Raw genomic sequence first — 53,473 nt, forward strand, 5'->3', positions numbered from 1 at the left:
GTCGATGTATCTTTTTACGGCGGGAAGGGCGATCGAACAGGGACAGGCGGAGCAGGCGCGGACGACGTTAAGCAAAGCAGAAGGGCTGATCAACCGCATTGACGCGATTATCCGCTCCCTGCGCCAGTTTACCCGCCGCGCAGAACTGGAAACGCCGCTGCATCCGGTCGATTTGCGTCAGACGTTTACCGTGGCGTGGGAACTGCTGGAGATGCGTCATAAGCCTCAGCAGGGGACGCTGGTGATACCGGATGACACTGTCTGGATTCAGGGGGACGAAGTGCGCGTCCATCAGGTGCTGGTGAACGTGCTGTCCAATGCCCTCGACGCCTGCCCGCACGCCGCGCAAATCACCGTGAGCTGGCAAATCCAGGGCGGAAGGCTGTGCGTGTTGATTGCCGATAACGGCCCTGGCTGGCCTGCGGCCTTACTCCCTTCGCTGTTAAAGCCGTTCACTACCAGTAAAACCGTGGGGCTCGGAATAGGGCTTTCGATATGTGTTTCGCTGATGACGCAAATGGAAGGGGCGTTGCGCCTGGCGTCGACGTTTACACGCAGTGCCTGCGTGGTGCTGGAATTCAATTTGACGGATGTAAAAGATGTTGAGTAATAACTGTTCGATTCTGCTGATTGACGATGATGCCGATGTGCTGGATGCCTATACGCAGCTGCTTGAGCAAGCGGGGTATCATGTCAGTGCCTGTAATAATCCGTTTGATGCGCGGGAGCAGGTGCCGAAGGACTGGCCAGGCATTGTTTTAAGCGATGTCTGTATGCCCGGCTGCTCCGGTATCGATTTAATGACAGTGTTTCATCAGGATGACGATCTGCTGCCGATTCTGCTTATCACCGGTCACGGCGATGTGCCGATGGCGGTGGAGGCGGTGAAAAAAGGGGCCTGGGATTTCCTGCAAAAGCCGATCGATCCGGGCAAGCTGCTCACGCTGGTGGACGCCGCGCTGCGTCAGAGGCAGTCGGTTATCGCCCGTCGCCAGTATTGTCAGCAAAAATTACAGGTTGAGCTTATTGGCCGCAGCCAATGGACGGTTCGGTATCGCCAGCGCCTTCAGCAGCTGGCAGAAACGGATATTGCGGTATGGCTTTACGCCGAGCCGGGAACCGGCCGCATGACCGGCGCGCGTTACCTGCACCAGTTAGGACGGCACGCTGAAGGTCCGTTTATCGCCTGCGAGCTGACTCCGGCTAACGCCCATACGCTTAATGAACTGATCGCCCAGGCCCAGGGCGGAACGCTGGTCTTAAGTCACCCCGAGCATCTGACTCACGAGCAACAGCATCAGTTGGTACAGCTGCAGAGTCATGAGAAGCGGCCTTTTCGCCTGATTGGTATTGGTAGCGCTTCGCTGGTGGAGTTGGCCGCCAGCAGCCAGATAGTGGCGGAACTCTATTACTGCTTCGCGATGACGCAAATTGGCTGCCAGCCTCTGTCAAAGCGACCTGATGATATCGAGCCGCTGTTTCATCACTATTTGCAAAAAACCTGTCAACGGCTGAATCATCCCGTCCCGGAGGTGGATGCTGGTCTGTTGAAGGGGATGATGCGCCGGGTGTGGCCAAATAACGTTCGCGAACTGGCGAACGCCGCCGAGCTGTTTGCAGTAGGGGTATTACCACTCGCAGAAACGGTTAATCCGCTGATGCACATTGGCGAGCCGACGCCGCTGGATCAGCGGGTTGAGGACGTCGAACGGCAGATCATCACCGAAGCGCTGAATATCCACCAGGGACGTATTAATGAGGTGGCGGAGTATCTGCTGATACCGCGTAAAAAACTTTATCTCAGAATGAAGAAGTATGGTCTGAATAAAGAGCACTACAAAGGGGTTTAGAGCATCTTGTCAGACGATGGTTGAAAATTATGAGGACAGATACAGATTATAAATGCCTTCAAGTCAGCAGAGGCGATTTATGTTATTGTGACTGCTTAAATTTCCTTAAAAGGTGTGACTGTTGAACATGCGAATATTGACTGTGGTTGATTATGATGAGATGTGGCCGACTTTATTTGAGAACGAACGTACTCTGTTGCAGATGACGCTAGGTAAAGTGATATCCCGGATTCATCATATTGGTAGCACCTCGGTGCCTGGATTATCAGCTAAGCCAGTAATAGATATATTAATCGAAGTTGCTAATCTTGAAGGACTGGACAGTCTGAATCAGGCAATGGAGGGTGTAGGATATACTGTACGTGGTGAAAACGGCATTTTAAATCGTAGGTACTTTACAAAAGGTGGAAATCAGCGTAGTCATCATATCCATGCGTTTACCACCGGGGATGCTCAAATCATAAAACACCTGGCATTCCGTGATTACCTTATTAAACACAATGACGTAGCCATTCAGTACGCTTTAATGAAAAAAAGCGCGATGTTATTATGTGAAAATGACAGCCACCGATACAGCATTTATAAAGCGGATTTCATTCAGAAACATCTTCGTATGGCGCTTATTGATGCGGGTCACCTGGGCTAGCCTTCAAATAAACTACAACCCATGTTTTTTTGTAATTTTTCACAGCGTTACCTCTTGTTTCTCCATTATTAGCAAACAGCACGCCTTGCAGACTCCCTGCGGCTTCCTGCAACTGAGCATTCTGAATAAGCGACGGGGCGATAAAGCCGATAACGCATCGTTCAGTATGGAGGCACTATTTCACAACCCCAGCGGCCTGGCCTCCTGTATGAACTCAATCAGAAGGCGAAGCCCGGTCGGCAATTGCCGGCGGCTTGAATAATAGATATGAAAACCTTCCTCCAGTGGGGACCATTCCGTAAGCACCAGACGGAGCCGTCCATCCTTGATATAGGGTGCAACAAGAGGCTCCGGAAAATACATCAGGCCAGCCCCGCCCAATACGGCCACCAGACCCGTTTCGGCATGATTGACCGTCACTGAGCCTGGCACTGTCATTTGGTATGTTTCGCCGTCTCGCGCAAGTTCCCAGCGATAAACCCGATCGTCACCGAGACGATTGCTGATGCAGCGATGGTGTAATAAATCATCCGGATGTTCAGGCGTTCCGTAGCGTTCCAGGTAATCAGGGGAGGCCGCGATAACCCAGCGAATATCGGCAGATAAACGCCGGGCAACCATGTCCTCCGGGACGGTGCCACCGTAGCGGATGCCGGCATCGAAGCCCGCATCAGTCACGTCAACCATACGGTTGCTGGCCACAATATCGATTTCAATATCGGGATAGCGATCCATAAAAGCGGGCATGACCGGCGCAAGCAAAAGATTTGCCGCTTCAACGGCTGCATTGATGCGGATACGTCCGGTAGGGGTATTGCGATACCGGTTAAGCGATTCAAGCGCGCCTTCTATGGTGTCGAAAGGCTGAAGAACAGACTGAACCAGTTCCTCGCCGGCTGCCGTAGGGGTGACGCTCTTGGTCGTGCGATTAAGCAGGCGAACCCCAAGCCGGGTTTCCAGCCCCTTCAGGGCATGACTCAGCGCTGATGCACTGACGCCTAGTTCAATTGCCGCACGGCTGAAGCTGCGATGACGTGCAATCGCCATGAAATAAATAAGATCGGCAACATCAGCTCTGCTTATTTGCATACAGAATAGTTTTCCTTATGCGGCGTTAAAACCCGAATGCGTTGATGAAGAAATGATATACACCTTAGACCGATTAGGGCTAATCCGTTGCTGAATTTTTTTCACAAGTCCATTCATGCACGTCCACTCACTGTACACGTTGTGCTTCGTTATTCTTGAAAATCATGCGCTCTGGCTGGTAGGCCAGGGCGGAACACTCATCTAACGGAGCCGTTTATGAACTATACGCATCTTGGCCGCACCGGCCTGAAAGTCAGCCGCCTTTGTCTCGGAACCATGAATTTTGGTGACGTCACCGACGAGAAGACCAGCGCCCGCATTCTGGATGAGGCGCTTGAGGCGGGTATCAATTTCATTGATACAGCAGACGTGTATGGCACTGAACAATCTCCCGATATCCAGCAAGGCTCGGGGCTGTCCGAGGAAATTATTGGTCGCTGGCTTCAGCAGGGTGGCCGCCGTGAACGCATCGTTCTGGCGACAAAAGTCTATCAGCCTATGGGGCCAGGTCCGAACGATCGCCGGCTTTCTGCGTATCATATTCGCAAGGCCTGCGAGGACAGTTTGCGACGGCTTAATACAGACCATATTGACGTCTATCAGATGCATCACATCGATCGCCATACGCCGTGGGAAGAGATCTGGCAGGCCATGGAACTGCTTGTTCAGCAGGGAAAGGTTCTTTATATCGGTAGCAGCAATTTCGCGGGCTGGGACATTGCGACTGCGCAGTCAGTCGCCACGGCCCGTCATTTCCTGGGCCTGGTTGCCGAGCAAAGTCTTTATAATCTGACAGCCCGCACCATTGAGCTGGAGGTCATTCCCGCATGCCGCCATTTTGGCCTGGGGTTGATCCCCTGGAGCCCGCTTGCCGGAGGGCTGCTTGGCGGCGTACTGAAAAAGATGGCAAGCGGGCGCCGTGCCAGGCCCGCGTTTGCCCGTCTAATCGAACAGTATCGTCCGCAGCTGGAAGCCTACGAGGGATTATGTGAGGACCTCGGCGAAACCCCCTCCGATGTGGCCCTGGCGTGGCTCCTGCAGAATCCTGTCGTTACCGCTCCACTGATTGGGCCTCGTACGGTCGAACAACTCCAGCAAGCGCTTCACGCAACGACAATCACGCTATCAGACGACACCATGAGCTGTCTCGACGAAATCTGGCCCGGCCCCGGGGGAGAAGCGCCCCAGGCTTATGCCTGGTAATGACCAAATTAATGAATCCTTTCTGCGTTAAAGGGAGTTCCAGTTTATGAGCAAGATGATGCATGACCAGCCTTCTGCTGCCGTACCCGCTTCCCGGGACCGGCGCAATTTTCTGATCGCCGGCGCCGGTCTGGCGTTGGCCGCAACCACCCTTGGCAGGAGCGGCGCCGTGATGGCGAAACCGGCTGGTCAGGACACGCCTAACGCCCCTTCGGAAGCTGTTCCCGTCCGGAAGGAAACCTTAACCACGCGTAAACTCGGCTCGCTGGAGGTTTCCGGCATGGGACTCGGGTGCCTGCCGATGGTGGGTTATTACGGCGGAGGTCCGCGCGATCGTAAAGCCATGGTTTCGCTTATCCGGGCAGCCTTCGAACAAGGTATCACGTTCTTTGATACTGCCGAGGTCTACGGCCCCCATCTCAGTGAAGAATTTGTCGGGGAAGCACTGGCCCCTGTTCGCGATCGTGTGGTGATTGCCACCAAGTTCGGCTTCGGCGTGGAGGAGGGGAAGCCCACTTCCCTTAACAGCCACCCTGACCATATCCGCCGTGCCGTAGAGGGCTCGCTAAAGCGTCTGAAAACGGACCACATCGATCTTCTTTATCAGCATCGCCCCGACCCGAATGTGCCGATCGAGGATGTGGCGGAAACCGTGAAGGCGTTGATCCAGGAGGGTAAAGTGAAACACTGGGGGCTGTCGGAAGCGAGTGCCAGGACAATTCGCCGCGCACATGCGGTACTCCCTGTGACTGCGGTGCAGAGTGAGTATGCCATGTGGTGGCGGGAACCGGAGACGCGGATATTTCCAACGCTCGAAGAGCTGGGTATCGGTTTCGTACCTTACTGCCCGACTGCCCGCAGCTTCCTTGCCGGAGCAGTCAATCCAAGCCAGCGGTTCGACAGCACCGATCGGCGGCATAACCTGCCACGCTTCCAGCCCGATGCCCTGGCCAAAAACATGGTGCTGCTTGAATTTGCGCAGTCGTGGGCCCGTCGCAAAAACACCACTCCGGTTCAGTTCGCGCTGGCCTGGGTAATGGCCCAGCGGCCCTGGATTGTCCCAATCCCGGGTACGACGCAATATCCGCACCTGATAGAAAACAGCGGCGCACCGCAAGTCCGGTTGACGGACAGCGAGCTACGCGAAATCGATGCGGCGCTTGCCAAAATCCCATTGCAGGGCGGTCGCGCCGATCCGTTTACCGAAAGTCAGTTTGATAAAAGTTAATACCTGCTGTCACAGGGAGACTGCAGGTGAAGTCTCCCTCTGTATTATTGCCGGGGATAAACCACATGAATGGACTAAATCATAACGCGCTTACATGCAGTGCCGTCCCCATACCGCCCTGGGAGCGTTCTCTTCAGACCGTGGAGGCCCAGCCGTACTTCAGCGTTTCACAGGCGTCGCTCGTGCTCGAAGGGATCGTGTTCGATCGGAACAATAACCTGCTGTTTGTTGATGTGGCGACGGGGCGCGTGTTTAAGCTAACCCCGGAGCGGCAACTTTCCATTGTCCTTAAGGAGAATTCATTCGGTGCTTCCGGCCTGGCGGTACACAAAGATGGACGGATCTTTATCGCCTCGGTGGGCGATATGCAGCGAGGTTCTGTCCGGGCTATCGAACCCAACGGCACCCGTGAGCAGATGATTGTTGCCCCTGATACTGGATTTCTTGTCAACGATCTGGTCTTTGATAATCAGGGCGGATTTTATTTCACTGACAGCCGGGGAAATTCAGCCGATCCACAGGGTGGGGTGTTCTACGTTAGTCCCAATGTCGGGTCAATTCATGCCATCCTGCCTGGACTCGCGGTCGGGAACGGCATAGCGATTGACCCCGCCGGCTCTCAGATATGGGCCACAGAACACGCTAAAAACAGGCTTCATCGCGTAAGACTGTCAGACGCCACCACGGTCGCCCCGTTTGGTTCAGTTGTTACCTATCAGTTCACCGGGCCGGCGCCAGACGGGGCCCGTGTCGACAGCGAAGGCAATGTATATGTGGCCATCTCAGGCCAGGGCCGCGTCATGGTCTTCAACCGCAACGGACTGCCTATTGGGCAAATTGTGCTGCCTGACCGCGACAAAGGCCGTAACCTTAAATCGACAAGCCTGGCGATCCGCCCCGGGCATCGCGAGTTGTTTATTGTCGCTAACAGCGGGACCGAACCTGGTGGAGCGATGATTTTTCGATCGGGCGCATTCGCGCCGGCACCGTTTCCCTTTTCACATCAGTGACCGGGAATGAGTGGTCTGGGAGACCCGGCAACGCCGGGCCAGGGCAGGGTGTTAACAGTTCTGGATTGCTGAAGGCGGTGTGAGGGAAGGCGGCGTATCCGGAAGCGGGGGAATGATCCCGTCAACGGGGTGCGGCAGATACTGTGCCTCGAGTTCTATGATTTCGGCATCGCTCAGAGAAAAGTCCAGCGCGCTGATAGCCGTGGAAAGATGTTCTGGTTTCGTTGCGCCAATGATCGGTGCTGTGATGACCGTTTTTGATAACAGCCAGGCAATTGCAACATGAGCTCTTGGCACCGCGTGCTTTTCGGCAATGCTGGCAACAACATCAATCACGGGCTTATCCAGAAGGGCTGCGTTCTCATACATTTTTAACGCAAAGGCATCGTTTTGCGTTCGTCGGGACGTGACACTCCAGTCGCGCGTGAGCCTGCCGCGTGCCATCGGACTCCAGGGGATCACCCCAACGCCCTGGTCTTCACACAGGGGCAGCATCTCGCGCTCTTCTTCCCGGTAAAGCAGGTTGTATTGCGGTTGCATCGTGATAAATCGGGTCCAGCCGTTACGCTCAGCGGTATGCTGCATTTTTGCAAAGCGCCAGGCTTCCATAGAAGATGCGCCGATGTAACGTACTTTTCCTGCTTTAACGAGGTCATGCAGAGCCTCCATGGTCTCTTCAACAGGCGTGGAGTGGTCAAAGCGGTGAATCTGAAAGAGATCCACATAATCCATGCCTAAGCGCATCAGGCTATCGTCAATAGACTGAAAAATGGCCTTGCGGGAAAGAAACCCGGTGTTGGGTGAGTTGCGCCACGGAAAGAAGGTCTTTGTCGCTACAACGATCTCGTCACGTCTGGCCATTTCTCTCAGCGCTTTTCCAGTAATCTCTTCAGAACTTCCGCCCGAGTAGATATTCGCGGTATCAAAAAAATTAATGCCGGCTTCAAGCGCCTGACGAATGAGCGGTCGTGACGCCTTTTCATCCAGGGACCAGGGTTGAGGCAAACGTTCAGGTTCGCCATAACTCATACAACCGAGACAAAGACGGGAGACTTTCAACCCGCTACGACCCAGATTCACATACTTCATTCGGTGTTCCTTCTTTTATTGCCAGCAATTATGTTTGTGACAGGGTATTGCACTGGTATGAAGGGAACCAGCATGCGCCATTGAATGGTGTTATGAGTTTTTTTCACAAGTAGACAACATTCTCATATGCCAGCCTAGGCCCAAAGTCGGTATAGCGTTCGCGGATAATATTGAGTGCGTACCGGGCAAGACCATCAGGCAGCTGGTTATTGCTGGGTTATCCACGACGGCGGTTAGGCATACTCAGTGGGCCTGATTGATTGTAACGCGAGAGAAGGCGTCGGCACTGGCGATCGGGAATACCCAGGCGCTGCGCGGCCATCTGAGTGGTCAGACGCCGGTCGACAACGTCATGAATGATTTAGAGTCGGTTAACTTCATCCAAAGTAAAAATGCCGGTGCATGATCCGTCATCAGAATCCTTTGATTGGGAAACTATCTTTGAAAGCAGTGATCGCTGTGGTGAGACTGTAGCGCGGACATGTCTATTTGGTCAGAGGCGGATATCTCAATTTAGCTACTACAACATGAGTGCGCATAATGTATATTATGTTAAATGCAATGTCGTACTCAATAACGTCATCTTTGATAGCTGCCTCTTCCCACGTCATTCCTTTCATGCACGTGAATGCTGCGCTATAAGGCAAAATGTTCGAGGTGATAAATCAAGCATGGCTTTTAACAATCACTTCGCCTACTACAGCCTGTTCTCCTACAGTAAAAGCCAGGGAAATTCATTCAGCCACACCTGCTGCTTGTACTGTCCGGCATATTTTACTGCTGTTGCATTTTCTGACCGAACGCGTCACGGGATGCCAGATGAAATGCTCATTTGATAGCGCGCCGCCTGCAGTGTGTATCAACCGGGCTTGATCAGCCACAGACGTGATTATCAAAAAGATGCCAGCTTCGTTTTCCGCACTCAAATGGCGAGTGCCATCGCGACCATAAACAGAACCGCCAGCTGAAGTTGAATGGTGTACTGAAGCCCAACGCAGCCGGCTTCCATGTTGACAGGCTCTGCCTCACCTCCCCCTTCCCTTGTATCTGGTGATTAGCTACCACCAGGGAGCACCTGACTACAACATATCGCAATTCCGTTCATCGCCGAAAAAGCATAAATGCTCTCTCGGGCATTTATGCTTTTATATCGCGGTCAGAAAGATTTGTTATGTTTCATCTATGAATGATACTCGAGCCACTATTCATCCAGCTGAACTGCTTATACTTTTACAGATGAATACAACACACAGTGGATTAGCTTTCACGCTTTGCCATCATCAATGCCAGATCAACGAGACGATTAGAGAATCCCCATTCATTGTCGTACCACGCCAGAATTTTGACCATATTACCGCCAATCACCAGCGTTGATAGACCGTCGATAATCGACGAGCGTGGGTCTCCCTGGTAATCGCTGGAGACGAGCGGTTCATCGCTATAACCCAGGATCCCTTTCAGAGGTCCCGCTGCGGCGGCTTCGCGAAAAGCATTGTTCACCTCTTCGACCGTCACATCTCGCTCAAGCGTGACGGTGAGGTCAACAATGGACACCACTGGCACAGGGACGCGTAGCGAGTATCCCGTTAAACGCCCATCCAGCTCAGGAATAACTTTACCCAGAGCCTTCGCTGCGCCGCTGGAGTAAGGCACAATCGACAATACGGCGGCGCGAGCCCCGCGCAGATCTTTTTCCGGCTGATCGTGCAGCGCCTGGCTGTTGGTGTAGGCATGGGTGGTGTTCATCAGACCATGCTTAATACCGAAATGCTGGTGCAGGACCTGTGCAGCAGGTGCAAGACCATTGGTGGTGCAGCTTCCGTTGCTGATCACGTAGTGTTTATCCGGGGAGTAAAGGCTCTCATTAACGCCCATCACAATGGTTAAATCATCGTTTTTACCTGGGGCAGAGATAATCACGCGCTTGGCGCCACCGCTGTGGATATGTACAGCAGCCTTTTCACGGTCCGTGAATAATCCTGTAGCCTCAATAACGATGTCGACTTCACACTGACGCCACGGAATACTGGCCGGGTTGCGTTCACTGAATACGGTAATGGGTTTACCATCAACAACAAGCCCCCCTTCACCCGCGGTGACCTCTGCATCCAGCTTACCGAGAAGCGAGTCGTATTTCAGCAGATGCGCCAGCGTTTTGCTGTCCGTCAAATCGTTGATTGCCACAATTTGAATATCCGGATTATTCAGTGCTGCGCGCAGTACATTGCGTCCGATCCGGCCAAAACCGTTAATACCGACCTTTACCATAATTAACTCCTTATCGATTATCGCTGGAGTCAGAGTAGGACGGACGGGTTATGGCGTAAATGACAAAAAAGGATCACTTTACGCCATTTTGCGACAGTGAAATCGTTGACGATATTCACCTGGAGTGAGGTTAAGCTGTTTCTCAAACAAGCGTCGCAGGTTAATACTGCTGCCAAATCCCGTTTGCTCGGCGATACGATCCAGCGTCTCGTGAGTCTGCTCCAAACGCTGCCGCGCGGCGGCCAGGCGGGCTTCCGCGACGTACCGCGCTGGCGAAGCGCCGGTTTCCCGGGTAAAGACGCGGGTGAAATTTCGCGGACTCATGGCGACTTTTTCCGCCAGCTTATCTACGCTGAGGTCGGCGGTGAGGTTTTCGAGCAACCACGCCAGCAGATCGTTAATCGGGCCCTGGGTGGCGGTCTGCTGAAGGTTATAGCGGCTAAACTGCAGCTGGCCTCCCGGGCGACGCAGATACATGACGAAGTCCTGGGCGATATCGCGCGCCAGGCTGAAGCCATAGTCTTCTTCAACCAGCGCCAGCGTAAGATCAAAGCCGGAACTGACCCCGCCAGAGGTCCAGATATGTTCGTCCTGAATATAGAGCGGCCCGCCCTCGACGCGGATCTGCGGGAATTCCGCCTGCATGGTTTCCAGCAGCTTCCAGTGGGTAGTGGCCCGTCTGCCGTCCAGCAGTCCGGTTTGCGCCAGCAGCATCGCACCGCCGCAAATGGAGACTATGCGGCGGGCATGGGGAGCGGCAAGACGCAACCAGTCAACCACCGCCATCCCCTCCTGCGGGTTTTGACCTCTGCCGGTAATCATGATGGTATCGAGGGGCTCGCGAGGGTCAATCTCATGCAGACGATGGTCGGCCAGCAGATTTAAACCTGACTGACCATGGATAACCTGATGCGGTTGAGTTGTCGCTAGCTTGACCTGGTAGCAGATTTCCCGGGCACCTTCCGGGTGCAGGCGGTTGGCCTGCATCAGAATGTCAGCAATACCGGCGGATTCAAACAGCATGCCGCCATCGGGTACAATAATAAGTATCTTTTTCATGTCCTGAAAAGTAATCTTTTTACAGAATAAGTCAACAAAAGGATGTAAAAACCTGAAGGCTCGGAAAGAGTGGTTTCATACGTGCCTTCAGTTTCAGGGAGATGAACGTTAAACAGGTAGATTTTGCCTCACAGTACAGGCAGCATCACTTTGACAGGACATCACGAAGGTAGAATCTCAATCGTGGCTGCCCTGGCGCGTATCCCTGTCATTGCGGAAACATAGCTGCTGCCGGAGTACTTTTTCAGGTAAGCCTGATCAATTTTACTTTCAAGCTCAGGGTCCGAGGGTTTTGCGAACATTACGTCGAATTCCTGTCCGATAGCCAGTATCTTACCTGCCTGCTGGGACAATGCAGCCTGATACCATTTTGAACGGATACCACTATAGGCTCGGACGAAAAGTCGGTTGTCCACCTTCACTTCCCATATCCATGTCGGCGTACCGGTCGTATTCATATCGGGATGATACGGTGCGATTTTCAGGTCGTCGGCCGCATCTATTCTTGTTAATACTTCAGGGTTCCAGTACATATACCTCTCCTCTTTCATATGCGGTTGCTTTTTTCTGTCGCAGGATTAACTCGATAATATTCGGAAATTAATATCGCATCAGGAATTAGTGCCAGCTTTATCAGTAACAATAGAATACCCAACACCCCATGCTAAGAGAGCAGTATCTGTCGTTTGTCCCACAGACACTGCATCTGAAAACACCGGACGGTGCTATGGCTTATTTATTAAGATTTTTGTTGAAAAATGCAGTGATGTTATCGAACGGGATCTTGTCCATACGATCATATAAATCAACATGGGTAGCATTTTTTACAATCAGCAGCTCTTTTGGCTGATTTGCCGCTTCATAAGCCGTTTTGGAGAAGTAAAGCGAATGCGCCTTTTCACCATGGATGAACAGGATCGGGCGCGGAGAAATTTCCTTAATATAGGTCATGAGCGGGAAATTCATAAAGGCCATCGGCGTTGTCACGGACCATGAATTGCCAGAGTTGACGGCTCGGGGATGATAGCCGCGTTTAGTCATGTAGTAGTCCGCATAGTCCACGAGGAACTGTGCTTCACCGCCCTTCAGTTTATTATAGGCTGGCTGGTATGCCGGTTTGCCGTTTGCTGCATCTTCCCAGCGTTGAAGACTCATCTTCTCCAGCGCCTGCTCGCGTTGCTCCGGTGTTACGCTGTCATTGTAGCCTTTTGACATTATGCGGCTCATATCATACATGGTGCTGGCAACGACCGCTTTTACGCGCTTATCCACGGCAACAGCGTTCAGGGCAATCCCCCCCATGCCGCAGATACCGATGACACCGATACGTTCACGATCCACATAAGGTTGTAGTCCCATAAAATCGACTGCAGCCATAAAGTCTTCGGTATTGATATCGGGTGAAGCAATATTGCGGGGTTCACCACTGCTTTCACCGGTATAAGACGGATCAAATGCCAGCGTCACGAATCCGCGCTCTGCTAAAGTCTGAGCATAGAGACCCGAGGCCTGCTCTTTTACCGCGCCAAAAGGCCCGGAAATAACAAGCGCAGCAAGCTTCTTGTTCCCGCGATCTTTTGGAAGATACACATCTGCGGCCAGCGTAATGCCGTAACGGTTTTTAAAAGTAACTTTTTGATGATCCACTTTTTCGCTCCTTGGGAAAGTTTTATCCCACGTCTGAACCAGACGGCCTGAAGAATCTGCTGTGCCTGGTGCAGGCTGGGCCACCGCAACTTCTGTTGAAATCAGAGCCATCGCCCCGGCAAGGAGTGCGCCATTAAAAAAGCGCGTCGAAGATATTAGCGTCATGATATTAAAACCTTTCATTGGATATTGAGGGACCTATTTCAGACAACATGCATGAGTATTTCAGTTACAACTTTCGGCCGGTAATCACTGGCGATACCAAACGCTTTGACATTGATCTGGACGTTCTCAACGATAGCGGGCAGATCTGCTTCCTTGATGTTCAGCTGTTCAAGACGTGTTGGCGTACCAATTTCTTCAAACCACTTCTCAAGCGCAGCGATGCCGTCGTGGCAGTTAAAAAATGTCTTAAACCTGAACGGGTTAAATTTGCTCGCGGTGAACCCTGATTTCAGGACACTGCCTCATTTCAGAGTTATTATTTTGAATGTCTTTAATATAAGGTGTTATTAAAATACTCTGCATTATTTGCCTGATCCTCTGAACCTAATCTCAAAGCGTGTATTTCAGTTTTCATAGCTGCTAAGTTGATAACCTCAAAAGAGGTCAAAAGTGTGGGGCATTACAGAATGATTCCTGACAAATCGGTTGAAATACTGCTGGGTGAGCTATCGAGGGATATTGCACAGCGCACACCCGGCACCGGCGATTTCCCTACCGCCGTAGAAGGGCTCGAATTGTTTCGCCGAAACGAACCCGCTCCCCCGGTAAGCTGCCTGGTCCCTCCCAGTATCGTTCTGGTGGCCGATGGCGCGAAGATCATGTGGGTTGGGGGTGAACCTTATGAATATAATGCGGAAAAATTCCTGATTACCTCTCTTGACCTGCCGGCCAGTTCGGAAATATTGCAGGCTTCGACATCCCAGCCCTGCGTCGGCGTAGCCTATAAGCTTGACCAGCGCGTGCTAATGGAATTAATTGCCCAGGGAAGCCTGCCGCCGGTCAAAAAACGAGACGCGGGAACGAGTGTCGGGATAGGTACTATTACCGATGCTTTGCTGGAGCCTTTCTGCCGTCTGCTTTCTTTGCTTGACGAACCTGAAGCCATTCCTGTTCTCGGGCCGCTGATCCAAAGAGAGATACACTACCGGCTTTTGATGAGCGATCAGTCCGATCATCTCAGACAGATTGCAGCAGTCGACGGCCATGGCTACCGTATCGGTAAAGCTATCGACTGGTTAAAGACCAATATTGCATCACCTTTACGCGTCGAGGAACTGGCAAGTCGGGTGCAAATGAGCACGCCCTCTTTCCACCACCATTTCAGGCAGCTTGCGGGGATGAGCCCGCTACGGTATCAGAAATGGCTGCGCCTCAATGAAGCCAGGCGACTGATGCTGAATGAACATTACGATGTCACCACAGCAGCCTATGCGGTCGGTTACGAAAGCCTGTCCCATTTCAGCCGGGAATATACGCGGATGTTCGGGGAATCGCCCAAGAGGGATATTACTGAACTGAGAAAGTCAGCGGGTAAGCTTTAATCAATTCTGGACCGCCTGTACCATGCCTGGTCTTCGATATCCCCCGGCACGTGAGTCGAATACCCGGAACTTTATCCCCGCCCTGAGGGACGGGGTTTTACGACGCGCTGGTTAGTGACAACGTCACAGCAGCGCACTAAAGATGCTCCTCTTCATCCAGCGAGATCACCTGAATGCCAGCATTACGATACGCCTGAACGTCATCAGGCAGACGATCCACCACTACGGTGTCAATGCGATCTGCGGCGGTAAATTGGGCAAGCGAGGTGTTATTCAGCTTGCTATAGTCGCAGACAATAATCACCTGACTGGCGTGTTCCACCATGCCGCGTTTCGTTTCTGCCAGCATGATATCGGCCACGCAGGCGCCGTGTTTCAGCGACAGCGAATTGGTGCCCATAAATGCTTTATCGACGTTTAGCGTGTCGAGAATGGAACGTCCGTTGATCGCCACCACGCAGTGGTATCCCTTCTTAACGATCCCCCCGAGCAGAATCGTTTGAATCGAGGGACTGGCCTCAAGCTCCCGGGCGATTTGGTAATCATTGGTAACCACCGTGACGTTCTGTCTGTCACGAATATTGCGCGCGATATGTAGCGTCGTGGTACCGGTATCCAGCACGATTATATCGCCATCCTCAACCAGCGCCGCCGCGCGCTGGCCGATCCGCTCTTTCGCGCTGAGATTGACAATTTCGCGATCGTCCGACGCCTGTTCAAAGCTTGCCCGGGTACGAAGAACGGCTCCGCCATGCGTTCGGGTCAGCAACCCCTCCTCTTCCAGCTGGCGGAGATCGGCACGAATGGTAGCGCCAGATACATTAAAGACGTCACACATCTCAGAAACAGCAACTTTGCGTTTTTCCCTGAGAATACCGAGTAACTTCTCCTGTCTTTCTTCTGCAAACATTCTGCCTCTCTCTTTTTTACAGCTCGTTACGCGCGTAGCGGCGCTGGCTTACCTTTGCGTATCAGTCGGGTCCTACGCTGAGCGCATCCAGCCTGTCGTATAAGGCAGCGGATTGCCGGTACAGCGTATCAAAAAGCTCGCAGCAGGCGTGGTAATAATCCCGCAGACGGGGATCCGGTGAGATCAGTTTGTCGAACTGCACCGTTTGCCGCACGCCGCTGGCAAAATCGGCGTACAACCCTACGCCAACCCCGGCGATAATACCGCATCCGGTGACGCCATTCTCCTGATTACGCGTAGATAATATCGGCAGATTGTACGCTGCGGCTTTGATTTCAAGCCACAGCGAGCTGCGCGCGCCGCCGCCGGAAGCGATCATTTGTTGCGGATACTGCCCGCACTTCTGCAGCTGCCGAAGATTGCGCCAGGATGCAAAGGCCACCCCTTCCAGAACTGCGCGGAATAAATGACCGCGGCGATGCTTGCGCTGCAGGCCAAAAAACTGTGCCCGCGAGTTCGTGTGTTCGGCCAGACGTTCTCCCGTCAGATAGGGAAGAAACAGCAGCCCTTCTGCCCCCGCCGGCACCGCCGCCGCTTCCTGTAAAAGCTGTGGATGCGTAATCTGGTTATCGGCAAGTGCCAGCCGCGCCCAGCGAACGGCATCGCCGCCGGCGTCGAGGATCGTAAATCCGCCCCAGGCCGCGTTGGCAAGATGTAGATTATTAACCAGCGGATGGTGTAACGGCCGCGGCGACACCACCGTCATCAGCGTCGACGTGCCGGTTGAATCAGACGCCATCCCCGGTTCATACACACCCGAGCCCAGCAGAGAGGCCGCCATATCCGACGTCCCGGCAACCACCGGGATACCCGCCGGCAGTCCCGTCAGGTCGGCTGCGCGCTGCGTCACCTGGCCGATTATGTCGCTGGAAAGTTTAAGCTCCGGGAGCTGATCGACCCGCAGACCAAACGTTTCGCAGGCTTGCGAAGACCAGCTACGGGTTTCGCTGTCCATCAGGAAATAGCACGACGCTTCGCTATAATCGGTCGCCATGGCACCGGTCAGCATGAAATTAATATAGTCCTTCGGCATTAATACTTTGGCGAGCTGCGACCAGCGATCCGGATGATTTTCGCGCCACCAGGCTAACTTGAAAGCGGGCCATGCTGCCGCAGGCGGATTATTCAAATGCGCCAGCCACTTTTCCCAACCTTCGCGCGCGTTAAAGGCGTCAACTTGCGGCTGGCTGCGCTTATCATTCCACAGCAACGCCCTATCCTCCACCAGCTCGCCACGGTCGTCCAGAAGGAAGGTGCCATGCATCTGTCCGCAAGCACCAATAACCGCAATTTGCGCTGCCGTTTCAGGATAGCGGTAAAGCACCTCGCGTATACAGTCGCAGGCGGCCTGCCACCATAAAGACGGGGCCTGTTCTGACCAACCTGCACGCGGCGTGGTTTGCTCATACTCTCTTTGCGCAAAGCCGATCATCGCGCCGTCAATGCGCACAATAGCGGCGCGGGTACTGCCAGTGCCAACATCAATCGTGAGTATTTTATCTTTCATCACTAACTCCGGTGACGTCTTAAGGCGGGCCACCAGGCCCGCGGTCTCTCAGTTTAATCGGCGTTCAGCTCGGGAAAACGTTCCGGGTGCTGCTCCAGTTCAGCCAGCACCTTGGTTACCGCGCCATGGCTCATGCCAAAGCGGCGCACGCCAAGCTGGTACAGCGCACGCACCGTGGCCAGATCGCGAATGCCCCCGGCGCCTTTGATATCGATTCGGCCTTTAAGCTGGTCGGCGATGATCCTGACTTTTTCCACCGTGGCGCCGGTGGGCGCCCAGCCGGTAGAGGTTTTGACCCACTTCATCCCCACCTCTACGGCAATTTCGCACACGCGACGAATCTGCTCCTCATTAAGATAGTGCGTTTCAAGGATCACTTTGGCCGGTACCGGGGCGGCGGCTTCCACCACGCGGCGCAAATCTTCGCGCACATAGTCATAATCGCCGGAGAGCACTTTGCCGATATTCACGACCATATCCACTTCCCGAGCGCCGTCGGCAATCAGCTGCCGCACTTCCTGAACCTTGGTATCGGTGGTATGCCCACCGCCGGGAAAGCCGACCGGACCGCCAATCATCACCTCTCCCGTACCCTGCTGCGGCAGCAACGTACTGAGAAAGCGCGTCCAGCAAGGCAGTACGTGGACGGAAATAATGTTGTATCTGGCAGCCAGCTCGGCGCAGGCGCGAACATCCGCTTCGGTACTGGTGGCCTGAACTGCGCTCAGATCAACTAAACGTGCAAAACGATGGGTTGTTTCATTCATGGTCTTATCCTGTCCTTTGTTTTTAATTGCTTTCATTTAATGCTGATATTTGGCTTAAATCCATTTAAAAACGCATTAAATGAAAATAACGTGATCAAATTAGCATTTTTTTATTTTCATTTGTTTTTAATTAGCAGCAGAAAATAAGCGTTAACCTTGCAGAGCAGGCGTAATCGGGCATAAATGGGCGCAAAAGCAATCTTGCATTTATTTTTGTTTGTTTTTGTTTATGCCTGAATCACGAGCGAAATAGCGCAAACCGCTGACGGAAGTGAAGCGAAATGCGTGCGCTATCACAGTGTTCGGCTGCGGATAGCTTGCCTTCGTGGGACATTCCCGAGGTCTCAACGCTCTGCGCAAGGGAAAGGTAATCTGATTATGTACTTCAGGAGAGAGCTATGTTGCCGCTGGAACGTCATCGTTTGATTGTTGAACTGCTGGGCCAACACGGCGTCATGCGGGTGAATGAGATTGCGCAAGCGACTCGGGTCTCCAGGGAAACGATTCGCCGCGATCTGAGCGAGCTGGAACGCAAAGGGATCTTAACCCGAAGCCACGGTGGAGCGCTGGCGGCGGAAAATCCGCTGCCGGCGACCCGGGCGGCGGCATCCGCCCTGCCAGTTGAAGATAGCCAGGGAAGCTTTCAGCACAGAACGCTGCTGCACAGCGAAGGCAAAATGCGCGTGGCCCGTAAAGCACTGCAGTTTCTCCAACCGGGACAGACCATTGTCCTGGACGGGAGTAGCACCAGCTGGTTTTTGGCCCGGCAGATGCCGGAGATGGCGTTGACGGTGATTACGCCCTCCATTCGCATCTTACAAACTCTGATGAGCCGACGCTCGTTGCATCTCGTCGGGCTGGGGGGCGATTTCTCCCCGACCGAAGAGTCGTTCTTCGGGGAAACCGCCTCACGAACGCTACGCGAATATGCCATTGATACGCTCTTTTTCTCCTGCCAGGGGCTGGAGCGCGATAGCGGCTTGTATGCGGGTACGCAAGCCCACGCCGCCCTGCTGAAACAGATGCTGCTGGCCGCCCGTCAGACTGTGGCTTTGGTCGACGGCAGCAAGCTGGGGCGAACAGGCGTCGCGCGTATCGGCGGACTGGGCGAGCTGGACTGTCTGGTGACTGAAAGGTTTGTCGATCCGCTGCTGGAAAAAGAGATGACCTGGCATAACGTCAGCCTGCAAATCGCCTGAGTACGCCGTCATGACGTGACGGTTAATACGCGCAATGTCGAAACGCTGCTTACCGCGGCAGGGCCAGACTTTGCCTGAATTCAGCCACCACCGGAATAAATGAGGCCTTATGCGTTATTACCTTTCTCCCTCGCTGATGTGTATGGACATGATGAAGCTGACGGAACAGCTGCGCTTTCTAAACAGCAAAGCCGACAGGCTGCATGTCGACATCATGGACGGCCACTATGTCAAAAATCTGGCGTTGTCGGCCAGCTTTGTGGCGCAGATCCGTCCCTACACCTCGCTTCCTATCGATGTCCATCTGATGGTCGAAGCGCCCGCTTCGTTTATACCGGCGCTGTTAGACGCCGGCGCAGACGCCTTCTCACTGCATCCGGAGACCATCTGCCGCGAAGCGTTCCGGGTTATCAATATGCTTCGTCAGGCGGGGAAAGAGGTGGGAATGGTGCTCAATCCCGCCACACCGGTTGAGAGCATCCAGCACTATCTGCATCTGCTCGATAAGGTGACGGTGATGACCGTCGACCCAGGCTATGCCGGTCAGCCGTTTATTCCTGAAATGCTCGCCAAAATTACGCAGCTTCATCAGCTCAAAGAGACCGGCAGCCTCCGCTTCTTGCTGGAAGTCGATGGCTCCTGTAACCGCAACACCTACCGCGCGCTGCTGGGCGCCGGCGCACAGATATTAGTGATGGGCAGCAGCGGTTTATTCCGCGCTGATATGCCGCTCGAGCTGGCCTGGGAAACCATGTCCCGCGAACTGTCCGCCGCGCTGCACTCCCCCGAGCTGGTATAGAGGAGCGAATGATGTCAGGAAAAGTCTGTGTTTTTGGTTCATTCAATTTCGACATGGTCGCCAGGGTGGATCGCTTTCCGGTACCAGGTGAGTCGTTAGTGGCCTGCGGAAGTATGACCAGCGCCGGAGGTAAAGGGGCGAACCAGGCCACCGCCGCGCTAAAAGCGGGAGCAAATGTCCACTATATCGGCAAGATTGGCAATGACACCTTCGGCCATTTTGCCCGCCGTCATCTGAAAGGCGTGGGCTTCAATGCTGTGACGCTGCTGGTCGCCGAAGAGATCCCCACCGGCAATGCGCTGATTTATGTCGCCGGTAACGATGCCGAAAACATGATTGCCGTCGATCCCGGCGCGAATATGACGGTGACCGATGATGAAATCGCCGGCTGCATTCCCGCTATCGGCTGCGCGGATGTGGTTCTGGTTCAGCTGGAGAACAATCTTTCCGCCATTGAACAGGTCGTAGACGCCGGCAAACAAGCCGGGGCCCTGGTGATGCTCAATCCCGCGCCCTGGCAGCCCGTTGAGCGCGCCCTTCTTAGCAAAGTGGATTTACTTACACCGAACGCCACGGAGGCCGGGTTAATGACCGGACGCCGGGTTGACAGTCTGGCGGCCGCGGCTGAGGCCGCCGACGTGTTGCATGCTCAGGGCGCGCGCAACGTCATTATCACTCTCGGCGCCAGCGGCGCCCTGCTGAGCGAGCAGGGAGTGAAATCTCGTGTTCCCTGCTTTCCTTCTCACCCCCGCGACACCACCGGTGCGGGCGATGCCTTCAACGGCGCGCTGGCGGCGCGGCTGGCCTGCGGGGAACCGCTACAGGCCGCAGCCCGATTCGCGGCGGCCTATGCCGCCGTCAGTGTCGAAAAGCAAGGCGCCTCATCTTTACCTGAGTACCTGGAGGCACAGGAACGGCTTCTCCGTGCCGCCGCTGATTATGAAATGGCATAAACCCTACTGTATAAAAAACATGAAGAGGATAGCTCAATGAGTACGCTAATCACGGATAAGGTCGATAACGCAGCGGTCCAAAAAGAAAAACTGGACACCAGTGCGTATTTACCCCATACCCCCTGGCTGCAATTTTTACTGGTCTGTTGCCTGTTTGCGCTATGGGGGATGGCGGGCAACCTGAATGATATTTTGATCGCCCAGTTTAAAAAGGGCTTCGATTTAACGGATACCCAGACAGCGCTGGTGCAGTCGATTTTTTTCCTCGGCTACTTTTTTGTCGCCCTGCCCGCGGCGGCGCTGATTAAGCGTTTTTCCTATAAAGCGGCGATTATTATTGGGCTGTGCCTGTACGCCCTCGGCTGCTTCCTGTTCGTTCCGGCCGCACAGATCATGACCTACGGCGCATTCCTCGCCTGCCTCGGAGTGATCGCCTGCGGACTCTCTTTTCTGGAAACGTCGGCAAACACCTACTCCAGCCTGCTGGGTCCGATTCAATCCTCCACCCAGCGTATTAACTTTTCGCAGATCTTCAACTCGCTGGGCGTGATCTCCGGCGTATTAATTGGCCAGCTGATGGTCTTTGGCGAAAACGATCCGAGTCATGAACAACTGCTGGCGATGCCCGCCGCCGCTGCAGACGTTGCACGCCATCAGATGGTTGGTCAGGTGGTCGGGCCCTATCTGATTATCGGCTCCGTACTGGTGGTGCTGGCGCTGGTGTTCGTGTTTATTAAATTCCCGTCGTGCAAGGGCGCGCCCGCTCAACAGCAACAACTCCCGACGGAAAGCATGGGGCCAACGCTGAAACGCCTGTTTGCTATCCCGCGCTTTCGCCTCGGGATCCTGTCGCAGTTTTTGTACGTCGGCGCCCAGGTTGGCGTATGGAGCTTCACGATTCGCTTTGTGCAGCTCGTGCAGCAAGGCACCAGCGAGCACTCCGCGACTTACTGGCTGCTGGCTTCTCTGGTGATTTACGCCGTGGGAAAAACCGTGGCCACCTGGTTGATGAACCGTCTGAATCCGGCGATGCTGCTCGGAACGTTTGCCCTGGCCGCCACCGCCCTGTTACTTATTGCCGTTTTCAGCGGTTCAATGCTGGCGGTCTATGCGCTCATTCTGGTCAGCTTCTGTATGGCGCCATGCTGGCCGACGAACTTTGGTCTGGTGATCAAAGGGATGGGGAAAGATACCCAGACCGCAGGCTCGATCGTGGTGATGTCGATTATCGGCGGGGCCGTAATTCCTCTGGTGATGGGCATTATCTCGGATATGAACGGCGGCAATATGCAAATCGCCTTTATCGCTCCGCTCCTGTGCTTTGTGTATGTCGCTTTCTACGGCTTCTGGTGCGTGCGTAAGGGGGTATAACATGCGCGAACTTATCAACACGATTGCTCATATTGGCTATCAGGTCAGTGACTTAACGCGTTCGCTTGCCTTCTATGAACCGCTGGGCTTTCAGCGCCAGCAGCGGTTTAGCAAGCCATCGCCACAGGGCACTATTGAAGTTGCGTTCCTGGAAATGGCGGGCGCCGTCCTCGAGCTGTATCAGCTTCCCGCTGGAACGCCCTTTGACGCCCCTCGCTGCGGTATCGATCATCTGGCGCTGGAAGTCAGCGACCTGGATGCGGTGCAGCAGCGGCTGGCGGCGCTCGGTTATCCGCTCGATGAAGGGCCGATAGAAGAAGACAACGTGCGCTTCCTGCTTATTCGCGGCCCCGATGGCGAACGGCTCGAGTTCGATGCCTGTAAACGCTAAGCGACAGGGCTGACCCCTTCACTCTTTTAGGCCCGGTTAATACGGGTCTAAAAGATAGCGTCCTCTGGCATTATTCACGTCGGTTTGATTCGCGGATATCTCTCCCCCACCCGGTCTCTCCTGCCCATTGTGCAATGTTACAAAATTGCTTCTGTTTTGTTGATTTTCTATTGTGAGCCATTCGGCAATTTCCTCTCCTGAATTTCCCCAGACTACTCCTACTCAATACGCGATATCAGGAGAGACACATGAACAGCACCTCCGCCGACTTCCAGAATCTGTACCAGGCCCTGAGCCACAGCGCCGCCCGCAGCCCGGATGCCCTGGCGCTGGCGTTTGAGGATCGGCGCTATCTGTACCGCGATTTTCATCTGCGGGTACAGCGAGCGATGGCGCAGCTTGATCGCGGCTGGTCGCTGCGCAAAGGCGACCGTATTCTGTTGGCCTGGGGCAATCACCCCGCTTTTTGCGAAGTCCTTTTTGCCGCGCTGGGTTTGGGCATCGAAGTGGTGCCTTTCAGCACCAAGCTTAAGCAGGCCGAAAGCGAGGCGCTGGTAGGCCATATCGCTCCCCGGGTTGTCCTGTTCGATGCGACCGTGCAGGACTGGCTGAAAAACACCCCCGACGCGCGTGCGGTTTCACTCAGCGAATGGCAGGCGCTCTGCCTTCCCGAACCGCTGACCCGCCCGCCGGTCCCGGTTAACCGCGACGATACGGCGGTGATGATGTTCACCTCCGGCACCACCGGAGAGCCTAAAGGGGCGATTATCACCCACAATAACCTGCTCTGCGCGATTGACGCCTATACGCAAAAACTGAATCTCACCGCCGCGGATAGCACCATCCTGGCGGTACCTATCTATCACATCACCGGCCTGTCGGCGCTGCTGGCGCTGTTTATTAGCCTCGGCGCGAGCATCTGGCTGCAGCATCGGTTCAATGCCCCGCAGGTGATCACCACCCTGCGCGAGCAGAACATTACCTTTCTGCACGGCTCGCCCACCATTTTTATCCTTCTTTGCCAGGCTGCGCGTGAGCAGAGCGCCAGCCATCCCAGCGATTTTCCGGCATTGCGCACGATTGCCTGCGGCGCTGGCCACTTGAGCGATGGACTGATCAAGGAGTTAAAAACCCTGTTTCCGCATACCGCGATTCAGCCAATCTACGGCCTCACCGAAACGACCTCGCCTGCGACGATTTTTGCGGGCGACGTCTGGGGCAGCGATAAATGCGGCAGTTCAGGTCAGGCGATCCCGGGTCTCGCCATTACCATCCGCAACGATCGCCAGCAGCCCCTCCCCGCCGGACAAATCGGCCATATCTGGCTAAAAGGCGATGTGGTGATCCGCGAATACTGGCAGCACAGCGAGCGACGCCCGAGCTGCGATGCGCAGGGCTGGTTTTGTACCGGCGATCTGGGCTATCTCGACGACGAAGGCTGGCTGTACATCAAAGACCGCAGCAAGGACATGATCAATCGCGGCGGCGAGAAAATTTACTCACTGGAGCTGGAAAACATTCTCTCTACCTATCGGGGAGTACGGGAAGTTGCCGTCATCCCGACCCCCAGCCCGGTCTACGGCGAAGAGCCCGTGGCGTTTATCGTGCCGGATGGCCAGCATCACCTGACCAGCGAAGAGATCCTCGACTGGCTGAAGGTCAAAATCGCCCGCTTTAAGCTACCGGCGCGCATTATTTTCACCCGTGCTTTACCGCGTACCCACAACGGCAAAGTGAGCAAACAGCAGCTCAAAACGCGTCTCGCAGAATCCATCATCACGCTATCAACGGAGGATAAAAAGTGAGCAGCAAATTTATCGACGCCCATGAGGCGGCGCGGTGGGTCGCCAGCGGCGACACCATCTGCACCGTCGGGATGACGCTTATCGGCGCGGCGGAGTCCATTTTAAGCGCCATCGAAGCGCGCTTTCTGACTGCGGGCGAACCGCGTGACCTGACGCTACTGCATGCCGCAGGGCAAAGCGATCGCCAGCGCGGTATCCAGCACTTTGCCCATCCGGGTATGGTGACCCGCCTTATCGGTTCGCACTGGGGCCTGGCGCCGCGCTGGATGGCGATGATCAACAACAACGAAGTTGAAGCCTGGTGCCTGCCGCAGGGGCAGATCGTTCATCTCTATAGCGCGATGGCCGCCGGACTGCCGGGGCGGCTTTCCCCCGTCGGTCTCGGTACCTTTGTCGATCCGCGCATAGAGGGCGGAAGGATGAACGCCCGCACCCGCGAACGACCCAATCTGATCGAGCACGTCACGTTTCGCGGCGACGAATATCTGTTTTATCCGGCTCTTCCTCTGGACGTGGTCATTGTGCGCGGCACCCATGCTGATGAAGACGGCAACCTCACGACCGATGAAGAGGTGATGAAGCTGGAAGTCCTGCACGCCGTTCTCGCCGCCAGACGCTACGGGGCGAAGGTGCTGGCGCAGGTGAAATATCGCGTAGCGAAAGGCTCGCTGCATCCGAAAAGCATCACCGTTCCCGGCAACCTGATCGACGCCATCGTGGTATGCGAAGAGCCGCAGACGGATCACCGCCAGACTTCAAGCTGGGCCTTCGACCCAGCGCTGTGCGGCGATATCCAGCTGCCCGCCGCGCAAAATGCGCCGCTGCCGCTGGACCTGCGCAAGCTTATCGGGCGGATTGCCTGCCGCTATCTGACCCCCGGCTGCGTCATCAATCTCGGCACCGGTATTCCCAATGACGTGATTGGCGCCATCATTCACGAGGAACAGCTCGGCGAGCAGGTCACCATCACCGTCGAGTCAGGGATCTACGGTGGGCAGCAGGCGGGTGGCGTGGATTTTGGTATCGGCCGTAATCTGAGCGCGATGATTAGCCACCAGGATCAAATGCTCTACTACAACGGCGCAGGGGTCGACATCACCTTTATGGGCGCCGGCGAGATGGACCCGCACGGGCACGTCAATGCCACACGGCTCGGCGCATCCTGCCCCGGCGCGGGCGGTTTTATCGATATCACCCAGAATGCCCGCCACGTCGTGTTCTGCTCCTCTTTTACCGCCAAGGGGCTGGAGATCGCCTGTGAACACGGGGCGCTGCATATCCGCCGCGAAGGCGAAGTGCGTAAATTCGTCGCCGGGGTAAACCAGATTTCTTACAACGGCGAACTGGCCCGCGCCAAAGGACAAACCATGCATTACGTCACCGAACGGGCGGTTTTCGAACTGCGCCCGGAAGGACCGGTGCTGACGGAAATCGCCCCCGGCATCGATCTTGAGCGCGACATCCTGGCGCATATGGATTTTCATCCGGCGATCGCCGCGGATCTTCAGGTTATGGACAGCCGTTTGTTCACCCCGCCGCCCTGCGGTCTCGCGGAACATCTGTCCCGGAATTCATCCTCTGACTCATAAGGAACGTTGCTATGAAACTTGCCAGTAAAACCGCCATTGTCACCGGCGCCGCGCGCGGTATCGGCTTTGGCATTGCCCAGGTGCTTGCGCGGGAAGGCGCGCGAGTGATTATCGCCGATCGTGATGCACACGGCGAAGCCGCCGCCGCTTCCCTGCGCGAATCGGGCGCACAGGCGCTGTTTATCAGCTGCAATATCGCTGAAAAAACGCAGGTCGAAGCCCTGTTTTCCCAGGCCGAAGAGGCGTTTGGCCCGGTAGACATTCTGGTGAATAACGCCGGAATCAACCGCGACGCCATGCTGCACAAATTAACGGAAGCGGACTGGGACACGGTTATCGACATTAACCTGAAAGGCACTTTCCTCTGTATGCAGCAGGCCGCTATCCGCATGCGCGAGCGCGGTGCGGGCCGCATTATCAATATCGCTTCCGCCAGCTGGCTTGGCAACGTCGGGCAAACCAACTATTCGGCGTCAAAAGCCGGCGTGGTGGGAATGACCAAAACCGCCTGCCGCGAACTGGCGAAAAAAGGTGTCACGGTGAATGCCATCTGCCCGGGCTTTATCGATACCGACATGACGCGCGGCGTACCGGAAAACGTCTGGCAAATCATGATCAGCAAAATCCCCGCGGGTTACGCCGGCGAGGCGAAAGACGTCGGCGAGTGCGTGGCGTTTCTGGCGTCCGATGGCGCGCGCTATATCAATGGTGAAGTGATTAACGTCGGCGGCGGCATGGTGCTGTAAGGAGAAAAACAATGACCCAGGCTAATGATATTGTGATTGTCAGCGGCGTCCGTACCGCTATTGGCACGTTTAACGGCAGTCTTAAACATACCCATCAGCATGACCTTGGGGCCGCCGTCATTCGCGAAGCGATCGCCCGCGCCGGGATTGCGCCGCAGGATATCGACGAAACGATCGTCGGCAACGTCGGGCAAATCGCCGAAAGCGGTTTTATCGCCCGCATCTGTCAGCTGCGCGCGGGGATCCCGCAGGAGAGCACCGCCTATTCCGTTAACCGCCAGTGCGGCTCCGGACTTCAGGCCCTGGCGGACGGCATGATGCAGCTGCAAAGCGGCCAGGCCGAGGTGGTCGTCGCCTGCGGCACTGAAAATATGACCCAGCTGCCCTACTACCTGCGTAAAGCGCGCGATGGCTATCGCATGGGCCACGGCGAGCTGGAAGATGGCCTGATCTCCATTCTCACCTGGCCGGAAGGCCCTTATCACAACGGCATCACCGCGGAAAACGTCGCGCAACGCTTCGGTATTACCCGCGAAGCGATGGACGATTTCGCCTGGTCGAGCCAGCAGAAGGCGCTGAAGGCGATCGCGGAGGGTCGCTTTCGCGAGCAGATCCTGGCCCTTGAGGTGCCGGACGGCAAAAAAGCGACCCGCCTGTTTGCGACCGATGAACACCCGCGCGACACCCCGCGTGAAAAGCTCGCCACGCTGCGTCCGGCGTTTAAAGCCGACGGCGTGGTGACGGCGGCCAACTCATCGGGCATTAACGACGGCGCGGCGGCGCTGGTGATGATGACCCGCCAGCAGGCGGAAAAACGCGGCTTAACCCCGCGCATGCGCATTCGCGGCTGGGCGGTCGCCGGCTGCGGAGCGGAGATTATGGGGTTTGGTCCCTCTCCCGCTACCCGACGCCTGATGGACCGTCTCAATATAGATGTGCAGTCCATTGATTTAATTGAACTCAACGAGGCCTTCGCCGCTCAGGCGCTGGCGGTGATGAACGATCTGCGTCTCGACCCGGCCCGCGTTAACGTCAACGGCGGCGCGATCGCCCTCGGCCACCCGGTAGGCGCCAGCGGTGCGATTCTGCCGGTCAAACTGATGTATGAAATGGCGCGCAGCGGCGCACGCACTGGTCTGGTCACCATGTGCATCGGCGGCGGCCAGGGGATTTCTATGCTGTTCGAGCGCGAAGGCGCTTAGCAAAAGACGGCCCGAAGTGGGGCTTCGGGCCGGGCGTCGTTCGGGTCAGCACCCGGCGACAACCTGTGAGCTGACGAACGGGATCGTCTCGATCCCGGCAAGGCTTCTGACCACGAATACGGGGAAATAATAACCATGTCCGCAATAAATGAAAAGGCGGTAAACGGGACGCAGCTGCAACGCACCCATAAAAAAATCTACCGCCATTTGATGCCGCTGCTTATCGTGGCGTACATCATCAGCTTTATTGATCGTACCAATATTGGCATGGCGAAAGCGACCATGTCGGTGGATATCGGCCTTTCCGCAACCGCATTCGGCCTCGGGGCCGGGTTGTTTTTTCTCACCTACGCAGTGCTGGAGATCCCCAGTAACCTGTTTCTCACCCGGATTGGCGCACGGCGCTGGATAGCTCGCATCATGATTACCTGGGGCATCCTCTCCTGCGGTATGGCGTTTGTCACCGGGCCTACATCCTTTTACGTGATGCGCCTTCTGCTCGGCGCCGCCGAAGCGGGACTCTATCCGGGCATTATTTACTACCTCACCCTCTGGTTTGGCCGCGAAGAGCGCGCAAAAGCCACCGGCCTGTTCCTGCTGGGGGTCTGTCTGGCCAATATTATCGGCGCGCCGCTGGGCGGATTGTTATTAAGCCTTGATGGCATGTCCGGCTGGCACGGCTGGCAGTGGATGTTCTTTATCGAAGGGCTGCCTGCGATAGCGCTGGCGTTCGTCGTCTGGCGCAGACTGCCGGATAAACCAGCCGACGCCCGCTGGCTGGACAGCGACGATGTGCAAGCCATTAACGCGGTACTGGCGAAAGAAGCCGAGGAAACGCGCCATACGCCGAGCCGTTTCTCCCTGAAAACCGCGCTGTCCACCCGAGTGTTTTTGTTGCTGGTGCTGATTTACTTTACCCACCAGTTTTCGGTTTACGGCCTGAGTTATTTCCTGCCGGGGATCATCGGTAGCTGGGGCCAGCTTACTCCGCTGCAGGTTGGTCTGCTGACCGCCATCCCGTGGATTGCCGCCGCCGCGGGTGGGATCCTGCTGCCGCGATTCGCCCGCACGGAACAGCGTTCCCGCAGCATGCTGATGGCCGGATATCTGGTCATGGCAACCGGCATGGCGATTGGCGCCATTGCCGGCCACGGTGTGGCGCTGCTTGGCTTCTCGCTGGCCGCTTTCATGTTCTTCGCTATGCAATCCATCATCTTTAACTGGCTCCCGTCCATCATGAGCGGGCATATGCTGGCGGGCAGCTTCGGCCTGCTCAACTGCCTCGGGCTGTGCGGGGGCTTTCTCGGGCCGTTTATTCTCGGCGCGTTTGAGGACCGCACCGGTGCGGCAACGTCCGGCTTATGGTTCGCTGTCGCGCTACTGATTATCGGTGCGCTGGTGTCCCTGTTTCTCAAAAGTTCCTCATCCCCAGGCTCCGTATCGGCGAAACAGGCCCACGGCGAAAAAGTGTAATCAGGAGGCCATTATGCGCATTGAAGTGTTACTGGATTTAAAAACCCGACTCGGCGAAAGCCCGGTCTGGGATGTCGAACAGCAGCGTCTTTGGTGGGTGGACAGCCTCGACGGGCGCCTGTTCGCCTGCAACGCGCAGGGCGGCGCGATCAAGAGCTGGGACGTGCGACAGAAAATTGGCTCTTTCGCCCTGCGCCAGAACGGCGAAGGCGCGGTGGTGGCGCTGCAGAATGGCGTTCATCTGCTCGACTTCGCCAGCGGCGAGCTGACGCTGTTGCACCATCCGGAAGCGGACCGACCCTTTAACCGGCTCAACGACGGCAAAGTCGATCGTCAGGGACGCTTTCTGTTCGGGTCAATGGATATGCGCGAAGAGGAACCGAGCGGCGCGCTATATCGCCTGGACGCCGATCTGTCACTGCACGTGCTGAAGAAAGACATTATCGTCTCTAACGCCCCCTGCTGGAGCCCCTCCGGCGAGACGTTCTATTTTGCCGATACCTGGACGGGCGAAATCTGCGCCTGGGACTACAACACCGCGACCGGCGATCTTTCCGGCGAACGGGTCTTTTGCCATGTCGATCGCAGCGAAGGCGGCGCGGCGGACGGCGCCACCGTGGACAGCGAAGGCTATCTGTGGAACGCGCTGGTCTACGCGGGCAAGCTGGTGCGCTATACCCCGGAGGGCAAGGTCGATCGCATCATTGAGATGCCGGTGAAAAAAGTGACCAGCGTGATGTTCGGCGGCGAAAACCTTGATGTGCTGTACGTCACCTCCATGGCGCAGCCGCCCCTGCCGCGCTTCCCGGAAGATAATCAGCTGCGCGGCAGCCTGTTCGCCATTTACGACCTGGGCGTGACCGGCGTAGCGGAACGGCGCTTCGCCGGCTAAACGAACCACCGGCTCGCCGCGATAACAATAATACCCGGCGAACTGACTCTGACCCTGACACCAGGCGGCGCGCATCATGCTGTCGCGACGCCGCGGAGTAAACACGACTATGACAACAATCAATCACACACCTGCCGGCGAACAACGTGGCAAAAAGCGGCTGATACATCGCTTCTCCTGGGTTTCGCTACTGGTTTGCTGGCTAATCTGGGTGCTTAACGCCTACGATCGCGAGATGATCCTGCGCCTTGGCCCGGTCATCTCTAAGGAGTTCTCGCTCTCGCCGGAACAGTGGGGCAATATCGTCGCCCTGATCATGGTAGCCCTTGCGGTGCTGGATATTCCCGGCTCCATCTGGAGCGATCGCTACGGGTCTGGCTGGAAACGAGCGCGCTTTCAGGTACCGCTGGTGCTGGGCTATACCGCGCTGTCTTTTATTTCCGGGATTAAAGCGATCAGCCACGGGCTGACGGCCTTTGTGCTGCTGCGCGTGGGCGTCAACCTTGGGGCCGGCTGGGGCGAACCCGTCGGCGTCAGCAACACCGCGGAGTGGTGGCCGAAAGAGAAGCGCGGTTTTGCGCTGGGGGTGCATCATACCGGCTATCCGATTGGCGCGCTGCTGAGCGGCGTGGTGGCAAGCCTGGTGCTTGCCACGTTTGGCGAAGGCAGCTGGCGCTACTGCTTCCTGCTGGCGCTGCTCGTCGCCATCCCGCTAATGATCTTCTGGGCAAAATATTCTACCGCCGACCGCATCAACACGCTTTATCAGCATATCGACAGCCAGGGGTTGACGCGCCCGGCGACGCAGGAAAGCAGCCATGTCGCCAAAGGCGAAGGGATGAAGACCTTTTTACGCACCCTGCGCAACCGCAATATTTCGCTGACGGCGGGCAATACCCTGCTGACGCAAATCGTCTATATGGGCATTAACGTTGTACTGCCCCCGTATCTTTATCACGTCTCCGGCCTGTCGCTGGCGGCGTCCGCCGGGCTGAGTATTATCTTCACGCTTACCGGTACCCTGGGTCAGGTAATCTGGCCCTGGCTGTCGGATAGCTTTGGCCGTAAACGAACCCTGATCGTCTGCGGTCTGTGGATGAGTATCGGCATTGCGCTGTTCTATTTCGCCACCAATATGCCGCGCCTTATCGCCATTCAGCTATTTTTTGGCCTGGTGGCCAATGCCGTGTGGCCTATCTACTACGCCATGGCGTCGGATTCCGCCGAAGAACGCGCCACCTCGACCGCTAACGGAATCATCACCACGGCGATGTTTATCGGCGGCGGCATTTCGCCATTGCTTATGGGCTGGCTCATTCAGTTTGGCGGCGGCTGGGAAAATCCAGCGGGTTATATCTACGCCTTCTTTACCATGGCGGGATGTGCGCTGCTGGGGATGTTATTACAGCTCATGACCACCGATAAAACGCCGCGCAAAGCGCATTAACGCAGGAGAACGTATGAAGATTGTTATCGCGCTGGATTCGTTTAAAGGTAGCTGCAGCGCGCAGGCCGCTTGCGCAGCGGTAGCTCAGGGATTGCGCCGGGTTGACCAGACGCTGGAGCTGGTCGAAATGCCCGTGTCCGACGGCGGAGAGGGACTGCTGTCGACTCTGGCGGATAGTCCGTTGCTTAAAGGGGCGGTGTGGCAACAGCAGCGCTGTACCTCGCCTTATGGGCTCTTCCTGCAGGCGGATTTCCTGATCCTGCCCGGCGAGCGGGCCATTATCGAGATGGCGCAAAGCTGTGGGCTCGAACTCACGCCGCCAGCGCAGCGGGATGTGCGTCAGGCCAGCAGCTACGGGCTGGGCGAACAGGTAAAGGCGGCGCTGGACGCCGGGTGTCGGCACTTGATTATCGGCCTGGGCGGCAGCGCGACCAACGATGGCGGCATCGGTTTTGCCCAGGCGCTCGGCGCACGATTCTGGCGTAAGGACGGCACCCTGCTGCCGGCTCCCGCGGCAGGTCAGGACCTGGCGCATATTCAGCGCATCGATTTGAGCGGCCTGGACCCGCGTCTACAGCAAAGCGAAATACAGGCCTCCTGCGATGTCACTAACCCTCTGCTTGGCGAGCATGGCGCCACCTGGGTGTATGGGGCGCAGAAAGGCGCGGACGAGGCAGCGCTCAGCGAGCTGGAGGCGGGAATGGCGCATTATAGCCAGCTGCTTACGCAAACCCTCGGATTCGACGTCAGCGAGCGGCCCGGCGCCGGGGCCGCGGGCGGTATGGGGGCTGCGCTTATCGCCTATACCGGCGCCACGCTGCGTCCGGGCATTGACCTGGTGCTGGAGCTGCTTAACGCCGACGACCATCTTCGCGATGCCGCGCTGACGATCGTGGGTGAAGGCTGGCTCGATCGGCAGAGCGCCTTTGGTAAGGCCCCGGTGGGCGTGGCAGGCAAAGCCGCACGCCATGGCGTGCCGGTTGTGGCCCTTTGCGGCGGGCGTGATGAGAGCAGCCGGCAATTATATCAACACCATATTGACGCAATGTGGTCTATTTGCCAGCGCCCTATGGCGCTGGCAGAGTCGATGAACACATGCGAACCGCTCCTCGCCGACGCCGCGGAGAATGTTCTACGAACCTTTCTGAGCGGGTGGCGCGGAGAGGCACATAAGCGGATAACTGTATGATTATTACAACAGCGCTGGCTAATGAAATTGTCGCCCGGGCAATGGCGATAATTCATCATAACGTGAATGTGATTGACCATCATGGACAGATCATTGCCTCAGGTGAACGGCATCGTATCGGCGAACAGCATGAAGTCGCCCGGGAGGTAATACGCACCGGGAAACGCATTTGTATTAACAACGCCGCGGAAGCCGCGCGTTTTCACAACGTGCATCCTGGTATTAATCATCCCATTATCTATGACGATCGCGTGGTGATGGTGGTAGGCATCAGCGGCGATCCCGCGGCGATAAGCCGCTATGCTGAACTGGCGGTGCTCACCGCCGAACTGCTGGTCCGCCAGGCCATAGAGATGCGGGAAACCAACTGGCGGCAACGTCTGCGTGACACCTTGTTTTGTCAGTATCTGGAACAAGGGGCTACGCCCGCCGGGCAAGAAGCGCTTCATCGCCTGCTGGAACTTGGTTTCGATTTTGATACACCGCGGGTTCCGATCGTAGTGACCGTGCAGGTCGAACAGCATCAGTTAAGCGACATACTGAGTACGCTGTTGCGGGAATTCTCGCAGCTCTCCGGCGTAAGTGACGTTATTTTGCTGGGCAGCCATGAAATATTGATCCTCAACGCGCTAAGCGAAGCCCAGGAAACCCTGCTGCGGGGCATTGAGTTTGTACTGAGTAATCAGATAAGCCATTACCATATCGGGATTGGCGTGCAGGCGGACAGCGCCCCGGACATTCGCGAGGCCATTCGGTTCGCCCGCTCGGTGATCGAAGTGGGTAGCAAAGTGCAGCCGCAGCGGCAGATCTACTACTTTCGCGAAATGGCAATGCTCTGCCTGTTCAGGGTGCTGGAAGACAGCTATATGGTCAATTTTTTTATCAATAACGTACGCCAGCTGCTTGAGCATGATTCCGGCGAAGTGCTGCTGGATACCCTGAGCAGCTTTATTGCCAATAATGCCGAACCGGGCAAAACGTCGCTGCTGTTGGGGATTCATCGTAATACGCTCACCTATCGGCTGCAGCAAATTAAAAAACATATACAGCTCGATCCGATGGTCTTCACCGACCTGACGCAGCTGGCGGTGTCGGTACACTGTTATCGCCGGCTGAATCCGCGCCAGAGCGAATGGATTGATAGCTTAAGCTAACGTACGGTAGATTCGAATTGATGCCCCATCCGCCAGGATAAGTGGCCACCATGGCCACTTCTTTCCTGGCGTGGGTAGGAAACTACGCTTTTGACGACGGCGACAGCCACTGATATACCGCAGACAAATCCTCTCCGGCATATCCCGCGTCCACCGCCTGCTGCCACAGTTCGGCGATGTTTTCCAGCCCCGGCATGGTGTGCGGCTCGGCCAGGGAAAGCGCCAGCCGGGCATCTTTCAGGGCATGCGCCAGCTGCATCTGCGGGGTAAACTGCTCGCTGGCGATGGCGTCTAGTTTCACTTTGACATAGGGCGCCGCCAGCGGGCCGCCTTCCAGGGCGCTCCACAGCTGGTCGGGGGTGAAGCCCAGCGTCTTCGCCAGCTGGGCGCTCTCCGCGATGCCCTGCATCATCGAAATCAGCCAGGCATTGAGGACCAGCTTCATTTTCTGGCTGTTGCCCGCCTCGCCAAACCACTGCGTCCCGCGGGAGATAGCCGCAAACACCGGTTCGGCAGCGGCGCCCTTTTCCCTATCCCCGCTGGCGAGCACCAGGATCTGTGCCTTCTCCGCGGGGGCTTTGGTCCCCGACACCGGGGCATCGATATAGGTCATCGCTGGCTGAAGTTCCCGCAACAACGCGATGGCCTGCCGGGTCTCCGGCAGGCCAATGGTGCCCATCTGGCAATAGATCGCCTGCGGCTGACAGGCGGGCGCGATTTGCGCCAGTACCTCGAGGGTGGCCTCGCCGTCGGCGAGCATACTGATGATCACCTCGGCATCGGCCACCGCCTGCTGCGGCGTGGCGTGCAGAGATAACCCATGCGCCTGTAAATCTTCGCCGCGGGCTGGCGAACGGTTCCAGCCGGCAACGGTAAAGCCGTTTTTCAGCAGGTTACTGGCAAAAGCGTGTCCCATGGCGCCGAGTCCCAGCACCGCGACCTTTGGTAATGTACTCATCTTGTCTGTCCTGATTCGCGTCTTAATAAAAGCGGACCTCTACTATCGCATCTCTGGCACGGATGTCAGTAGCAATAACGGGCATGAAAAGTGACACTGTCACTGATATTCTCAAGGCTGACAAAGCCATTCCAGTAAGCGGCGCATCGCTGGCGACAGGCTGGCGTCATCCTGGTAGCACAGGCACAAACGGCGCTGCGCCCAGCGGTCCTGTAACCCGATGACGGCAAACGAATAGCGCTGCCGGTAACGCTCGGCAATAACGCGCGGCAGGATCGCCCCGCCGGCGCCGTGCGCCACCATCTCGCAAAGCCCTGCAAAATGGCTCATCCTGATCCGAACGTTTAGCGCCTGGCCGAGTTCAGCTGCGTGCTGTTCGATATGCTGCTGTAGCGCACTGGTCTGATAGAGGGCGACCAACGGCTCGTTGAGCACCGCCGCAAACGCCACTTCCTCTTTTTCGGCCAGAGGGTGAGCTGGCGGCACGATCAGCACCAGCGGGTCGTCAGCGACGGGATCGAGGCGCAGCGGCCCGGGGTCGACCGCATCGGACACCACTCCGGCCTGCGCCACGCCCGCCAGGATACAGCTGACGATATCCGCACTGGTGCGTTCTTCGGTTTCGATCTGCACCGCCGGGTGCGCTGCCATCCAGGCGGCGAGCTTCCCCGGCAGAAAGGCCGACATCGCCGAGGTGTTGGCGAACAGGCGCAGCGTCCCCCGCTGACCGCAGGCGAAGGCGTGCATCGCCTGGCGCAGACGCTGCTGCTGCGCAAGAAGCGGGCGGGCATGGCGCGCCAGTACCTCCCCGGCCTCTGTCATCGTCACCCCGCGGGCATGACGGTGCAACAGCGGCACGCCGATCTCGGCCTCCATCTTGCGCAGCCTCTCACTGGCGGACGCCAGGGCCAGATGGGCATTCGCCGCTCCGCCGGTGATACTACCGGTATCCACGATGGCGATAAATAGCCGCAGATCGGCCAGATCCAGTCGCATCAGGCCCTCCTTTCCCTTCGGTTTTTCCGTAGTCTATGGCCAACATACCGCATTGTGGCCCTCACGACCAGCTGTTTCAATGCCCCTTTCTACCCTGAAAAGTGAGCCATAATGTTCGATTTACACACGATCTCTTTCCTGTTGATCTTTATTGCCGCCGGGCTGGTCAAAGGGGTGACCGGCATGGGATTGCCCACCGTGGCGATGGGCCTGCTTGGCCTGCTGATGCCGCCGCAGGCCGCAGCGGCGCTGCTGGTCCTTCCCTCGCTGCTCACCAATCTCTGGCAGTTACTGGCAGGCCCGGCGCTGGCGCAGATTGTACGCCGTCTCTGGCTTATGATGACCGGGATTATTATTGGCACGTTGGCCGGATCCTCACTGCTGATCGGCCTCAATCCTCGGTGGTCGGCGCTGGGGCTTGGCGCCGCATTGATAGTCTATGCCGGGTATGCGCTCTGCAGTCCGGTGTTTCAGGTTTCCGGCCGCGTGGAGAAGTGGCTGTCGCCGCTCATGGGCGGGCTGACCGGCGTTATCACCGGGGCGACCGGGGTATTTGTTATTCCGGCCGTTCCCTGGCTACAAGCGCTGGGCTTTCGTCGCGACGAGCTGGTGCAGGCCCTGGGGTTGTCGTTCACCCTTTCCACTCTGGCGTTGGCGGCTGGCCTCGCCCTGCACGATGGCTGGCATGATGATGCATGGCTATTGTCGGCGCTGGCGCTGTTGCCGGCGCTGCTCGGCATGTGGCTGGGACAGCGGATCCGCTCGCGTCTCAGCCCGCAGCGCTTTCGTCAGGGCTTTTTGTTGTTCCTGCTGGCGCTGGGGATAGAGCTGATCGCCCGGGGATGGCTGGTCTGAATCCTCTAGCGGCGGGTAATGTGCTTCACATTGTACTTACTGGTGTTCTGGTAGATCTCTGAGAAATCGACGATCGCCCGGTTCTGGGCGTAGCTGATCGACTGCACCCGCAGCAGGAGGCTGTTTGGCGCCACCTGCAGCAGCTCCGCCTGCTCACGGGTCGCCAGCACCGGGGTATAGCTGCGGTGGCTCTCGATAATGGTGATATGGCACTCTTTTTTGAAATAGTTGAACTTAGACTGCTCGAGGTTACCCACGCTGAGCCAGGGGAAGGTGGCGAATGGGATATAGCTGTTTTCCACCAGGATTGGGACCTCATCGATCAGCCGCAGCCGTCTGACGTAATACACTTTCTCCCCCGGCTGGATCTTTAACTGCTGGGCAATGGCTGGCGGGGCATCAAGCAGCGTAAATTCAATAACTTTGTTACGGTAGTTGGTGACGCCCACCACCTGCATCTGGTAGTTAAAGCCCTCCAGTTCCCCGCCATGATAGTTACTTTTACGCACAATGCAGGTTCCGCTGCCGTGCCGCCGCGCGATCAGCTTTTCTTCCTCCAGTAGCGCCAGCGCTTTGCGCAGCGTCATCACCGAGACCTTCAGCTCCGCGGCGAGCGCTTTTTCGCTGGGCAGCATATCGCCGACGGCATAGTCGTCGCTGTTGATGCGGGTCCGCAGTTCAGTGGCAATCTTTTTATAAATCACTTTTAGATGTCTCGATGGAGTGGCGCCAGTCAACGGTAACCATGAATAACCTCATGTAATTAAATGATTATTTTTATCTCGCAGCGAAAAAATCAACAACGACACATCTATAAATCACGTCATATTTATATATCTGTCCAGCAACAATATATATGACTTTCGTCACAGATGGCCCTTTTCCTGCTCGGGATCCCGGTGGTCTGCTCCTAGTCTGATAAGCCTATTCATCAGGTGATGACAGCGGTCTGCAAAGACGAGAGGACAACCATGATTGGAGTGAAAAAGCTTCAGGACTTTTCCAAGGCAATGATCGGGCCGGTGCTGTATCTGCCAGCTATCGGCCTGTTGATCGCCCTGTTCAGCATGACGACCAACCGGCTGTGGGTGGATGAAAGCAGCGGGCTCTACCTGGTGGGGAAATTTGTCTCCAGTATGCTCTGGGCGCTGATGAACCATCTTGGGTTTCTGTTCTGCCTTGGGCTGGCCAGCGGTCTGGCGAAAACCCGCAAGGCCGAAGCGGCCTTCGTGGCGGCCATGACCTGGCTGATGTACCTGGCGGCGAATAATAGCTGGCTAACCCTCACCCATCGCCTGGCGACCGGAGCCACCAACGCGCAACTGTACGGCAGCGGACAAACCTTTATCTTCGGTTTTCAGGTTATCGATATGGGCGTATTCCTTGGGATTATCCTTGGCTGCGCTGTCGCCTTTGTCCATAATCGCGTGGTTGGGATTGAGTTTCGCGGCGCGCTGTCGATCTACGGCAACAGTAAGCTGGTGCTGATCGTGATGCTGCCGCTGGTTGGCATGTTCGCCATCGCCACCGTCTATCTCTGGCCGGTAGTGGAGCTGGGCATCTCGGCGCTGACCGGCTTTATGAAATCCTTTGGCGCCATCGGGGTCTTCCTGTACGGCTTTCTCAACCGGTTCCTGATCCCCACCGGGCTGCATCATCTGATCTGGTCGCCGTTCGTTTTTACCTCTATCGGCGGTCAGCTGCTGATCGATGGTCAGACCGTCATTGGCGCTAAGCCTATTTTCCTGGCCGAAATCGCCCGCCACCCCGTTGACGCGCTCAGTGATTCCGCCCGTTTCCTCACCTATGGGATGGTGAAGATTTTTGGCACCGCCGGCATGGCGCTCGCCTTCTACCGTACGGCGAAACCGGAGAATAAGCAGCGGTTGAAAGTCACGCTGATCCCCTTGATTGTTACCTCCGTCCTGGTGGGGATCACCGAACCTTTTGAGTTTCTCTTTATCTTCACCGCCCCATTGCTGTGGCTTATCTACTCCCTGCTGGACGGTTTTTTCCAGATGCTGGCCTGGCTGCTTCACGTCAGGGTCTGCGCCACTAACGGTCTCATCGATTTCGTCGTCTATAACCTCCCGGCGGGAGTCAGCGCGACGCGCTGGCCGGTGTTTGTCGCCCTCGGTCTGCTGGAAACCGCGACCATGTACCTGGTCGGCACCTTCTGTATTACCCGTCTGCGGCTGCTCACCCCGGGCCGAGAAACCGCAGCCGAAGATGAGCATTCGCAACAGGCTAATAGCGAGCATCCGGATAAAGGCGCGCTGGTGATTGCCGGGCTGGGAGGGAAAGAGAATGTCTGTGCGGTGGGCAACTGTTTTACCCGTCTGCGGGTTGATGTGCGGGACCCCGCCCTTATCCAGCAGACGCTGTTGAAAGAGAGCGGCGGGAGCAGCGTGCTGATTAAAGGAAACCATGTCCAGGTTATCTATGGCCTGGGAGTTAACAAAATTCGAACGGCGGTCAACGCCAGTCTGGGTGTTATTGAATAACGAGGTGGTAAATGAAAGATAATTTTGTGGTCACCATTGCCGGCGGCGGCAGTACTTATACCCCTGGGATTGTGATGATGTTACTGGAAAATATGTCGCGCTTTCCCCTGCGGGAGATCCGTCTGTATGACAACCATCACCAGCGTCAGAAGACTATCGGCGACGCCTGCGCCATCCTGGTGGCTGAACGCTTTCCACAGGTTAAGTTCAGCTATACCACCGATCCGCAGGCGGCCTTTACCGACGTCGATTTCGTGATGGCGCATATTCGCGTTGGCCTGTATGAGATGCGGGAAAAGGATGAAAAGATCCCGCTGAAATATGGCGTGCCGGGCCAGGAGACCTGTGGCCCGGGTGGGATTGCCTACGGTATGCGCTCGATTGCCGGGGTGCTGGAGCTGGTCGATTATATGCAGCAGTACGCTCCAGGGGCCTGGATGCTCAACTACTCCAACCCGGCGGCTATTGTCGCGGAAGCGACCCGTCGCCTGCGGCCCGACGCGCGCATCATCAACATCTGCGATATGCCGGTGGCTATCGAGGGTCTGTTCGCCGACATCCTCGGCCTGCCGTCGCGCAAAGCGCTGAACGTTCGTTACTATGGCCTGAACCACTTCGGCTGGTGGACCAGCATCACCGATAAAGCCGGTAACGATTTGATGCCGGCGCTGAAGCGTCACGTGGCGGAGCAGGGATACAGCAGCCCAAAAGAAGACTTTCAGCATAAGGCGCCGAGTTGGATCGAGACCTTTAAAAAGGTGAAGGATGTGTTTGCCCTCGATCCGACAACGCTGCCTAACACCTATCTGAAATACTATCTCTACCCGGACTATGAAGTGGCGCATTCCGACCCGGAGTTTACGCGGGCCAACGAGGTGATGGCCGGACGCGAAAAAGAGGTCTTTGATATGGCCCGGGAGATCACCCGTCGCGGCACGGCGGAAGGCGCGCATTTCCATGCCGGGGCCCATGCCACCTTTATCGTCGACCTCGCCTGCGCCATCGCCTTTAACACCCAGGAGCGGATGCTGTTGATCGTCGAGAACAACGGAGCCATCGCCAACTTCGATGAGACGGCGATGGTGGAAGTCCCCTGCCTGGTGGGCGTTAATGGTCCGGAACCGCTGGCGATGGGGAAAATCCCGTCATTCCAGAAAGGGTTGATGGAGCAGCAGGTAGCAGTTGAGAAACTGGTGGTTGACGCCTGGATTGAGGGCAGTTACCAGAAACTGTGGCAGGCCATCGCCCTGTCGAAAACGGTGCCCAGCGCTTCGGTGGCGAAAGCCATCCTCGATGAACTGATCGTCGCCAACGAAGGCTACTGGCCCGCACTGCACTGATCTTTTTCGTGATGGGTAAGATGCAGAGAATCCCCCTTCTCTGCATTTTTACCCGGTGTTTCCCCCGGTGATGCATTCATCCTTAACCTCCGCCCCCGTGGGCAAAGCGAACCGCTCATTTCCCCTTCAGACCGGAGGTAAAAGGCCTCTATCTTCATTTTGCCCCGATCGTGACAATGAAATATAAATTCTATTCTTAAATATTATGGCGTAAAAATGTGATCTGCGTAGTATTCTTCGATTTACATTAACCCACTGAAAACAACATTGTTATTACCTCACTGTAAATTTAACCTGCTTTTCATGGGGATATACTCCCTTTAGCCTTTGTGATTGGCTTCATGCATTTACCATTCTGCAACACTGAATTGAAATTAAATTTTCACAATGTGATCTTGTTGCATGTTCATTCCATTTCTTTGTGCCATATTCTTACCACGGTAAATCGCCGGAGCGACAGCAACGTGCCACACCAGAGCGCTGTTCATCGGCAAATGTCGTCGCGACTGACGCACTAAAGACCGCTAACCCGCAAAGGAGAACGGATATCGACTACATCCATGTCAACACCAAGCCGTAAACCTCTTTGACCGCCATTGCTTAGCGTACCCTGCCTTGTGCTGAGCAATTACACAAAGAAGAAAATCATTTAATTCAGTTAGATACGACAACACAGGCGTGATAAATCCTGACTGGGGAGATGTATTTTTATCTTGTGTCGTTCAACAAAATAAAGGGACTACCATGTCATTTATAACAAACCTGAACCAGCAACAGAGAAAACGACTTCATCAGATCACCTTAGTGGCCACCTTCGGCGGCCTGCTTTTCGGTTACGACACCGGCGTTATCAACGGCGCCTTTTCCTCACTGAAGCAGTACATGGCGCTGACCCCAACCACCGAAGGGCTGGTAATGAGCGTTCTGCTGGTCGGCGCCGCGCTGGGCAGCGTGTTTGGCGGCAAATTTGCCGATTACTTCGGCCGGCGTAAATATTTACTCTTTCTCTCCTTTGTTTTTCTCATCGGCGCGTTGCTTTCCGCCGCGGCCCCCGATATCACTACCCTGCTGATTGCCCGCGCCCTGCTGGGCTATGCCGTCGGCGGCGCTTCGGTCACCGCCCCCACTTTTATTTCAGAAGTGGCGCCTACCGAGATGCGCGGCAAGCTGACCGGCCTGAATGAAGTCGCCATCGTCATTGGCCAGCTGGCGGCGTTTGCCATCAACGCGATCATTGGCATCATCTGGGGCCATCTGCCGGACGTCTGGCGCTATATGCTGCTGGTACAAGCGATTCCGGCCATCTGCCTGTTCGTTGGCATGTGGCGCGCGCCGGAAAGCCCGCGCTGGCTGATCAGCAAAAATCGTCATGATGAAGCGCTGCATATCCTCAAACAAATCCGCCCGGCGGAACGCGCGCAGAAGGAGTACGATGACATCTCTACCCTGATCAAAATTGAAGCTGGTAATAAGTACAGCGCCCAGAGCACCTTTGCGACGATTGTCAAAACACCCTGGATCCTCAAAATTTTGCTGGTCGGCATTACCTGGGCCGCACTGCAGCAAACCACCGGCGTTAACGTCATTATGTATTACGGTACGGAAATCCTGAGTGCCGCCGGTTTCTCAGAGCGTACTTCGCTGATCTGCAACGTGCTGAACGGTGTTTTCTCCGTGGGCGGTATGCTGATCGGGGTACTGTTCCTTGTCGACCGCTTCAAACGTAAGACAATCATCATCTACGGTTTCGCCATTATGGCAACCCTGCATCTGATTATCGCCGCTGTCGATTACACCCTGGTGGGTGACCTGAAAGCTACCGCCATCTGGCTGCTGGGCGCGCTGTTCGTCGGCGTGATGCAGGGCTCCATGGGCTTTATTACCTGGGTGGTATTAGCCGAACTGTTCCCGCTGAAATTCCGCGGACTGTCGATGGGGATCTCGGTATTTTTCATGTGGATCATGAACGCGGTGGTCAGCTATCTGTTCCCGCTGCTGCAGGCAAAACTGGGCCTTGGGCCGGTCTTCTTTATCTTCGCCGCCATTAACTATTTAGCCATTCTTTTCGTGGTCTTTGCCCTGCCCGAGACCTCCAATAAATCGCTTGAGCAGTTAGAAGCAGAGCTGTCAGCAAACCATGAAGATAAAAAATCCACTCGTCTCACCAGGGAGGTTGGTTATGATCGATAACATCACGCTGGATAATCTGCATATTGGCTGCAAAGCCAGTAATAAAGCGGAAGTCATCGCCATGATCGGCGCGGAGTTTAAAGCCAAAGGCTATGTCAATCAGGAATGTGTCCACTTTCTGCTGGAGCGTGAACATCAGGTCTCGACCTTTTTAGGCAATGGCATCACCCTGCCGCATTTGCCGAAATCCGCGACGGATATCATCCTTAAAACCGGGATTGAGATCTATCAGTTTCCTGATGGCGTAATCTGGGATCGGAGCAATGTAATGTTTATTGCCATCGGCGTGATCGCGAAAGAGAAAGAGCATATTGACGTACTCAAGGAAATTGCCTCGATATTTAGCGATGAGCTGATCGCTAATGCACTGTCATTAATCTCTGACAAACATGATTTCCTGAAAATTCTGCAGCATAACGCCTTGCCCCATTAAGTATGACACCGACCGGAGCTCTGGCCCCGGTCGGATTTTCACCCCTCGCCCAGCAAACATGGCGAATAATCTGATTCTCCCCGTTATAACCTCAATGGCAATAATAACCAGAGAAACCAACGTATTGCTACTTGCTTGAAGTACGCGCATTAGCGCAGGCATTTCATAACTAAAATCCCATTAAAACAATGAGTTAAATATTCTTCAGAGCTACTGACCCTCAGGTTTATTGCTCGCGCTGTTAGCACCGTACGCCAGTGATTCCTGCGGTATTCCATTAGTTTTGATTTATATCAATACCTGTTCGATCGTTAAAATGCATTTTACAGCGCGATTATTTTAGCAGGGTGAATACGACATTGGTTTTACGATTGGGATATTTATTTAGCCGACCCGCAAGTCTGTGGGGATGGCTGATGTGTAATGCGTTTAACGGTATTGCGATTGTCCTCTGCTTTCGTGGCATAAGCATCGTCACCGGTTTCAGCGAGGCGATCTGGCAGGTCATCATCACGCTGGCTATTATCATATCAACCTGGTACAGCGCTAACTATTTTGCTGCGCTGGAAGCTCGACGCGATAAACGACGCTATCTGCTGCTGGCCTGGGTGGTCATGACCATTCTGTTGAATTTTATTCACCTTGGCGGTGGTTAAACTGTTGAGTCACCTTCACGATCGTTCCTGAATTTTCTTTTATGACCGCCTACAGGGGGCCTTCTCTTCGTCATCTCCGTTTATCCCGTCACCCGCTCCCCCAGCATACAGTTTGTGGCAACGCCAGAAAAAGAAATGAGAACCATTATCATAAAAGCTGTGCTAACGTGTCAGCCCAACAATAACGCCAGAAGCAACAAAACAGGGGGACAGACGAGGTGAAGTTGAGTTCAGGGAGCATCACAACAGGTCGTACGAGCGGGCTGCTGACGCTGGCGATTGGCGCACTCTTCTACAGCAGCGGCAGTATTGCCCGGCCGGATCTTCAGCCGCTGGGGCCGAACATTGCGGATAAAGGGTCGGCTTTTTACCACTTTACGCAACGCCAGTATGACTCTGCCGATGGCGAACGTCACTACCGGGTATGGACCGCAGTGCCGGACAAAACCCCGCCCGCCGCCGGCTATCCGGTACTGTATATGTTGGATGGCAACGCGGTGATGGATAAACTCGACGACGCGTTTCTGCAGCAGCTCTTCGCCGGCTCCCCGCCGGTGATCGTCGCTATCGGCTACCAGACCGCGCTGCCCTTTGATACCGCAGCCCGTGCCTGGGATTACACCCCACCGCTAAAGACGCATGAGCCTCGCGCCGGGAAACCCGCGCTACCGCCGCGTAAAACCGGGGGCAATGATGTTTTTCGCCAACTGCTGACCGAAACGATGGTTCCCCAGACGGAAGCTAACCTGAAAATAGATCCCCACCAGCGCGCTATCTGGGGCCACTCCTACGGCGGATTGTTTGTGCTCGACGCGTGGAGGAAGGCTTCGCCGTTCGGGATCTACTATTCCGCCAGCCCGTCGCTAGGTCAGGCCCTGCAATCGCCTTTGCAGGCAAGCCAAAGTCTTGATGCCGTCCGCTTTCGCGGGAAATCGCTGTACCTACTCGAGGGTGACGGTAAAGCCCGTGGAGAACCGTCCGGGCACGAGGCCTCGCTTGAGGTGTTGCGTCAAACCCAACAGCAGCTTGCCAGTAAAGGGTTGACCGTAGCCTTCTGGCGCTACCCCGGCCTGACGCACGGTCAGATGTTCGAGGTCTCGCTGCGCTCGGCGCTGCTGCATCTTTCCGGGCAGGCAGCGCTTGCGCATCAGTAACGCCCTTACGCCCACCAGCGGAGGGTGGGCGCATCAGCGCCGGTCGGGCAGGTGTTTGATATCGACCGGCTCGCCGAACAGAAATCCCTGCATCTCGTCACATCCCTCCTCTTCGAGGATCTGCAGTTGTCCAGCCGTTTCTACCCCCTCGGCGATAAGCGGCGTATTGATCGAATTGCCCAGCGAAATAATGGCTCGCACGAATGAGCGTACCTGAGGGTTGCTCTCCACATCTGTCATAAAGCTGCGGTCGAGTTTGATGACGTCGAAATGAAAATCGCGCAGCATGCTCAGGGAGGAGTAACCGGTGCCAAAGTCATCCAGCGCAATACTGATCCCCATTTTTTGCAGATGATGCAGAACGCTGAACGCCAGCTGTTTATTGATCACAAACGCCGTTTCGGTGACCTCAAACTCCAGCAGACTGACCGGGTAGGCGGTACGCATCAGGATCTCGCGGACTTTTTCGATAAAGCTACGATGACGCAACTGCACCGGAGAGATATTGACCGAAACTTTTCTGTTCAAACCATTTTCCAGCGATTCGTTACACACCTGCTCGAGCACCCAGTAACCTAAGGGCACGATGGCGCCGCTCTCTTCGGCGATGGGAATAAACACGTCCGGCGGGATCGTCCCCAGCTGCGGATGCTGCCAGCGCAGCAGCGCCTCGTAACCGGTGATGCTACGATCTTTGATGTTGCGGATAGCCTGATAGTGGAGCGAAAACTCCCCGGCGTGAATACCGCGCCGGATATCGGCGGCCATCATATTGCGCTGCCGCGTCTTGTCATCCATTTCACGTTCATACCAGCAAATCTTATGGTCGAGGCTGCTTTTTGCCCGATACATAGCCAGATCGGAATTGCTCAGTATCGTATTAATATCCGTGCCGTCTTCCGGGTAGACTGAGATGCCAATGCTGGCGGAGAGAACCACTTCCGTCGCGGCAAACGTCTGCTTACCGCTGAAGCAGTGCCACAGGCGCGCAGCAAAGGCATCCACTTCCCCCTCATCGGAAAAAGGTTTAACGGCCACAAACTCATCGCCGCCGAAGCGGGCGACCATCTCCTCCTTCTGCAGCGTTTTGAGCACGGCGCCCGCCACGCGCTGCAGCAGCTGGTCACCAATCAGATGGCCCTGCAGATCGTTAATCTCTTTAAATTTGTCTAAATCGATCGTGAAAATGGCAAAGCGGCGGGCATCATTTCCAGTGATCAGCTTCTCCACCCGTTCAAAAAACTCCACCCGATTGGGTAAACCGGTTAACGCATCGTAGCGCGCCATCCAGGCGATGCGGTCGTTAATCGCCTTCTGTTCACTAATGTCGCGGGTAATTTTGGCAAAACCCAGCAGGGTGTTCTGCTCATCGCGGATGGTATCGATCATGACATGCGCCCAGAATCGGGACCCGTCTTTGCGATACCGCCAGCCTTCCCCTTCAAACTGCCCGCTACGCAGGGCGATTTCCAGGTTTTTTGCGGGTACACCGGAGAGTTGCTCAGCTTCGCTATAGAAGAGACCGAAGTGGCGACCGATGATCTCGTCGCTCAGGTACCCTTTTGCCCGGCGGGCGCCCTCATTCCAGCTAATGACCGTGCCGTCGGCGCTCAGCATATAGATGGCATAATCTTTAACGCTTTCAATAAAGTGGCGATAGGCAATATCCGTCAGGTGATCGTTACTCATGGTACAGCGCTCTCTGTGGCTCGGTCGTGGCAAAACGCATTAGATATAGCAGAATTACGCCTATTAAGAATACAAGGATATGGCCTTTTGTTGGCCTCTTTCTGACCCGGATACGGCAGTAGGCGCGGCGGACGCTCTCGTTAAGCGTAGTGGACCAGGCCGTCCGAAGGAGTGATATTCCCCGCGATTTTTGCACTTAGGTCGCCCACTAATAGTTACTTTTATTGATTAAAAAGTTTGATTGAAAGAATAAATAAAAGGAGTAATGTTAATAATACTTTCTATGGAGGTTAAATATGTTGCGTGATTATTTAAAAGTGGAAAAAGAAGACCAGCTTGTTGAACAACAGAGTCGGCATGACAATAGCCAGCATTATTCTTCGGTGACCGAATGGGTTATTTTAAGTAAAGATGGCCAGCGCAAAGGCCGGGTATCCCTGTTCGACCGCTTCACCACCCGCCGCTCCTGGAGCGACAGTTTCCGCATTACGCAGTTCGATAATGCGGGTAAGGTGGTGGTGGATAAACTCACTGACGCGCTGTAAATCCTTCGGATTCCCGGCCTGACGGGAGAATATTAATACGCAAAATTAACACCTGCATAAAATATATTGATGCGTCGCCATCATGTTATTTTCTTTCTGCATACCGATAATCTAATGGGTAATTTTCGCCATGGTGCACAGCGCGAATTTTTAACCCGAAAAAATGCTGAATATAAGCCCGCTGGTCGGGCTTTTTTGCATGGTGCTCGCCATCCACGCCACAAAATGCCAAGGACATCCCGCGCTGGATTGTATACGATGTATATACGAATCATTACGGTATATATCTATGGGAATCGTCAAAATCTCCGATCTGCTGCACGATGATATTCGTGATGCCAGCAAAGCCATGTCCCGCTCCGTCAATGCCCAGGCGGAATACTGGATCCGTCTGGGCATGATGAGCGAACTCTACCCTGAGCTTAACCACCAGCAGATCAAACTGCTGATGCTGAAATCCGGCTCTGACCGTCTGCTGGAGGTGATCAATGCCATCAATAATCATTAAAACCGCCGACGAACTCGCCCGGCAGCGCCATGCCGGCCAGCTGCTGGCGTCAGTGTTTGATATGCTGGATACTTTTATCGTTCCCGGCGTAACGACGATGGCGATTAACGATCGAGTGGAAGATTTTATCGTCAACCAGCTGCACGCCCGCCCGGCCAGCAAGGGGCAATACGATTTTCCCTATGTGTTGAACACTTCCATTAACGATGTGGTGTGCCACGGGATCCCCAAAGCGAGCGAACATCTGCGCTCCGGGATGATTGTTAACGTCGATATCACCCTCGAGAAAGCGGGCATGATTGCCGACTCCAGTAAGATGTACCTGATAGGCGATGTCTCCCCGCTGGCCCGCCGGCTGGTAAAGACTACCTATGAAGCGATGTGGAAAGGCATTGAGGTGGTGAAGCCTGGCGCGACGCTGGGCGATATTGGCCACGCTATTCAGCGCTGGGTGGAGGAGCATGGCTATAGCGTGGTCAGAGAATATTGCGGTCACGGCGTCGGTCAGGAAATGCATGAGGAACCGCAGGTGCTGCATTACGGCCGCCCCGGAGAAGGCGCCGTGCTGCAGGAAGGCATGGTGTTCACCATTGAGCCGATGGTCAACCAGGGCGACAGCCGTATCAAAACCAAAAAAGATGGCTGGACGGTGGTTACCCGCGATAAAAAACTCTCCGCGCAATGGGAGCACACCGTGGCCGTCACCGCCAACGGTTTTGAGGTGCTGACGTTACGCGACGATGAACAGTCGCGGATCCGCTGAGTTGCTTCCCTTTCTCTATGACGGTGGGCCGCTTTCCGATCCCGGAGCTCACTTGGGCGCCAGACGACACCTGATTCTGCCGCCGGGCGGCGGCAATAATTGTTTTCATGAATGATTTCTGCGCGCGCGCCTGCCCGCTGGTTATGGCTGATGCGCGCATAAACCGCACAACGGTTTATCCTTTACCTTCTTGCATCAGCTTACTCTTCATTGCCTTTATCCTGCCTTAGCGATAGCGAATAATGACATCCGCTTCACTATGCTGCGCATTTCGCCAGTGAATACTGACCTCACCGCGATTGTCCGGCATGGCGTAGCGAGGACGGTTGTTTGTCAAGGCGACCTGTTCCGGTGAATGGTGCTGACACGAGACATCGATACGATCGTGCCGGGGGGCGATAACACAGGCCGGATTGATGACCCGTCCTGAAAAATGAACCTGGCCGGAAAGCGCAGCAGACGACGCCAGCGGCGCCAGGCACAGACATATCAGAGCGAGACGGAATGGAGACATAGCAATCTTCCTTGATAACGGGTGACACTGCGCGGCACAGCATCGTTTCTGTGCCCTACAACCTGCGGCTTCCTGCCGTCACTCCACGCTACTGCAAAATAGCGGCAGCGTAAATGATTATTCCGGGCCACCCGGTCAACTGCCGGGATTAACAGCAACTTTTTCGTAAAATTTGCTCAGAACAGTTATCTCCCGGAAATAATGCATTATACGTATGGGACTCTTTTTAATATTTAATGAGATTATACTTACACCAAAAAATAAATAATGTTACAGCTTAACACATCTTATCAATGGGCCTTTACGATGTTCTCCGTATAATCCCGCCCCCGACGGTAATATACATTAGCGATGCTTACCGTTTTTTTGTGAACAGAAATAAAAAACATGCTTTAAAAATGTTAAATGCTTTTGTTAACTTGTGATTATTTAATAAGGTTTGAGTATGAAAGAAAAAGGCACCCTGCTGGTTGTTGGTTCACTGCTGGCCTTAAGTCTGGCTACTGTGACCACCGCCCGCGCGGCGGGTACACTGAATTTCACCGGTAAAATTATTAACGAGTCCTGCCAGATCGCCAATAACGGTGGCGATGTTAATGTCGATTTTGGCAACGTCGATATGTCGGCGCTGAAATCCCATGAAGCGAAAACCGCAGAAACGCCGTTCACTATCAACCTCACCGGTTGCCCACTGGCGCAGAACATCAGTATCAGCCTGGAAGGTACTCCGGACACCAACGCTAACGGCACCAGCGCCGCCGTGCTGGCGCTCTCCGACGCCGCGGATACCGCCAAAGGGGTGGGCATTGAAGTCTTCTCTTCCCCTGACGGCTCAACGGAAGGCACTCAGCTGACCTTTGACAAGCAGAGCAAAACGGCGGTTTCGCAAGCCGACGAAAACGGTGATATTGCATTTAACTTTATTGCCGATCTGAAGAGCGATTCCTCACAGGATGTCACTGCCGGCAATATTAATGCCACGGCCAATATTGATATTGTGTACGAATAGAATGTCCTGATTGCCACTTTTCCAAGGGCAGCGTCCTCCTGCCCTTATTCTCTTCCTCGTGACCGGATCCTCAATTATGCAGTGTTATAAAGCGGCTTTTATCCTGAGCCTTCTCTTTTGCCCGTTCCTGGCGTCTGCCGCCGGGGTTGCCATTGCCGGCACACGTGTCATTTATAATGAACAAAGCCATGAGGCAGACATCACGGTAAAAAACACCAATCCTCACGATCCGGTGCTTATTCAGAGCTGGGTAGACGATCTGGCTGATAATAATAAATCACCGTTTATCGTCACCCCGCCATTGTTCCGTCTGGATGCCGGAGACAGCAACGATCTGCGCGTGTTATTAACCTCGGCGCAACTGCCAAACGATCGGGAAAGTTTGTTCACCCTGAATATCAAAGTGATTCCCGCCAATACCGCGCCGGCTGGCGAGAACATTCTGCAATTTGCTATTAAGAATCAACTGAAGCTCATTTATCGCCCGGCAGGGCTCCCTGGTTCGGCGCTCGACGCGGCGCAGCACCTGCGCTGGCGGGTCAGCGGCAACCATCTGCAGGCGGAGAATGCCTCCCCCTATTATGTGACTATCACCACGCTCAGCTGCGCGGGCCAGAACCAGAAAACGCCGCTTGAGCGCAGCGTGATTGCTCCTCACAGCCGTGAAGAGTATTCCCTCCCCGGCGAGGCCTGCGCCCGCGAGGTGAGCTGGCGCATTCTGGATGACTTTGGCGCTGTGCAGACGTTTAGCGCCCCCGTTTCGGCGCACTAAGCGTCTGATGTCGCGATGCGCCACGGCCCGGCTCATACCGTTACCGTCGTCAGCCTCTCCATCCTGCTGGGCGGACAGAGCGCGCTCTTGCACGCCCAGGCGACCTTTAATATGGATCTGCTGGAGAAAAACGACCATTTGCCGGCAGTGGATCTGCAACGCTTCAATCAGCAGGCGGGCCAGCCGCCAGGCGCCTATCCGGTGAGCTGGCAGGTCAACGGCGTCACGCTGGACGCCCGTAAGACCGTCACGTTTCGCCAGAACGATCGCGGACAGCTCATGCCCTGCCTTAAGCCGGAAGATCTGCTGCAGGCCGGAGTTAACCCGGCCGTGCTGTCCCAGGCGCCCGGCGCAACGCCCCGCTCATGTCCCGAACTCAACGCGCTGCTGCCGGGCAGCACGGTCAATTTCGATTTTGCTCATCAGCGGCTGGTAATGACCATTCCTCAGGCGCTGATGACGCACCGGGCGAGGGATAATGTTCCCTCTGCGCTGTGGGACGAAGGTATTAGCGCCTTTCAGAGTAACTATCGTTATTCAGGCGCCAGCCAGCGTACCCGCGAGGGCAGCACCGAGCGCGATAACTATCTGATGTTGAAAAGCGGCGTGAACGTCGGCGCCTGGCGCCTGCGCGCCAGCAATAGCCTGACCGCCAACAGCGATGATAAGCCCCAGTGGACGACCAGCGGCGCCTGGCTTGAGCGCGACCTGACGCGCTGGCAGAGTGAACTGACCCTCGGGGATACCTTCACGTCGGGCGATGTGTTTGACGCGGTACAGTTTCAGGGAATATCCCTCGCCTCCAGCGATGCGATGCTCCCGGACTCGCAGAAAGGTTTTGCCCCGACCATCCGCGGGATTGCCAGAACCAACGCCCAGGTCACGGTTCGGCAAAATGGCTACGTGCTGTATCAAACCTACGTCACCCCCGGCGCGTTCGTGATTGACGATCTTTATCCCACCGCCAGCAGCGGCAATCTTGAGGTTGCCGTCAAAGAGTCGGATGGCGAAATCCGCCGCTTCACCCAGCCGTATGCTTCGGTGACCAGCATGCAGCGCGAAGGCAGCCTGAAATACAACCTGGTCGCCGGGCGCTACCATAGCGACGATGCCAGCCAGCGACCGTTGATGATGCAGCTGTCGCTGATGCGCGGGTTCGCCCACAACCTGACGCTGTTTGGCGGACTGCAGAGCGCGGCGCAATACCATAACCTCTCGCTCGGCGCAGGACAGGGGTTGGGAGAAGCCGGGGCGCTCTCGCTGCAGCTGTTAAACGCCCGCGACCGGCACCAGCAGGATCCGATCGATGGCCGGGCCTGGCAGCTCCAGTACAGCAAAGGTTTTGATCGTCTTGGCACGCAGTTGACTTTCACCGGCTGGCGTTATTCGCATCAGCGCTATGCCACGCTGAGCGAGGCGTTTTCCAGCCCGGGTAGCGACGACGACCTGCAGGATAGCGACAACAAAAAAGCAACCCTGCAAATCACCGCCAGCCAGAGCCTGCCGTACGATATCACCCTCTATCTGAGTCTCGACCAGGACAGCTACTGGTCAGGGGGCGCCACACAGCGTACCGCCAATATGGGGATCAGCAGCCAGGTTCACGGTATCGCGTGGTCGCTCAGCTACAGCGACTCCCGCAGCAGCCACGGTGACGAGGAGGATGACAAGCCGCATTCCGACAAAGTGGTGACGTTGTCACTTTCCGTGCCGTTGAGCCACCTGCTGCCGGGGAGCTATGCCGGCTATACCCTGACCTCCTCCCGCCACAGCGTTGGCAGTCAGATGGTCAGCCTCAACGGCACATTGCTGGACAATCACGCGCTTAGCTACGCCGTCAGCCAAACCCGCGATCGGCAAAACGGGTCCAGCGGCAGCCTGACGGCCGGGTACAGCAGTGGAAGGGGCGATCTGAATCTCGGCTACAGCCACGATTCGCAGGCCGCTCGTCTGAACTACGGCGCCAGCGGGGGCATTCTGATTCACCGCCACGGGGTAGTCTTTACGCCGGAAATGAATGGCGCTGTCGTCCTGATTGACGCCGGTGGCGCCGGCGGTGTGACCCTCGCCAACCAGAAAACCATCGCCACCAATGGTGACGGGTACGCCGTGCTGCCCTTCGCCACCGCCTATCACCGCAACGACGTCTCTCTCGACAGCCATTCGCTGCCGGAGAATGTGGATCTGGCCAACAGCACCGTGACGCTGGTCCCTACCAAAGACGCGGTGGTTCTGGCGCGCTTTCACACCCACGTTGGCTATAAGGCGCTGTTTACGCTGCAGTCGCGGGGACAACCGCTGCCCTTTGGCAGCGAAGTACGCGCCAAAGACACCAGCAGCATCGTTGCCAGCGAGGGTCAGGTGTACCTGGCCGGCCTGGCGCCAAAAGGCACCCTGTATGCGCAATGGGGGCCGGGCCCTCAACAGCGCTGTAGCGCCCGCTACGATCTCACCCCGACGCTGGCGCAGACCCCCCATCCACTCATTTTACAGCAGA

General features: G+C 55.8%; 52 protein-coding genes. 37 read left to right on the top strand and 15 right to left on the bottom strand.

The annotated features are described in order from the left end of the window. The 3 genes from KHQ28_RS04965 to KHQ28_RS04975 all read left to right on the top strand — a co-directional run. Positions 1–610 (top strand): ATP-binding protein (locus KHQ28_RS04965; RefSeq protein WP_266097864.1); only part of this gene is annotated, 610 nt, incomplete at its 5' end. After that, positions 600–1,850 carry a sigma-54 dependent transcriptional regulator gene (locus tag KHQ28_RS04970; protein ID WP_032419476.1) on the top strand — a complete coding sequence of 417 codons (1,251 nt, stop codon included), beginning with the start codon at positions 600–602 and terminating at the stop codon, positions 1,848–1,850. The genes KHQ28_RS04965 and KHQ28_RS04970, both read left to right, overlap by 11 nt. A 127-nt stretch (positions 1,851–1,977) precedes the next feature. Further along, entirely contained in the window at positions 1,978–2,496 is a 519-nt protein-coding gene (locus KHQ28_RS04975; RefSeq protein ID WP_023325219.1) for a GrpB family protein, read from the top strand. Between the two features lie 180 nt (positions 2,497–2,676). On the opposite strand, the gene KHQ28_RS04980 is transcribed toward KHQ28_RS04975, so the two are convergent. Further along, a complete protein-coding gene (locus KHQ28_RS04980) occupies positions 2,677–3,585 on the bottom strand; it encodes a LysR family transcriptional regulator (protein WP_032418956.1) in 909 nt (302 codons plus the stop codon). Between the two features lie 216 nt (positions 3,586–3,801). Here KHQ28_RS04980 and KHQ28_RS04985 point away from each other — a divergent pair, with 216 nt between their 5' ends. From KHQ28_RS04985 to KHQ28_RS04995, 3 genes are all read left to right on the top strand, one after another. After that, on the top strand, positions 3,802–4,788 hold the full coding sequence (locus KHQ28_RS04985) for an aldo/keto reductase (RefSeq protein WP_004891953.1): 987 nt from the start codon (positions 3,802–3,804) through the stop codon (positions 4,786–4,788). Between the two features lie 46 nt (positions 4,789–4,834). Next, complete coding sequence (locus KHQ28_RS04990) at positions 4,835–6,016, top strand: aldo/keto reductase (protein ID WP_032418957.1); 1,182 nt, start codon at positions 4,835–4,837, stop codon at positions 6,014–6,016. A gap of 65 nt (positions 6,017–6,081) precedes the next feature. Beyond that, positions 6,082–7,026 (top strand): SMP-30/gluconolactonase/LRE family protein, encoded by a 945-nt coding sequence (locus tag KHQ28_RS04995; RefSeq protein WP_032418958.1) that lies wholly within the window; start codon positions 6,082–6,084, stop codon positions 7,024–7,026. A 51-nt stretch (positions 7,027–7,077) separates the two neighbouring features. On the opposite strand, the gene KHQ28_RS05000 is transcribed toward KHQ28_RS04995, so the two are convergent. Next, positions 7,078–8,115: an aldo/keto reductase gene (locus tag KHQ28_RS05000; protein ID WP_032418959.1), complete on the bottom strand. Its 1,038-nt coding sequence runs from the start codon at positions 8,113–8,115 to the stop codon at positions 7,078–7,080. 217 nt (positions 8,116–8,332) lie between these two features. Then, a complete protein-coding gene (locus tag KHQ28_RS29085; protein WP_077257447.1) occupies positions 8,333–8,437 on the bottom strand; it encodes a helix-turn-helix domain-containing protein in 105 nt (34 codons plus the stop codon). Between KHQ28_RS29085 and KHQ28_RS29090 the strand changes: the two genes are divergently transcribed. After that, complete coding sequence (locus KHQ28_RS29090; RefSeq protein ID WP_223168828.1) at positions 8,402–8,521, top strand: hypothetical protein; 120 nt, start codon at positions 8,402–8,404, stop codon at positions 8,519–8,521. The genes KHQ28_RS29085 and KHQ28_RS29090 overlap by 36 nt on opposite strands. A gap of 265 nt (positions 8,522–8,786) precedes the next feature. After that, on the top strand, positions 8,787–8,951 hold the full coding sequence (locus KHQ28_RS05010) for a hypothetical protein (protein WP_032418960.1): 165 nt from the start codon (positions 8,787–8,789) through the stop codon (positions 8,949–8,951). A gap of 421 nt (positions 8,952–9,372) precedes the next feature. On the opposite strand, the gene gap is transcribed toward KHQ28_RS05010, so the two are convergent. The 4 genes from gap to KHQ28_RS05030 all read right to left on the bottom strand — a co-directional run bounded on the left by gap (position 9,373) and on the right by KHQ28_RS05030 (position 13,272). After that, entirely contained in the window at positions 9,373–10,383 is a 1,011-nt protein-coding gene (gene gap / locus KHQ28_RS05015; protein WP_032418961.1) for a type I glyceraldehyde-3-phosphate dehydrogenase, read from the bottom strand. Positions 10,384–10,461: 78 nt separating this feature from the next. Then, the gene (locus KHQ28_RS05020; protein WP_002904870.1) at positions 10,462–11,442 is read right to left on the bottom strand and encodes a GlxA family transcriptional regulator; all 981 of its coding nucleotides are present in this window, start codon (positions 11,440–11,442) and stop codon (positions 10,462–10,464) included. Positions 11,443–11,603: 161 nt separating this feature from the next. Next, entirely contained in the window at positions 11,604–11,975 is a 372-nt protein-coding gene (locus KHQ28_RS05025; RefSeq protein ID WP_032419477.1) for a DUF2255 family protein, read from the bottom strand. Positions 11,976–12,174: 199 nt separating this feature from the next. Then, positions 12,175–13,272 carry an alpha/beta hydrolase gene (locus KHQ28_RS05030; protein ID WP_032418962.1) on the bottom strand — a complete coding sequence of 366 codons (1,098 nt, stop codon included), beginning with the start codon at positions 13,270–13,272 and terminating at the stop codon, positions 12,175–12,177. A 29-nt stretch (positions 13,273–13,301) separates the two neighbouring features. On the opposite strand from KHQ28_RS05030, the gene KHQ28_RS05035 reads away from it, so the two are divergent. Together KHQ28_RS05035 and KHQ28_RS05040 are read left to right on the top strand one after the other, a co-directional pair. Next, a complete protein-coding gene (locus KHQ28_RS05035) occupies positions 13,302–13,541 on the top strand; it encodes a hypothetical protein (protein ID WP_032418963.1) in 240 nt (79 codons plus the stop codon). A gap of 180 nt (positions 13,542–13,721) precedes the next feature. Continuing rightward, positions 13,722–14,636: an AraC family transcriptional regulator gene (locus tag KHQ28_RS05040; RefSeq protein ID WP_004199872.1), complete on the top strand. Its 915-nt coding sequence runs from the start codon at positions 13,722–13,724 to the stop codon at positions 14,634–14,636. A gap of 136 nt (positions 14,637–14,772) precedes the next feature. Here KHQ28_RS05040 and KHQ28_RS05045 read toward each other — a convergent pair whose 3' ends face one another. The 3 genes from KHQ28_RS05045 to deoC all read right to left on the bottom strand — a co-directional run bounded on the left by KHQ28_RS05045 (position 14,773) and on the right by deoC (position 17,916). Further along, the gene (locus KHQ28_RS05045) at positions 14,773–15,546 is read right to left on the bottom strand and encodes a DeoR/GlpR family DNA-binding transcription regulator (RefSeq protein WP_032418964.1); all 774 of its coding nucleotides are present in this window, start codon (positions 15,544–15,546) and stop codon (positions 14,773–14,775) included. Between the two features lie 61 nt (positions 15,547–15,607). After that, on the bottom strand, positions 15,608–17,113 hold the full coding sequence (locus KHQ28_RS05050; RefSeq protein WP_032418965.1) for an FGGY-family carbohydrate kinase: 1,506 nt from the start codon (positions 17,111–17,113) through the stop codon (positions 15,608–15,610). A 53-nt stretch (positions 17,114–17,166) separates the two neighbouring features. Then, positions 17,167–17,916 carry a deoxyribose-phosphate aldolase gene (gene deoC, locus KHQ28_RS05055; protein WP_004143406.1) on the bottom strand — a complete coding sequence of 250 codons (750 nt, stop codon included), beginning with the start codon at positions 17,914–17,916 and terminating at the stop codon, positions 17,167–17,169. A gap of 362 nt (positions 17,917–18,278) precedes the next feature. Here deoC and KHQ28_RS05060 point away from each other — a divergent pair, with 362 nt between their 5' ends. The 14 genes from KHQ28_RS05060 to KHQ28_RS05125 all read left to right on the top strand — a co-directional run bounded on the left by KHQ28_RS05060 (position 18,279) and on the right by KHQ28_RS05125 (position 34,090). After that, the gene (locus KHQ28_RS05060) at positions 18,279–19,079 is read left to right on the top strand and encodes a DeoR/GlpR family DNA-binding transcription regulator (RefSeq protein ID WP_004143408.1); all 801 of its coding nucleotides are present in this window, start codon (positions 18,279–18,281) and stop codon (positions 19,077–19,079) included. Between the two features lie 109 nt (positions 19,080–19,188). Then, entirely contained in the window at positions 19,189–19,878 is a 690-nt protein-coding gene (alsE, locus tag KHQ28_RS05065) for a D-allulose 6-phosphate 3-epimerase (RefSeq protein ID WP_004151641.1), read from the top strand. Between the two features lie 11 nt (positions 19,879–19,889). Next, complete coding sequence (locus KHQ28_RS05070; RefSeq protein ID WP_019705675.1) at positions 19,890–20,831, top strand: ribokinase; 942 nt, start codon at positions 19,890–19,892, stop codon at positions 20,829–20,831. A gap of 36 nt (positions 20,832–20,867) precedes the next feature. Then, positions 20,868–22,202, top strand: a complete 1,335-nt coding sequence (gene fucP / locus KHQ28_RS05075) for an L-fucose:H+ symporter permease (protein WP_002904849.1) — start codon at positions 20,868–20,870, stop codon at positions 22,200–22,202. Between the two features lies 1 nt (position 22,203). Beyond that, positions 22,204–22,593 (top strand): VOC family protein, encoded by a 390-nt coding sequence (locus KHQ28_RS05080; protein WP_004176179.1) that lies wholly within the window; start codon positions 22,204–22,206, stop codon positions 22,591–22,593. Between the two features lie 248 nt (positions 22,594–22,841). Further along, complete coding sequence (locus tag KHQ28_RS05085; RefSeq protein WP_032418966.1) at positions 22,842–24,398, top strand: class I adenylate-forming enzyme family protein; 1,557 nt, start codon at positions 22,842–22,844, stop codon at positions 24,396–24,398. Continuing rightward, entirely contained in the window at positions 24,395–25,987 is a 1,593-nt protein-coding gene (locus KHQ28_RS05090) for an acyl CoA:acetate/3-ketoacid CoA transferase (protein ID WP_032418967.1), read from the top strand. Before KHQ28_RS05085 ends, KHQ28_RS05090 begins: the two co-directional genes overlap by 4 nt. 11 nt (positions 25,988–25,998) lie before the next feature. Beyond that, the gene (gene fabG / locus KHQ28_RS05095; protein ID WP_004190119.1) at positions 25,999–26,733 is read left to right on the top strand and encodes a 3-oxoacyl-ACP reductase FabG; all 735 of its coding nucleotides are present in this window, start codon (positions 25,999–26,001) and stop codon (positions 26,731–26,733) included. Positions 26,734–26,744: 11 nt separating this feature from the next. Next, the gene (locus KHQ28_RS05100) at positions 26,745–27,935 is read left to right on the top strand and encodes a thiolase family protein (protein ID WP_004179834.1); all 1,191 of its coding nucleotides are present in this window, start codon (positions 26,745–26,747) and stop codon (positions 27,933–27,935) included. 135 nt (positions 27,936–28,070) lie between these two features. Further along, positions 28,071–29,408: an MFS transporter gene (locus tag KHQ28_RS05105; RefSeq protein WP_004199866.1), complete on the top strand. Its 1,338-nt coding sequence runs from the start codon at positions 28,071–28,073 to the stop codon at positions 29,406–29,408. A gap of 13 nt (positions 29,409–29,421) precedes the next feature. Continuing rightward, on the top strand, positions 29,422–30,300 hold the full coding sequence (locus tag KHQ28_RS05110; protein WP_009308862.1) for an SMP-30/gluconolactonase/LRE family protein: 879 nt from the start codon (positions 29,422–29,424) through the stop codon (positions 30,298–30,300). Positions 30,301–30,376: 76 nt separating this feature from the next. Next, entirely contained in the window at positions 30,377–31,747 is a 1,371-nt protein-coding gene (locus KHQ28_RS05115) for an MFS transporter (RefSeq protein WP_004176181.1), read from the top strand. Positions 31,748–31,760: 13 nt separating this feature from the next. Then, complete coding sequence (locus KHQ28_RS05120) at positions 31,761–32,936, top strand: glycerate kinase (RefSeq protein ID WP_032418968.1); 1,176 nt, start codon at positions 31,761–31,763, stop codon at positions 32,934–32,936. Further along, entirely contained in the window at positions 32,933–34,090 is a 1,158-nt protein-coding gene (locus tag KHQ28_RS05125; protein ID WP_002904834.1) for a sugar diacid recognition domain-containing protein, read from the top strand. The genes KHQ28_RS05120 and KHQ28_RS05125 overlap by 4 nt, the downstream gene beginning before the upstream one ends. Before the next feature lie 82 nt (positions 34,091–34,172). Here KHQ28_RS05125 and KHQ28_RS05130 read toward each other — a convergent pair whose 3' ends face one another. Together KHQ28_RS05130 and KHQ28_RS05135 are read right to left on the bottom strand one after the other, a co-directional pair. Further along, complete coding sequence (locus tag KHQ28_RS05130; protein WP_032418969.1) at positions 34,173–35,048, bottom strand: NAD(P)-dependent oxidoreductase; 876 nt, start codon at positions 35,046–35,048, stop codon at positions 34,173–34,175. A gap of 111 nt (positions 35,049–35,159) precedes the next feature. Next, the gene (locus tag KHQ28_RS05135) at positions 35,160–36,044 is read right to left on the bottom strand and encodes a LysR family transcriptional regulator (protein WP_032418970.1); all 885 of its coding nucleotides are present in this window, start codon (positions 36,042–36,044) and stop codon (positions 35,160–35,162) included. A gap of 111 nt (positions 36,045–36,155) precedes the next feature. On the opposite strand from KHQ28_RS05135, the gene KHQ28_RS05140 reads away from it, so the two are divergent. Further along, positions 36,156–36,899 carry a sulfite exporter TauE/SafE family protein gene (locus KHQ28_RS05140; RefSeq protein WP_032418971.1) on the top strand — a complete coding sequence of 248 codons (744 nt, stop codon included), beginning with the start codon at positions 36,156–36,158 and terminating at the stop codon, positions 36,897–36,899. A 5-nt stretch (positions 36,900–36,904) separates the two neighbouring features. Here the strand turns inward: KHQ28_RS05140 and KHQ28_RS05145 are convergent, their stop codons facing one another. Beyond that, positions 36,905–37,603, bottom strand: a complete 699-nt coding sequence (locus tag KHQ28_RS05145) for a GntR family transcriptional regulator (protein WP_002904825.1) — start codon at positions 37,601–37,603, stop codon at positions 36,905–36,907. Between the two features lie 267 nt (positions 37,604–37,870). Here KHQ28_RS05145 and KHQ28_RS05150 point away from each other — a divergent pair, with 267 nt between their 5' ends. From KHQ28_RS05150 to iroE, 6 genes are all read left to right on the top strand, one after another. After that, a complete protein-coding gene (locus KHQ28_RS05150) occupies positions 37,871–39,403 on the top strand; it encodes a PTS transporter subunit EIIC (RefSeq protein WP_032418972.1) in 1,533 nt (510 codons plus the stop codon). 11 nt (positions 39,404–39,414) lie between these two features. Then, the gene (locus tag KHQ28_RS05155) at positions 39,415–40,743 is read left to right on the top strand and encodes a 6-phospho-alpha-glucosidase (RefSeq protein ID WP_004151635.1); all 1,329 of its coding nucleotides are present in this window, start codon (positions 39,415–39,417) and stop codon (positions 40,741–40,743) included. A 744-nt stretch (positions 40,744–41,487) separates the two neighbouring features. Next, positions 41,488–42,933 (top strand): sugar porter family MFS transporter, encoded by a 1,446-nt coding sequence (locus KHQ28_RS05160; RefSeq protein ID WP_004143440.1) that lies wholly within the window; start codon positions 41,488–41,490, stop codon positions 42,931–42,933. After that, on the top strand, positions 42,923–43,366 hold the full coding sequence (locus KHQ28_RS05165; protein WP_002904819.1) for a PTS sugar transporter subunit IIA: 444 nt from the start codon (positions 42,923–42,925) through the stop codon (positions 43,364–43,366). Before KHQ28_RS05160 ends, KHQ28_RS05165 begins: the two co-directional genes overlap by 11 nt. Positions 43,367–43,782: 416 nt before the next feature. Then, on the top strand, positions 43,783–44,022 hold the full coding sequence (locus tag KHQ28_RS05170; protein ID WP_004179827.1) for a hypothetical protein: 240 nt from the start codon (positions 43,783–43,785) through the stop codon (positions 44,020–44,022). A 218-nt stretch (positions 44,023–44,240) separates the two neighbouring features. After that, positions 44,241–45,176, top strand: coding sequence for a siderophore esterase IroE (gene iroE, locus KHQ28_RS05175; RefSeq protein WP_004224761.1), 936 nt, complete (start codon positions 44,241–44,243; stop codon positions 45,174–45,176). Between the two features lie 33 nt (positions 45,177–45,209). Here iroE and KHQ28_RS05180 read toward each other — a convergent pair whose 3' ends face one another. Continuing rightward, positions 45,210–46,865 carry a bifunctional diguanylate cyclase/phosphodiesterase gene (locus KHQ28_RS05180; protein WP_032418975.1) on the bottom strand — a complete coding sequence of 552 codons (1,656 nt, stop codon included), beginning with the start codon at positions 46,863–46,865 and terminating at the stop codon, positions 45,210–45,212. A 296-nt stretch (positions 46,866–47,161) separates the two neighbouring features. Between KHQ28_RS05180 and KHQ28_RS05185 the strand changes: the two genes are divergently transcribed. The 3 genes from KHQ28_RS05185 (at position 47,162) to map (ending at position 48,681) form a co-directional block, all read left to right on the top strand. Continuing rightward, positions 47,162–47,410, top strand: a complete 249-nt coding sequence (locus KHQ28_RS05185) for a hypothetical protein (protein WP_002904810.1) — start codon at positions 47,162–47,164, stop codon at positions 47,408–47,410. A gap of 289 nt (positions 47,411–47,699) precedes the next feature. Continuing rightward, positions 47,700–47,918: a ParD-like family protein gene (locus KHQ28_RS05190; RefSeq protein ID WP_002904808.1), complete on the top strand. Its 219-nt coding sequence runs from the start codon at positions 47,700–47,702 to the stop codon at positions 47,916–47,918. Further along, positions 47,899–48,681 carry a type I methionyl aminopeptidase gene (map, locus tag KHQ28_RS05195; RefSeq protein ID WP_032412217.1) on the top strand — a complete coding sequence of 261 codons (783 nt, stop codon included), beginning with the start codon at positions 47,899–47,901 and terminating at the stop codon, positions 48,679–48,681. Before KHQ28_RS05190 ends, map begins: the two co-directional genes overlap by 20 nt. 226 nt (positions 48,682–48,907) lie before the next feature. Here the strand turns inward: map and KHQ28_RS05200 are convergent, their stop codons facing one another. Next, positions 48,908–49,195 carry a type 1 fimbrial protein gene (locus tag KHQ28_RS05200; RefSeq protein ID WP_032418976.1) on the bottom strand — a complete coding sequence of 96 codons (288 nt, stop codon included), beginning with the start codon at positions 49,193–49,195 and terminating at the stop codon, positions 48,908–48,910. A gap of 445 nt (positions 49,196–49,640) precedes the next feature. Between KHQ28_RS05200 and KHQ28_RS05205 the strand changes: the two genes are divergently transcribed. The 3 genes from KHQ28_RS05205 to KHQ28_RS05215 all read left to right on the top strand — a co-directional run. Continuing rightward, a complete protein-coding gene (locus KHQ28_RS05205; RefSeq protein ID WP_004143457.1) occupies positions 49,641–50,204 on the top strand; it encodes a fimbrial protein in 564 nt (187 codons plus the stop codon). Positions 50,205–50,280: 76 nt separating this feature from the next. Then, a complete protein-coding gene (locus KHQ28_RS05210) occupies positions 50,281–50,976 on the top strand; it encodes a molecular chaperone (protein ID WP_004213066.1) in 696 nt (231 codons plus the stop codon). Positions 50,977–50,991: 15 nt separating this feature from the next. After that, positions 50,992–53,473: fimbria/pilus outer membrane usher protein (locus tag KHQ28_RS05215; RefSeq protein WP_211777570.1), on the top strand; the 2,482-nt coding region annotated here is incomplete at its 3' end.

This window comes from Klebsiella sp. 28 (assembly GCF_018223905.1).
Lineage (GTDB): Bacteria > Pseudomonadota > Gammaproteobacteria > Enterobacterales > Enterobacteriaceae > Klebsiella > Klebsiella pneumoniae.

Bases quoted from the DNA above. Each gene is read 5' to 3' on its own strand.
- KHQ28_RS05110 (WP_009308862.1), top strand. From the start codon at position 29,422: ATGCGCATTGAAGTGTTACTGGATTTAAAAACCCGACTCGGCGAAAGC.
- KHQ28_RS05100 (WP_004179834.1), top strand. From the start codon at position 26,745: ATGACCCAGGCTAATGATATTGTGATTGTCAGCGGCGTCCGTACCGCT.
- KHQ28_RS05165 (WP_002904819.1), top strand. From the start codon at position 42,923: ATGATCGATAACATCACGCTGGATAATCTGCATATTGGCTGCAAAGCC.
- fucP (WP_002904849.1), top strand. From the start codon at position 20,868: ATGAGTACGCTAATCACGGATAAGGTCGATAACGCAGCGGTCCAAAAA.
- KHQ28_RS05000 (WP_032418959.1), bottom strand. From the start codon at position 8,115: ATGAAGTATGTGAATCTGGGTCGTAGCGGGTTGAAAGTCTCCCGTCTT.
- map (WP_032412217.1), top strand. From the start codon at position 47,899: ATGCCATCAATAATCATTAAAACCGCCGACGAACTCGCCCGGCAGCGC.
- KHQ28_RS05180 (WP_032418975.1), bottom strand. From the start codon at position 46,865: ATGAGTAACGATCACCTGACGGATATTGCCTATCGCCACTTTATTGAA.
- KHQ28_RS05170 (WP_004179827.1), top strand. From the start codon at position 43,783: ATGTGTAATGCGTTTAACGGTATTGCGATTGTCCTCTGCTTTCGTGGC.
- KHQ28_RS05150 (WP_032418972.1), top strand. From the start codon at position 37,871: ATGATTGGAGTGAAAAAGCTTCAGGACTTTTCCAAGGCAATGATCGGG.
- KHQ28_RS05115 (WP_004176181.1), top strand. From the start codon at position 30,377: ATGCTGTCGCGACGCCGCGGAGTAAACACGACTATGACAACAATCAAT.
- alsE (WP_004151641.1), top strand. From the start codon at position 19,189: ATGCGTTATTACCTTTCTCCCTCGCTGATGTGTATGGACATGATGAAG.
- KHQ28_RS05040 (WP_004199872.1), top strand. From the start codon at position 13,722: ATGATTCCTGACAAATCGGTTGAAATACTGCTGGGTGAGCTATCGAGG.
- KHQ28_RS05045 (WP_032418964.1), bottom strand. From the start codon at position 15,546: ATGTTTGCAGAAGAAAGACAGGAGAAGTTACTCGGTATTCTCAGGGAA.
- deoC (WP_004143406.1), bottom strand. From the start codon at position 17,916: ATGAAAGCAATTAAAAACAAAGGACAGGATAAGACCATGAATGAAACA.
- KHQ28_RS04980 (WP_032418956.1), bottom strand. From the start codon at position 3,585: ATGCAAATAAGCAGAGCTGATGTTGCCGATCTTATTTATTTCATGGCG.
- KHQ28_RS05070 (WP_019705675.1), top strand. From the start codon at position 19,890: ATGTCAGGAAAAGTCTGTGTTTTTGGTTCATTCAATTTCGACATGGTC.
- fabG (WP_004190119.1), top strand. From the start codon at position 25,999: ATGAAACTTGCCAGTAAAACCGCCATTGTCACCGGCGCCGCGCGCGGT.
- KHQ28_RS05105 (WP_004199866.1), top strand. From the start codon at position 28,071: ATGTCCGCAATAAATGAAAAGGCGGTAAACGGGACGCAGCTGCAACGC.
- KHQ28_RS05085 (WP_032418966.1), top strand. From the start codon at position 22,842: ATGAACAGCACCTCCGCCGACTTCCAGAATCTGTACCAGGCCCTGAGC.
- KHQ28_RS05120 (WP_032418968.1), top strand. From the start codon at position 31,761: ATGAAGATTGTTATCGCGCTGGATTCGTTTAAAGGTAGCTGCAGCGCG.
- KHQ28_RS05125 (WP_002904834.1), top strand. From the start codon at position 32,933: ATGATTATTACAACAGCGCTGGCTAATGAAATTGTCGCCCGGGCAATG.
- KHQ28_RS04990 (WP_032418957.1), top strand. From the start codon at position 4,835: ATGAGCAAGATGATGCATGACCAGCCTTCTGCTGCCGTACCCGCTTCC.
- KHQ28_RS05155 (WP_004151635.1), top strand. From the start codon at position 39,415: ATGAAAGATAATTTTGTGGTCACCATTGCCGGCGGCGGCAGTACTTAT.
- KHQ28_RS05080 (WP_004176179.1), top strand. From the start codon at position 22,204: ATGCGCGAACTTATCAACACGATTGCTCATATTGGCTATCAGGTCAGT.
- KHQ28_RS05025 (WP_032419477.1), bottom strand. From the start codon at position 11,975: ATGTACTGGAACCCTGAAGTATTAACAAGAATAGATGCGGCCGACGAC.
- KHQ28_RS05130 (WP_032418969.1), bottom strand. From the start codon at position 35,048: ATGAGTACATTACCAAAGGTCGCGGTGCTGGGACTCGGCGCCATGGGA.
- KHQ28_RS05050 (WP_032418965.1), bottom strand. From the start codon at position 17,113: ATGAAAGATAAAATACTCACGATTGATGTTGGCACTGGCAGTACCCGC.
- KHQ28_RS04975 (WP_023325219.1), top strand. From the start codon at position 1,978: ATGCGAATATTGACTGTGGTTGATTATGATGAGATGTGGCCGACTTTA.
- KHQ28_RS04985 (WP_004891953.1), top strand. From the start codon at position 3,802: ATGAACTATACGCATCTTGGCCGCACCGGCCTGAAAGTCAGCCGCCTT.
- KHQ28_RS05185 (WP_002904810.1), top strand. From the start codon at position 47,162: ATGTTGCGTGATTATTTAAAAGTGGAAAAAGAAGACCAGCTTGTTGAA.
- KHQ28_RS05035 (WP_032418963.1), top strand. From the start codon at position 13,302: ATGCATGAGTATTTCAGTTACAACTTTCGGCCGGTAATCACTGGCGAT.
- KHQ28_RS05190 (WP_002904808.1), top strand. From the start codon at position 47,700: ATGGGAATCGTCAAAATCTCCGATCTGCTGCACGATGATATTCGTGAT.
- KHQ28_RS05060 (WP_004143408.1), top strand. From the start codon at position 18,279: ATGTTGCCGCTGGAACGTCATCGTTTGATTGTTGAACTGCTGGGCCAA.
- KHQ28_RS05210 (WP_004213066.1), top strand. From the start codon at position 50,281: ATGCAGTGTTATAAAGCGGCTTTTATCCTGAGCCTTCTCTTTTGCCCG.
- KHQ28_RS04970 (WP_032419476.1), top strand. From the start codon at position 600: ATGTTGAGTAATAACTGTTCGATTCTGCTGATTGACGATGATGCCGAT.
- KHQ28_RS04995 (WP_032418958.1), top strand. From the start codon at position 6,082: ATGAATGGACTAAATCATAACGCGCTTACATGCAGTGCCGTCCCCATA.
- KHQ28_RS05020 (WP_002904870.1), bottom strand. From the start codon at position 11,442: ATGAAAAAGATACTTATTATTGTACCCGATGGCGGCATGCTGTTTGAA.
- KHQ28_RS05010 (WP_032418960.1), top strand. From the start codon at position 8,787: ATGGCTTTTAACAATCACTTCGCCTACTACAGCCTGTTCTCCTACAGT.
- KHQ28_RS05140 (WP_032418971.1), top strand. From the start codon at position 36,156: ATGTTCGATTTACACACGATCTCTTTCCTGTTGATCTTTATTGCCGCC.
- KHQ28_RS05135 (WP_032418970.1), bottom strand. From the start codon at position 36,044: ATGCGACTGGATCTGGCCGATCTGCGGCTATTTATCGCCATCGTGGAT.
- KHQ28_RS05030 (WP_032418962.1), bottom strand. From the start codon at position 13,272: ATGAAAGGTTTTAATATCATGACGCTAATATCTTCGACGCGCTTTTTT.
- gap (WP_032418961.1), bottom strand. From the start codon at position 10,383: ATGGTAAAGGTCGGTATTAACGGTTTTGGCCGGATCGGACGCAATGTA.
- KHQ28_RS05160 (WP_004143440.1), top strand. From the start codon at position 41,488: ATGTCATTTATAACAAACCTGAACCAGCAACAGAGAAAACGACTTCAT.
- KHQ28_RS05205 (WP_004143457.1), top strand. From the start codon at position 49,641: ATGAAAGAAAAAGGCACCCTGCTGGTTGTTGGTTCACTGCTGGCCTTA.
- KHQ28_RS05200 (WP_032418976.1), bottom strand. From the start codon at position 49,195: ATGTCTCCATTCCGTCTCGCTCTGATATGTCTGTGCCTGGCGCCGCTG.
- KHQ28_RS29085 (WP_077257447.1), bottom strand. From the start codon at position 8,437: ATGGCCGCGCAGCGCCTGGGTATTCCCGATCGCCAGTGCCGACGCCTT.